The organism is Amycolatopsis melonis (assembly GCF_040064235.1).
Taxonomy (GTDB): Bacteria; Actinomycetota; Actinomycetes; order Mycobacteriales; family Pseudonocardiaceae; genus Amycolatopsis; species Amycolatopsis melonis.
The window spans coordinates 125392-168593 of record NZ_JBDZYD010000014.1 but is presented as its reverse complement, the minus strand read 5'-3'; the positions used below and the strand labels follow the sequence as shown (position 1 = coordinate 168593).

Genomic DNA, 43202 nt, shown 5'->3' with positions numbered 1-43202 from the left:
GCGGGGGCGGGGTACCTGCGGCGGGGCGGGGGTCGTGAGTGCGTAACAGTGTTAGAACACTGTTACGCACTCACGACAAGCCGCGGCAGACCGCCCAGCGCCCGGCTCAGCAGCCGATCCGGGAGGTGCCCACCGCCACGTCGTCGAACCACAGCGTGTCGGCGTCGCCGCCGTAGCTCTCCCAGCCCAGGCGGAGGTCGGTCACCGACGGGTGCCAGGCGCGGGCGAGCCACTGCTGGTCGATGTCGGGGGTCGGGACGCCGTCGACGACCAGCCCGGGCACCTCGGCCGAGCCGAGCCACGTCCGCAGCTTGCCGCCGGCGCCGTCGAGCTGGAACTCGAAGCAGGACCACGTTCCGGTCGGCAGCGGGACGCTCTGGGCGACCCCGGCCGGGCTCTGCGCGGGCAGGGTCGCGTCGTCGGACTCGCGGTTCCACTGCAGTGCGCGGTTCTGCCCGCCGGCCCGCAGGTCGCGGCCGTCGGTGCTGTCGCGCATCGCCAGGAACGTCACGTGCCCGGCGGGCAGCGGCGTCGTGTGCCGGACCCAGAACCGGCCGTACAGCACGCCGGAGCCGGAGACGCTCGTGCCGAAGAACGCGTGGTTGCAGTAACCGCCGCCGCCGGCGACCTTGACCGAGCGGGAGCCGGAGTGCGCGACCGTGCCGTCGACGGCGACCGTGCCGGTGCCGGTGCAGTTCGCCGCCCCGACCGTCCAGCGGCCGCCCGGCGTGCTGCCGGTCTGCTGCTCGAAGTCGTCGCAGATCGCCGCGTTCGCGCAGCCGGCGGGCGGTGGCCCGGACGTCGTCGTGGTGGGCTGGGTGATCGGCGTCGTCGGTGTGGCCGAGGTGGGCGGCGCGGGGTCGCCGCAGGAGACGCCGTTGAGCGTGAAGTCCGTGGGTTCGGCGTTGGTGCCGCTGTAGGTGCCCTGGAGGCCGAACGAGACCGACCCGCCCGCGGGCAGCGTCCCGTTGTAGGGCAGGCTCTCCGCGGTGACCGCGGTCCCGGACTGCCGGACCGTGGCGTTCCAGGCGGAGGTGACGGTCTGGTTCCCGCCGTAGTGCCAGGCGAGCGTCCACGACGTCAGCGGGGTCGCGCCGTTGGTCAGGGTGATGTCGGCGGTGTACCCGGTCTGCCACTGGTTGACGCGGTAGGCGACCGAGCAGGCCGGTGCCGCGGTGGCGGGACCGGCGGCGACGACGGCGGTGGTGGCGGCCGCGGCGAGGCAGAGCCCGGCGAGCGCGCCGGCGAGCCTGTGCATCGGGTTCCTCCCAGGGACAAAGACAGGGGCGCCGTGGCTTGCACCACGGCGCCCCTGGGTGGTTGGCCGCGTCTGACGAGGCGACCTGGCATGGGAGCGCTTCCAGCCGCGGTGAAGGTAACCCCCGCATGACACCCTTGTAAAGCGTGACCCGGTCCTGGGCCGATCGGGTGGTTCGTTTTCCATCGCCGGTGGGTCGCCGACGGGCACTGAACGCTCCTGAACGGCCGAATCCCTTGCAGGGCCTGAAATCCCGTGGTTGCGGAGCGCGACCGGCGAGGGTGGCCGGATGCGGCCGTTGGAGTGGATTTTGCGGATCCGGCCCAAGATCGCCGTGGGCGGGTGCCGGAGGAGTTTTCTTGAACGATTGGGAGCGCTCTCATGACCGCCCGCACGTCCGGCGGGGCCGGACGGCGGAATCCTGGTTGCAATTTCAACATTTCGGCGAAAAAGCAAGATCCGAACCGGCTTCACGGCCCCCGCTGCTGCGGTAGTGTCGTTCTTGTGCACCCGTACGCCGGAAATCGTTGGATGAACGATGAGTCGACAGGTCAAGCCAGGCAGTAAGCCGTACCGTGCACAGCTGCGCGACCGGCTGGCCGCGCTGGGGTTCCCCGAAGAGGTGATTCCCTCGAAGGTGGCGGAGAACCTGATCGTCGAATGCCGGGTTCCCCCGCGCACCGCGTGGCGGCTGGCGTCGGAGCTGTCGCTCGATGTCGCGGCCCACCAGTACAACGCCGTCACCGGCGACCCCCGCGCGGGCATGCGCGGCACGCGGATCTGGGAGTACGAGCAGTGGCCCGACCGCGGAGTCCGGCCCACGGTCGCCGCCCTGCGGGTGCTGGCGCAGGTGTACGGCACCAGCTGGAAGTGCCTGCTGGGCCTGCGCGACCTCGAGCAGCTGCCGGCCAAGGACCTCGCCGAGTACCACGGCGACACCGAACCGGTGCCGCCCCCGGCGCCGTCGCCGCCCGCGCGCACCCTGGCCCGCGCCGAAACCCGGCCGGAGGAGGAAATCGGGGCAGGCGCCCTCGACGACGCGATCCTGCTGACCAAGACCAACGTCGACGACGTCCAGATCGACGATCTGTGGGCGGACCTGGACTTCCTGGGTGGTGCCTACACCCGGACCGCGCCCGACTCGATCCTCGGCCAGCTCGCCGTCATCGAGGAACGCACCGCCTCGCTGCTCAAGGGCAGGCAGCGGCCGAAGCAGACCCAGGAACTGCTGCTGATCGGGGCGAAGTCGAGCGCGATGATGGCCTGGATCGCCGGCGACCTCGGGCGGTACCGGCTTTCGCGCGAGCTCAACTCCGCGGCCTGGCTGTACACCCAGTACGCCGACGACTTCCTCGCCCGGCGCTGGGTGCGCACCTCGCAGGCGCGGGTGGCGTTCTGGTCGGGCAACGGCGTGGAGTCGGCGAAACTGGCCGCCGACGGCCTCCGCTACCACGTCGGCGGGCGGCTGACGGACGCGCCGCTGATCCTCGCCGAGGCACGCGGCTGGTCGTCGGTGCAGGCCGAACGCCAGGTGCTGGACGCGATCGCACGCTGGACGACCATCGAGGACCCGGATCTCGGCGCGGGCGGCGAGGACCGGTTCTTCAACATCACCAAGGACCGGCGCCACTACATGGCAGGCACCTCGCTGCTGTCGGTGGGGCAGGCCTGCGCAGCGCTGCGCGAGTTCCGCACCGCCCGCGAAGCCTACGAACAGCTTTCACTCGAGAACCGCTGGGAAGCCATGGACCCGATGATCCGGATCGACACCAGCCGCGCGCACCTGCGGCTCGACGACCTCGAAGGCGCCGCCGCGCAGGTGGAGCCGGTGCTGGCCACCGACGTCCGCAGGCAGCCGGACATGGTGCGCGCCATGCTCAAGGTGCTGGCAGGCGAGCTGGCAGGCCCGCGCTGGCGCTCGGCGCCGGTGGCGCGCGACCTCGCCGAGGCCGTCCTGGACGCCCACGCTGCGGCGCGGCCGTGACGGGCGAGAGAATCCGCGCGGAGACACCGCCCACGGCACCCGACGACAGAGACAACAGAGACGACAGCCGGCACGAGGAGGCCTGGGCACTGGCCGGGCACACCCAGCGCGACGTGGTCGTGGTCGCCGACCGCTTCGCGCGGTTCGCCCGCGGCGACCGCGTGTTCACGCTGTCGGGCCTGCTGGCCCTGCTCGCCACCGGCGGCCCGGACGCGCCCGGCTGCCACTGGGTCGTCCACCTCGGCCAGGGCATCGACCCGGCCGACGGCGACCTGCTCGAAACCGCCTGCGAGAAGTCCGGCGAGACGGTGCGCCTGGCCGACCCGGAGGCGTTCCGGCGGCCGCTCGCCGGGCCGGAAACCGTCCACAAGGACCGGCCGGAGAACGTCCTGCTGGCCGGCGTGCACAGCCCATCGCCCGAGCTCTGCCGGGCCGAGCTGCGCATCCACCGCGACAACGAGCTCGTCCTCGACCACCACACCGGCGAGCACGTGCAGGGCATCGTGATCATCGAGGCGATGCGGCAGATCTGCATCGCGCAGTTCGAGACCGCGATCCGCCCCGGCCTGCCGCCCGCCGCGTACGCCGGGGTGTGGAAGCGGATCGACATGTCCTTCGAGGACTTCCTGTTCCCGTTGCCCGCCACGGTGGAGTCGGTGATCGCCGAATCCGACGTCGACAGGCCGACCAACCTGAAGTTCCGTGCCACCACGGCGGTGCGGCAGCAGGACCGCACCGTCGCCACCGCCGTCATCGAGTACTCGATGATCGCGCAGGGCCGCATCGACACCCTCGAACGCCGCAAGGCCGACCAGGCCACCCGCGCCTACCTCGGCTGAGCCGCGGCGGCACCACGACTCCGGAAGGGAAACCACACCACGATGTCCGACCTGCAGCAGCAGGACCGTTCCGCCTCCTTCGGCCAGGGCCTGAAACTCATCCAGCAGCTCGGCGGCGCGGACCGGCCCGCCGTGCTGGACCTGTTCGAGAGCATCGGGGAGACCGAGTTCGGCGAGCAGTGCGTCGGGTTCATCTACGGCGACGTCTACCACCGGCCGGGCCTGGAGCTGCCGGACCGGCAGCTGGTGACGGTCGCGGCGCTGGCCGCGCTCGGCTACGCGGGTTCCCAGCTGCAGTTCCACGCCAAGGCCGCGCTCAACGTCGGCTGCACCCGCCGCCAGCTGGTCGAGGCGGTCATCCAGATCAGCTCGTTCGCCGGGTTCCCGGCCACGCTCAACGCGCTGACGGCGCTCAAGCAGGCGTTCGAGGGCCTGCCGGAGGAGGAGCAGGCGCCGGCCGAGACCGCCGACGTGCCCTGGGCGGACATCGAGGACCGCCGCGAGCGCGGGCTGGCCGCGATGAAGGCCGTCGACGGCGAGGCGGGGGAGAAGGTCGCCGCGGCCCTGGCGGACATCGCGCCCGACCTGGCCGACTACATCATCGACTTCACCTTCGGCGAGATCTACAGCAGGCCGCACCTGAGCCTGCGGCACCGCGAACTCGTCACGATCGCCGCCTGCGTCGCGCTCGGCACCGCCGTGCCGCAGCTGAAGGTGCACGTCCACGGGCTGCTCAACGTCGGCGGCACGCAGCAGGAAGTGGTCGAGACCATCCTGCACCTGGCGTTCTACTGCGGATTCCCCGCCGCGCTCAACGCGATCGCGGCCGCGCGCGAAGTGTTCGCCCAGCGGTGAGCGGGTTCCGGAAGCTGCGCGCGGTCGCGCTCGACTGCGACGGCGTGCTCATCGACGACACCTACCTGGCCATGATCGCCCGCTTCGTCACCGAGCACGGCGGGGTGTACGACGCCGCGGCCGAGCGGGACGTGATCGGGCTGCGCGACATCGTCGTGGCCGAGAAGATCACCCGGCTCTGCGGGCTGGACCAGCCGCCGGAGGAGACACTCAAGCAGCTGTGGGCCGCGCGGCAGGAGTACCTGGCCGAGCACCCCATCCGCGTCGCCGACGGGGCGCGGGAATGCCTGGAGGCACTGGCGAAACTGCCGGTGCGCCTGGTCTGCTACGGCGGCCGGACCCGGGAGCACACGTTCGACCACTACCTCGGCGACTTCGTGGACCTGCTCGACCCGGACGTGCCCTACGTCAGCATCAACGAGCACCGGCCGGGCGTCGACCACATCACCCGGACCGTGCTCGGCCTCGGCTTCGACGAGATCGTGTTCGTCGACGACGTGAGCCGGGTGGCCGACGACGCCCGCGCGCACGGCGCCGGGTTCATCGGGTTCCCGTCCAGCCCGGCCCATGCGCGGCAGCGGGAGTTCATGGCGGCCTCCGGCGTGCGGCACCTGGCCTCGTCGCTCGCCGAACTGACCCCGGAACTGCTGCGGACCGTCGACGGAGAGCTGGCGACTTCGACACACTGGCGGGGTTGAGGAACTTCCTTCTCCCTGGGAGCCGATGTGAAGTACTTTTCCCTGCCCCGTCCCGGTGCCGGGCTCGTTCCGGGCGAACGCGACGTCCCCGAGCCCGGCCCCGGGCAGGTGCTGGTCCGGATGCGCGGGTGGGCGCTCAACGCCCGCGACATCATGATCCTCAAGGGGTTCTACCCGAAGCCGGTGAAGCCGGACGTGATCCCGCTGTCCGACGGCGCGGGCGAGGTCGTCGCGGTCGGCGAGGGCGTGCGGGACTGGTCGGCGGGCGACCGGGTCGCGGCGACGTACTTCCCGGACTGGCAGTCCGGTCCCGGCACGCCGGAGAAGACGGCGGACGACCTGGGCGGCACGCTCGACGGCGTGCTCGCGGAGTACGCCGTCTTCCCCGAGCACGCGCTGGTCGCGGTGCCCTCGCACCTCGACTACGCCGAAGCGGCAACGCTGCCCAGCGCGGGCGTGACGGCCTGGCGGGCGGTCGTCGAGGAAGGCGGGCTGGTGCCCGGCCAGCGCGTGCTGACCCTCGGCAGCGGCGGCCTGTCGACGTTCGCGCTGCAGTTCGCGGCCCTCGGCGGCGCCCACGTCGTCGCGACGTCCAGCTCCGACGAGAAGCTCGAGCGGCTGCGTGCCCTCGGCGCGGCCGAGACGCTCAACCACGAGACGATCCCGGAGTGGGGCGTGGCGGTGGCCGAGCGGACCGGCGGCGGCGTCGACCACGTCGTCGACGTGGGCGGCGGCGGCACGATCGGCCAGTCGATGCTGGCCGTCCGGTACGGTGGCCACATCAGCGTCGCGGGCGTCCTCACCCACGAGGGCGCGGCCGACCCGATCCTGGTGCTCGTCAAGCAGCTGACCCTGCGCGGCCTCACCAACGCCTCCCGCGAAACGTTCCAGGCCATGAACCGGGCGATCGAGCGCACCGGCCTCAAGCCGGTGATCGACCGGCGGTTCGCCTTCGACGAGGTCAGCGAGGCGCTGAAGCACCTGGAGTCCGGAACGCACGTCGGCAAGGTCGTGCTCGAGGGCGCCTGAAGCCGCCCGGGTAACTTTTGCTCGTCCCGCTGGGTATTTTCCGCACTTCGCGGAGAGGTTTCCGCAGGTCGGCGGGGCTCAATGGAGCAGAAAAAGTCCTCTTCCGGCAGGAATGGCGGCTGCCGACCGCACCAGGAAGAGTGAGAGGTACAGGACGCCGCCCGAGCAGGCTGCGGCTGCTCGAACCGGCGGTCCTGACTGGGGGCGCGGGGAGGGGGTTTCAACCGCCTGGGGGTGGGTTGAAACCCCCTTCCCGCCTGTTCGCCTGTGGTGCGTGAAGGCCGCCGAGGGAGCGCCCGCCCGGCCATCCCCCGGGCGGACCCTCCTCGCCCCGCCGACCCGGTCGTGAGTGCGTAACAGGGTTAGAACACTGTTACGCACTCACGAGCAGCCGCGGCAGACCCCGGTCAGGACGTCGTGCAGGACCGGCCGTTCAGGCTGATCGAGACCGGCTTGTCGTTCGCCGTCCCGGCACTGCCGGTGAACCCGAAGTCCACGCTGCCACCCGCGGGAATGGACTTGTTCCAGCCCGCGTCCACCGCCGAGACCGTCGCGCCCGTCTGGGTCACCTGGGCGTTCCACGCCTGGGTCACCTTCTGGCCGTTGGCGAACGTCCACGCCACCGTCCACCCGGTCACCGCGGCCGTCCCGGTGTTCCCGATCTTCACCCCGGCCTGGAACCCGCCCTGCCACTGGTTGGTGATCGTGTACGACGCCGTGCAGGACCCCGTGGGCACCGGAGTGGTGGTGGTCGTCGGCGGTGTCGAGGACGTGGTGGTGGTCGTCGTCGGCGGAGTGGTGGTGGTCGACGTCGGAGGCGGCGGCTCGCTGCCGGAGTCGCCCACGATCACCCCGCGCCCGTTCGTGCCCACGTACACCCGGCCGTACACCCGCGGATCACCGGTCAGCGCCGCCCCGATGTTGCCGTACTGGTGCTGGTCGTCGTTGATCCGCGTCCACGACGCCCCCGCGTCGTCCGACCGGAAGATCCCGCGCACCCCGCCGATCTTCGCGATCGTGTACAACGTCGCATACGTCCGGCCGGTGGCGGCCTTGCCGAAGCCGATGTTGTCGGCCTCGGTGACCCCGGCCAGCTTCGTGAAGGACGCTCCGGAGTCGGTGGAGTGCCACAGGCCGTACGTCGCGCCGGAGCCACCCGCGAGCCAGATGTCCCCGGCCACGCCCGGCATCGCCTTGAAGTGCGCCGAGCCGGTGGGCAGCCCGGTGGCCGCGGTCGCGGTGAAGCTCGCGCCGCCGTCGGTGCTGACGTAGAACTTGCCCGCGGCAAACCCGTAGAACCGCTTCGGGTCCACACGGTCGGCCTCGACGACCGCGCCGACCGGGATGCCGGTGGACGCCGTCCACGACGAGCCGAAGCCCACCGAGTAGTTCACCGGCGTGCCGTCCGGGCTCCAGACGAACCGGCTGCCGTCGGCGGACGCGGCCACCGTGCCGCCGCTCGCGCCGCCTGCCGGTTCCGCGCCCTGGAACCAGTTCTTCCCGCCGTCGGTGGAGAAGGCGATCCGGTTGTCGTTCGGGCGGGCCGAGCGGTCCAGCGTGCCCGCCCGCACGATCGTCGCCGGGTTCAGCTCGGCGTAGTCCAGGCTGGTGGTCGTGGTGAACACCGGCTGCGTGTACATCATGGCCGGGATCGCGTCGAGGCTGTCGTGCCGGAACCCGCCGATGTCGCCGAGGCCCGACAGCAGGGGAGCGCCCGACGGCGGGCTGATCAGGTCCAGCACCGCGGTTTCTTCGAGGCCGGCGACCACCGGCTTGAGCGTGATCTTCCCGCCGCTGTCCCACTTCGTGAGGTCGGAGGTGCCGTAGATCGTCGCGCCGGTGCCGTAGAGCAGGTGGTCGGAGTCGAACGGGTCGATCTCGACCGACTCGGTCATCCAGCCCAGCTTCGGCGACGGCACCGGGGGAGCGGGCTGCGTGCCGAACGTCAGCCACGGCACCGAGGAGATGTCCTGCGTGTAGCGCAGCGACCGGTCCGGGTAGCTGGTGAAGTCCCAGATCCGCGACCAGGTGGCGCCGCCGTCGGTGCTGCGGAAGAAGATCACGTCCGGCCACCACGACACCTGCGTGGCCACCATGAGCGTGTTCGGGTGCTGCCGGTCGATCGTCAGCCCGCTGTAGCCGAAGTGGTTGTCGCTGCTGTCGGAGGGAATCGGGCTGATCCGCGTCCAGGTGCCGGTCTTGGTGGCGTACTTCCAGACGTCGCCCTTCCCGCCGTCGTAGGGGCCGCCGGTGTCGCTGGTGGCCAGGTAGAGGTAGCCGCCGGTCGCGTCGAGGACGCCCTTGTGCGCCAGGAACCCGGTGGGCTGGCCGGCCAGGCGTGCCCACGTCGTGCCGCCGTCGGTGCTGCGGTAGACGGTGTTCTGCTTGTCGGCCACACCGACGTAGATCGTCTGCGTGGTGCTGCCGCGGGTGCCGGTCGACGGGTCGAACGTCACCCAGGTGACGCCTTCGATGTCGCTGGAGTAGCCCGTGGTGTCCGACGGGTCGGGCGCGTAGTTGCCGGGGTTGGGGAAGCTGGTCACCTTCGCCCACGTGACGCCGGAGTCGGTGCTGCGCCACAGGCCGTTCCCGCTGGGCGCGCCGAGGTAGAGGATGCTGTTGCGGTTCGGGTCGATGGCGAGCCGTTCGCCCATGCCGCGGCCGGGCATGTTGCCGCCGAGCTTGAACGGCAGCGGCGCGGCCTGCCAGGTGGCCCCGCGGTCGGCCGAGCGCAGGACGGCGCCGCTGCCGGGATCCCAGCTGTTGGTGTACATCCCGGCGGCGACGTAGACGCGGTTCGGGTCGACCGCGTCGGTGGCGAGGCTGACGACACCGTTGTGGCCCCAGTCGGTCCAGCCGACGGAGTCCAGCAGCGGCACCCAGTGCCCGGAGTCCCACCGGTAGGCGCCACCGATGTCGGTGCGGGCGTAGACGAGGCCGCGTTCGGCCTGGTTGAAGATGATGCCGGGGACGAATCCGCCGCCGCCGATCTGGGCATTGCGCCAGGTGTAGGGCGCGGGTGCGGCGGGCGACTCGGGCGCGGTGACGGTGACCGCCACGGCGACGGGCAGGACAAGGGCGAGGAGGGTCGCGAGAAGTCTTTTCGGCGACCGGGAACGGGTGCTGGGCACGGCGGTGTGCACGTCTGCCTCCACTTTCTGGGAGCGCTTCCAGAGAGGAAGGTAAACCAGCCCTTCCGGCGTTGTAAAGCTCCGCCAGCTGCGGAAACGCGTTCGACGATTTCGGCGGGAACCCACTTGTCCACAAAGGACACCGGGTCGGGGCGGCGGTCCATTGTGTGCCGATTGCCGCGTCACATATGTGAACGACGATCAGGTTTCTGAATTGTTATCGAATGCTCCCTTGCCGGTGCCGGGGCGTCGTGTGACTGTGGTGCCGCTGGACTGGACCTATGGAAGAGGCGACCCGGCCATGACACAGACAGCCCCGGCGCGGCACATCGGCCGGACCACCCTGTACTTCTTCGGTGCGCTCGGCGGCATTCTCTTCGGCTACGACCTCGGCGTCATTTCCGGGGTGCTCCCGTTCATCGGGAAACTGTGGGCGCTGACCAGCTGGGACAAGGGCGTCATCACCGCGAGTCTTTCGGTCGGTGCCATTGTCGGCGCGCTGTTCTCCAGCCGTACCAACGAAGTACTCGGCCGCCGCCGCACGATCATGGTCGCCGCCGCGATCGTCATCGTGGGCACCCTCGCCGCCTGCTTCTCGCCGACGTTCGCGTTGCTGGTGGTTTCGCGGCTGGTGATCGGGCTCGGCATCGGCCTTTCCTCCTCGACCGTGCCGACGTACCTGTCGGAACTGGCGCCGGCGCGGCTGCGCGGCGCGATGGGCGCGCTGAACCAGATCTTCATCGTCACCGGCATCCTCATCGCGTTCCTGGTGAGCTACTGGCTCGGCCCGCTTTCGGCGTGGCGCTGGATGTTCGCCGGCGCCATCCTGCCGGCGGCGGTCCTGCTCCTCGGCCTGGCGTTCCTGCCCGAAACCCCGCGCTGGCTGGTCAAGAACGGCCGCGAGGAGGAAGCGCGGCGCGTTCTGGCCAGCGCGCACGGCAACACCGTGAACCTCGACGAGGAGATCTCCACCATCCGCGAGGTCATCCGGATGGACACCGAGCAGAAACCGCGGTTCCGCGACCTGTTCGCCGGCTGGGTGCGGCCGATGCTGTTCGTCGCCGTGCTGCTCGCGATCGGCCAGCAGTTCAGCGGGGTCAACGCGATCAACGCCTACTTCCCGACGATGCTCATCGGCCTCGGCTTCGCCACGCAGGCCGCGCTGCTGTCCGGTGTGCTGCTGGGCGTGACGAAGTTCCTGTTCACCGCCTGGGTCGTGTTCGTCGTGGACCGCTGGGGCCGCAAGCCGTTGCTGCTCATCGGCAACGTCATCATGGTGCTGACCCTCGCCGCGGCGGGGATCATCGTGCTCAACGTCCACGACACCGGCCTGCGCGGCATCCTCATGCTCGTCATGATGGTGCTCTACCTGGTGGGCTACGAGCTCGGCTGGGGCGCGGTCGTCTGGGTCATGATGTCCGAGGTCTTCCCGCTCAAGGTCCGCGCGGCGGGCATGGGCGTCAGCAGCGTGGTCCTGTGGGCCGCGACCGGCGTCGTGAGCGCGGTGTTCCCGATCATCTCCGACCCGAAGTCGCTCGGCATCGGCGGCTCGATGTTCCTGTTCGCCGGCATCAACGTCGTGCTGTTCGTGCTCACCAAGTGGCTGGTGCCGGAGACCAAGGGCCGCACCCTGGAGCAGATCGAGCTGGACCTGCGGGCGCGGCAGGGGGTGCGCGTCAGGGGCTGACGCGGTGGACGGCCGCCTCGCCGAGGCCCAGTTTGACGGCGAGGCGGCCGATCCAGGGTTCGACTTCGTCGGGTGTGCGGTCGGGGAGGCCGAAGATCGTCTCGGTGATGCCGGGGGAGTCCGGGTGTGCCAGGCGCTGCGGGCGCGGCAGGGGGTGCGCGTCAGGGGCTGACGCGGTGGACGGCCGTCTCGCCGAGGCTCAGCTTGGCGGCGAGGCGGCTGATCCAGGCTTCGATCTCGTCGGGTGTGCGGTCGGGGAGGCCGAAGGTTGTCTCGGTGATGCCGGGGGAGTCCAGGTGTCCCAGGCGCTGCGGGTCCGGCAGGGGGTGCGCGTCAGGAGCTGACGCGGTGGACGGCCGTCTCGTCGAGGCTCAGCTTGGCGGCGAGGCGGCTGATCCAGGCTTCGACTTCGTCGGGTGCGCGGTCGGGGAGGCCGAAGATCGTCTCGGTGACGCCGAGGGAATCCAGGTGTGCCAGGCGCTGCGGGTCCGGCCGTTCCCCGAGCGCGCAGATCAGCGGCCGTCCTTCGCGGCCTTCCTCGCGCCAGATTCCGTGCAGCCGCGCCACGTTGCCGTCCAGGTCGGTGTCGGCCGGGGTGGTGATCCAGCCGTCGGCGTGGCGGGCGATCCAGCGGAACGTCTTCTCGGTCGGCCCCGCGCCGAGCAGGACCGGGATGTGCCGCTGCGCCGGCTTGGGCCACGCCCAGCTCGGGCCGAACGAGACGAATTCGCCGTCGTAGGCGGCTTCCTCCTCCGTCCACAGTGCACGCATTGCTTCGAGGTACTCGCGCAGCACGGTCCGGCGGCGGTTCCCCGGCACGCCGTGGTCGGTCAGCTCGTCGACGTTCCAGCCGAAGCCCGCGCCGAGCGTGACGCGCCCGCCGGAAAGGTGGTCCAGGCTCGCGATCGTCTTCGCGAGGGTGATCGGGTCGCTCTCCACCGGCAGGGCGACCGCCGTGGACAGCCGGATCCGGGACGTCACCGCGGCCGCCGTCGCCAGGGCGACCCACGGGTCGAGCGTGCGGCTGTAGCGGTCGTCGGGCAGTGACGCGTCGCCCGTGCGCGGATGCGGCGACTCGCGCTTGACCGGGATGTGCGTGTGTTCGGGGACATAGAAGGTCGCGAACCCCGCCGCCTCGGCCGCGCGGGCCGCGGCGGCGGGTGAGATCCCGCGGTCGCTGGTGAACAGCACGATTCCGTAGTCCACGACGGGAGCGTATTAGAACGCGTTTCAGTTTTCAAGGGAGCCCGGTGACCCCGGGCAGTGCTGGGCTGGCTACACTGGGTTGCTGTTCGATCGGCGATCGAGCAGTGCTGGACGCGGGTCCGGTATCCAGATAGGCGCCGGAAAGTCCGGAGCGGGAACGGGGGCGGGAGGAACCTGGTGCTCCATTGTGGACAGACGAGCGTGTCCCACAGTGTGGACGTCCGGACGGGGCGGGATGGCGTTCGCGGACCCGTTTCCGATACCGTGGACCACGGGTCGAGAGGCGCTGCAACGGACCACCGGGTCCGCCACGCTCGGCCGGGAATGACCAACCAAGGGCGCCTCCCGGACGAGGGAGGCTGCCGGTGAACACCCCACACCATTCCGAAGCGCGCCTGCGCGAGCTGCTCGACCAGCGGGTGGCGGTGCTGGACGGTGCCTGGGGCACCATGCTGCAGGGTGCCGGGCTCACCCCGGCCGACTACCGCGGCGACCGGTTCGGCGAGCACACCCACGACGTCACCGGCGACCCCGACCTGCTCAATCTCACCCGCCCGGACCTCATCCTCGACGTCCACCGCCAGTACCTGGCCGCGGGCGCGGACATCACCACGACCAACACCTTCACCGCCACCAGCATCGGCCAGGCCGACTACGGCCTGCAGGCGTACGTCCACGAGATGAACGTCCGCGGCGCGCAGCTGGCCCGGCAGGCGGCCGACGAGGCGGGCGGGAAGTTCGTCGCGGGCTCGATCGGCCCGCTGAACGTCACGCTCAGCCTGTCGCCCAAGGTCGAGGACCCGGCCTACCGGGCCGTCACGTTCGACCAGGTCAAGGCGGCCTACGCCGAGCAGATCGCCGGGCTCGCCGAAGGCGGCGTCGACCTGCTGCTGGTCGAGACGATCTTCGACACGCTGAACTGCAAGGCCGCCATCGCCGCGGCACGCGAGGTCGCCCCGCACCTGCCGCTGTGGATCTCGGTCACCATCGTCGACCTGAGCGGGCGGACCCTGTCCGGGCAGACCGTCGAGGCGTTCTGGAGCTCGATCGAGCACGCGAAACCGCTGGTCGTCGGCGTGAACTGCTCGCTGGGTGCCGAGGAGATGCGCCCGCATGTCGAGGAGCTGGCGCGGATCGCCGACACCTACGTCGCGTGCCACCCGAACGCCGGGCTCCCGAACGCCTTCGGCGGCTACGACCAGACGCCCGAGGAGACCGCCGGGCTGATCGGCGGCTTCGCCCGCGACGGCCTGGTCAACCTGGTCGGCGGCTGCTGCGGCACGACCCCGGCGCACATCGCCGCGATCGCCGCGGCGGCGAAGAGTGCCGCGGCACGCGAGGTACCCGCCCCGCGCCCGCACACCCGGTTCAGCGGGCTGGAGCCGTTCAGCATCGGCGCCGACACCGGGTTCGTCATGATCGGCGAGCGCACGAACGTCACCGGGTCCAAGCGGTTCCGGCGGCTCATCGAGTCCGGCGACCACCAGGCGGCCGTGGACGTCGCGCTGGAGCAGGTCCGCGGCGGGGCCAACCTGCTCGACGTCAACATGGACGCCGACCTGCTCGACTCCGAGCAGGCGATGACGACCTTCCTCAACCTCATCGCCACCGAGCCCGAGGTGGCCCGGATCCCGGTGATGATCGACAGCTCCAAGTGGAGCGTGCTCGAAGCGGGCCTGCGCTGCGTGCAGGGCAAGGGGGTGGTCAACTCGATCAGCCTCAAGGAGGGCGAGGAGCCGTTCCTCGCCCAGGCCCGCGCCATCCGCAACTACGGCGCCGGTGTCGTGGTGATGGCCTTCGACGAGCAGGGCCAGGCCGACACCGCCGACCGCAAGGTGGAGATCTGCGGCCGCGCCTACGACCTGCTGACGCAGAAGGCGGGCTTCGCGGGCGAGGACATCATCTTCGACCCGAACGTCCTGGCCGTGGCCACCGGCATCGCCGAGCACAACGGCTACGCCAAGGCGTTCATCGACGCGCTGCCCCGGATCAAGCAGCGCTGTCCCGGCGCCCGGACCAGCGGCGGCATCTCGAACCTGTCGTTCTCCTTCCGCGGCAACGACGTCGTGCGCGAGGCCATGCACTCGGCGTTCCTGTTCCACGCCGTCAAGGCCGGGCTCGACATGGGCATCGTCAACGCCGGCCAGCTCGCGGTCTACGAGGAAATCCCGAAGGACCTGCTGGAACTGGTCGAGGATGTCCTGTTCGACCGCCGCGAGGACGCCACCGACCGGCTGGTGAGCTTCGCCGAGAACGTCAAGGGCAGCGGCACCAAGCGCGTCGTCGACCTGTCCTGGCGCGAAGGCACCGTCGGCGAGCGGCTGTCCCACGCGCTGGTGCACGGCATCGTCGACTACATCGAGGAAGACACCGAAGAGGCGCGGCAGCAGATGGCGCGGCCCCTCGATGTCATCGAGGGCCCGCTGATGGACGGCATGAAGATCGTCGGCGACCTGTTCGGCTCCGGCAAGATGTTCCTGCCGCAGGTGGTCAAGAGCGCCCGCGTGATGAAGCGGTCCGTCGCCTACCTCGAGCCGTTCATGGAGGCGGAGAAGGAGAAGGCACGTCAGGAGGGCAGGCTCGCCTCGACCGGCGGCCAGGGCAAGATCGTGCTGGCCACGGTGAAGGGCGACGTCCACGACATCGGCAAGAACATCGTCGGCGTGGTGCTGGGCTGCAACAACTACGAGGTCATCGACCTCGGCGTGATGGTGCCGGCGGGCAAGATCCTCGACACCGCCGTCACCGAGGGCGCCGACGCGGTCGGGCTGTCCGGGCTGATCACGCCGTCGCTGGACGAGATGGTCGCCGTCGCCGCCGAGATGCAGCGGCGCGGCCTGAAGATGCCGCTGCTCATCGGCGGCGCGACGACGTCCCGCCAGCACACCGCGGTCAAGATCGCGCCCGCCTACGACAACGCGACCGTCCACGTGCTGGACGCGTCCCGGGTCGTCGGCGTGGTGTCCGACCTGCTCGACCCCGACCGCTCGATCGCGCTGACCGAGAAGAACCGCGCCGACCAGGAAGTGCTGCGCGAGCAGCACGCGAGCAAGCAGCGCCGTCCGATGCTCACCCTGGAGCAGGCCCGCGCGAACCCGGAGAAGGTGTCGTTCGACGACCTGCCCACGCCGTCGTTCACCGGCCTGCGCGTCGTCGAGCCGTCGATTGCCGAGCTGCGCGAGATGGTCGACTGGCAGTTCCTGTTCCTGGCCTGGGAACTCAAGGGCAAGTACCCGGCCATCCTGGAACAGCCGGTCGCGCGCGAGCTGTTCGACGACGCGAACGCGCTGCTCGACCGGATCATCGCCGACGGCAGCTTCACCGCGAAGGGCGCGTACGCGTTCTGGCCGGCGCACAGCGAAGGCGACGACATCGTGCTCGAAGACGCCTTCGCGCACGTCCGGTTCCCGATGCTGCGCCAGCAGACGGCGAAGCCGGAGGACCGCGCGAACCGCTGCCTGGCCGACTACGTCGCCCCGGCAGGCGACCACCTCGGCGGCTTCGCGGTGACCATCCACGGTGCCGACGAGCTGGCCGCGCGGTTCGAGGCCGAGCACGACGACTACCGCGCGATCATGGTCAAGGCATTGGCCGACCGGCTGGCCGAGGCGTTCGCCGAGCACATCCACCTGCGGGCCCGCCGCGACTGGTTCGAGCCGGACGCCCAGCCGCTGCTGGAGGACCTGCACGCGGAGCGGTTCCGCGGCATCCGCCCGGCACTCGGCTACCCGGCCAGCCCCGACCACAGCCAGAAGCGCGAGCTGTTCGAACTGCTGGCGGCGGACGAGCTGGGCATGGGCCTGACCGAGTCGTTCGCGATGACGCCGGCGGCGAGCGTGTCCGGGCTGATCTTCGCCCACCCGGACTCCCGCTACTTCACCGTCGGACGGCTCGGCCGCGACCAGATCGAGGACTACGCCCGCCGCAAGGGTGTCGAGGTCGGCGAGGTCGAGCAGTGGCTGCGGCCGAACCTGGCCTACGACCCGGACGCGTAGTCCGTCAGCTCGATGTCCGTGGCGAACCGGTCGGTCGCCTTGAGCAGCAGGCCGAGCAGGAAGCGGGACCTGAACGTCCAGTCCCGCAGCCGGATCCGCAGCTTCGACGGCGGCGCCAGGAACGGCCCGGCGCTGCCGCGCTGCGCGATCCTGGCGTAGCCGCGCAGCTGGTCCTCGTAGCGGGCGAAGGCGACCCGGTGGTCGCCGCCCGCTGCCAGGAGCTCCCCGGCGAGCACGTAGGCGCCGACGACGGCCAGGCCGGTCCCGAACCCGCCGAGGGTGTTGCCGTAGGCGGCGTCGCCGAGCAGCACGACCCGGCCGGCCGAGTAACGGTCGATCGTCACGCGGCTGAGGGAGTCGAAGTAGAACTCACGGGAATCCGGCAGCTTCGCCATCAGGTCGGGCACCCGCCAGCCGGCGCCGAGGTAGGCGTCGGCCAGCAGTTTCCGCTGCTGCTCGGTGTCGGTGCGGTCGTAGCCGAGTTCCGGAGAGGCGAAGACGAAGAACGCCGACGCCTTCGGCCCGCCGACCGCGACCATCCGGCCCGGCTCGTTGTACATCACCGGCTCGCCGAAGCCGTCTCCGAATTCGGCGAGGGCGTAGTGGTAGCCGAGGTACTGGACGTGGTCGCGTTCCGGGCCGAACGCCAGCCGCCGGACGGTCGAGTGGATGCCGTCGGCGCCGGCGACGAGGTCGAACCGGCGTGGCGCGGCATGGGCGAAGGTGACGTCGACGCCGTTCGCGGTCTCGGTCAGTGACGTGATGGTGTCGCCGAAGAGGTACTCGCAGTCGGTGTGCGCGTACAGGATTTCCGCCAGGTCGCCGCGCCGGATCTCGATCTCGCCGCCGGTGAACTCGCCGGGGATGACCGCGCGGGGCCGTCCGGCGGCATCGATGATCGTCTGGTCGTGCCCGCCGGTCTGCCGCGCGAGGACGGCGTCGAGGATGCCCATGCGGTCGAGCACCGTCCGGTGGGTGGCGCCCTTGAAGTCGACGGCCTGCCCGCCGGGCCGCACCGCGGGAGCCCGTTCGACGACGGTGACCGTGTGGCCGTACCGGGTGAGCCAGTGGGCGAGGGCGGGACCGGCGATGCTCGCCCCGGAGATCAGGATGTCCATGCCGCCGAGCTTCGCCAGTGCCGCTTACCGGTCCCTGGCGAAGCGCTGACGGCTATTCGGCGGCCCCGGTCAGCAGGGTCTGGTACCAGGCGTCGTACGGGTGGTTGGTCGCCGGGTAGTTCGCCAGGGGAGTGGTGGCCTGGCTCGCCGAGTCGAAGTCCCAGCCGCGGACCAGCCTGCCCGCCTGCCGGGCCGAGGTGATGAACGCCGACTCCGTCGCCGGGGCGCCGTAGAAGAGCGCGCCCTGCTGGAGTTCGGCGCTGTCGCCCTTCTGGAACTCGTCGAAGGCGACCTGCCGGTAGCGGATGCGGTCGCCGTCGACCTGATCGGTGTCGGCCCGCAGCGTCTGGGCCGGGGTCGGCCCGTCCGCGCCGGTCCACACGCTCACGCGGCGGCTGCCGCTGGTGGCGGTGGCCTTGGGGAACCGCGCCTCGGCGGTCTTGGCGTTGCCCGTCCACGACACCGTCGTGCCCGCGAGGACGCCGTCCCAGTCCCAGTTCTGGCTGCTGCTCTGGCTCTGGTGGATTTCCCGCAGGTGCGTCGCGTCGGTGAAGGCGACGGTCGGCAGCACGCCGTTGTCGTACTGATGGGAGGCCTGCCAGGTGATCTCCCCGTCCGCGCCGAGCTTGCCGACGTGGTACCAGAGCGTGGTCGCGCTCGGCGATTGGTGGACTTCGACGAGGTCGCCGTTGTCGTTGAGCGCCACGGCGGGTGTCCGGCCGGTGTCGTACTTCCCGTGCCGCAGCCAGGTGACCCGCCCGTCGGAGCCGTAGGTCCCGGTCCAGTACCAGAGCGCGCCTGCCCCGGAGTCGTGCACCTCGACGACCTGGCCGCGGCCGTTGAGGGCGACCGCCGGGTGGTAGCCGACGTCGCGCTTGTACTCCGCGCGGGTCTTGCCGTCGCCGGAAAGCAGCGGCAGCACACGCCCGCGCAGGGCGTCCACGGTCGGCTGTCCCGCCGGGTAGTCCTGTGCCCGCAGCAGGCGGCTGCCGAAGACCGATTCCAGCTCGTGGTTGAGCGCCGCGAGGTTCCCGGCCGCGGCGGAGGGGTTGTCGGTGAGGTCGTCCTTGAGGTCCAGCATGACCACCACCGGCGCGGCGGCCGGGTGCTGCGCCGACCAGGTGTTCACCACGGCCAGCCAGTCACGCAGGTTGTTCGACGCGGGGTTGCCGCCGCTGTGGTCGACGGCGTTGCCGGGCGAGTCGTGCCCGACGGCGTAGTCGTGGGACGTGGCGTAGCCGTTGTCGTGGACGTCGAGTTCGAGGAACCGGACGCCGTGGTCCAGCTGGTAGGTCAGGGAGTTCTTGGCACCGTCGACGTTGCCGGAGTAGCTGTTGTGGGTGGCCCGGAACACCGACGCGGTGAACGGCGGGCTCGCGGCACCGGCCGTTCCCGGGGCCAGCAGGGCGGAAGCCGTGAGCACGGTCAGGGCCAGGCCGGTCAGTGCACGCATCCGCCCATCCTGGCCCGGTGCTGGTTGCGCTGTCCCGAAAACGCGGTGAACGTCCGCCGGTAATCTCGCGGCATGACGGCTGAGCACGTGATCGTGACGTCCACGACGGACTCGGAACCGGCGGCCCGCGAGCTGGCGGCGCAGGCGGTGGAAGCCCGGCTCGGCGCCTGCGCCCAGGTCGTCGGCCCGATCACCAGCGTCTACCGCTGGGAGGGGGCGGTGCAGACCGACCAGGAGTGGCGCGTGGAGATCAAGACGACGGCGGACCGGGTCCCCGCGCTGGTCGAGCGGCTGAAGGAGCTGCACTCCTACGACCTGCCGGAGGTGATCGCCACCCCGGTCACCGGCGGCAGCGCCGAGTACCTGGCCTGGCTGACCACCGAAACGCGTCCGGCCGGGTAAAGCGCCCCAAGGTGGCCTTCGGTGCGTTGAGCGCACCCAAGGTGGCCTTCGGTGCGTTGGGCCTGGATCCCGCGGACCGGCGCGTGCTGAACGGCGCTTTCCTGGCATCTGGCGCGACGAAAGTCCCTTTCACTGCACGGGTCGAGAGGAACGTCCCTTTCGGCTGGCTAGGGTCGGGGAATGGAGCTCGAAGGTCTCAGGCAGCGCTTCGCGACGCTGACCACCGCCCACCTCGCCGACGCCTGCATCCGCGCCGGTCTTCCGGTCCGTTGCGCCCCGGCGGCGACGCGCGCGGTCGTGCCAGGCAGCCGTCTCTGCGGTCCGGCCGTGCCGGCGCGGCACGTCGGCAGCGTCGACGTCTTCCTCGAAGCGTTCGAGGATGCGCCGGCGGGCGGTGTGCTCGTGGTCGACAACGGTGGCCGTCTCGACGAAAGCTGCGTCGGCGATCTCGTGGTGCTGGAGGCCCGCGCCGCCGGGCTGGCCGGGGTGGTGATCTGGGGCCTGCACCGCGACACCGCGGACATCCGCGCGATCGGGCTGCCGGTGTTCAGCCTGGGTTCGCTGCCGACCGGCCCGCTCTCCCTCGGCCCGCGCGTGGACGGCGGGCTGGCCGAAGCGATCGTCGGCACCTGGCGGATCGGGCCGTCGGACCTGGTGCTGGGTGACGACGACGGGGTGCTCTTCGTCCCGCTGGCCCGTGCCGCCGAGTTGTTCACCCTGGCCGAGCGCATCCGGGACACCGAACGGCGGCAGGCCGACCGGATCCGGGGTGGCGAGACCTTGCGGCAGCAGCTGCGGTTCGGGGAGTTCCTCACGGCACGCGAGGCCGATCCGGCATTGACGTTCCGTGCGCATCTGCGTGCCGTCGGCGGCGCGATCGAGGAGTAACCCGGAAGTGTGATCGCCGTCCGCACCGGGTATCCCCGGGCACGCAGCGTCGCGGGAGGCGGGACCATGAACACCCTCATCGACTTCGGCCGGGACATCGAATACCACTTCGCCCGTGGCCTGCGTGCCTACCTCGCCCGGGTCGCCCGAGCCGTCGGTGTCGGGTTCGAGTCCTGCTCGCTCGACCTCGACGTGCCCACCTCCGGCTACGTCGCGCTCGACCGCACCCTGCCGGACCTGCCCGGCCACGACCTGGCCCTGATCTGGGACGAGGTCCACGGCTGGTCGGCAGTCGTCGAGCCCGCGGGCGGCGGCGCGGCCAAGCTGCTGGGCTACCTCGGCGGCCCGGAGATCCTGCCCCCGCCCCGCGCGGTGGCCCGCTTCCTCGAACGGCTGCGCGCGGCAGGCCCGCCCGCGGGATCGCTGCGCCCACCGGTGTTCCGCCGGGCCGGGCGTCACGAGGAACTGGTCGACTGGCTGCCGGTGACGGGCCCTGAAGGATTGCTGCGGCCGAGTTCCCCGGCCTGGTGACGGCGCGGTGCTGCGGCCGGGTCCCCGGCCTGGTGACCACAGGACGCAGGCCGCGTCGAGCGCCTAGGATGGGCTGTCCGCCTCCCTCTTGTGAAGGAACTCCGTGAGCCGCGCCGATGAGCCCCGTCCCGTTCGCGTCCTTCTCGTCGAGGACCACGACATGGTGGCCGAGGCACTGCAGCTGGCCCTCGACCGGGCCGACGGGATCACCGTGGTCGGCCGTGCGCGGTCGCGGGCCGAGGCCGTTGCCGACGCGCGTGAGCACGCCCCCGACGTCGTCGTGCTGGACCGGCGGCTCGCCGATGGTGACGCGCTCTCCGTCATCGCCGAACTCGGGGCCGGTGGTGCGCGGGTGCTGGTGCTGACCGGCGACGCGACACCGTCCGTTGCGGCGCAGGTGGCCCAGGCGGGCGGGGCCGGCCTGCTGCTGAAGTCGTCGCAGCTCGGCGTGCTGGAGGCGGCCGTGCGCGACGTCGCCACCGGCGCCGTGGTCTTCGAGCCCGGGCTGCTGCCCGGTGTCTTCGACCGGCTCACCGGCCGGGTGCCCACCGGCGCCACGCTGACCGCGCGGGAGCGGGAAACCCTCGACCTGCTCGCCGAGGGCGCGACCACCGACGAGATCGGCAGGCGGCTGGGCGTCTCCCGCAACACCACGCGCAACCACGTCCAGCGCGTGCTGGAGAAGCTCGGGGCACGCTCGAAACTCGAAGCCGTCGCCGTGGCCCGCCGGGAGGGGCTCATCGGCTGATGCAGCTGCACCAGTGACGAAGGGCCGGTTTGCATCTCGTGCAACCCGCCGCCGTCGGCGAGGCTTGGTCCCGTGGAAACCCCTGCGCCGCTGATCGCGGAGTGCGCACTGACCGACCTGGCGGGCGGCCTCGCCGTCGTGCGGCGGTTCACCCGGCTCACCCTGCAGGCCTGGACCGGTGACACCGCCGTCGACGACGCGCTGCTGGTCGTCACCGAACTCGCGACGAACGCCCTGCAGCACGGCGGCGGGCACGCCCTGCTGCGGCTGACCGTGGACGGCACGCACGTCCGCATCGAGGTGTTCGACGACGACCCGGCCCCGCCCGTGCGGCGGCCCGCCGGTGCCGACGGCGGCTGGGGTCTCGCCCTCGTCGAGCGCCTGGCCACGGCCTGGGGCACCGCGCGCCACGGCCGGGGGAAGGTGGTCTGGTGTGCGTTGCCCGCCCAGTCCGCCGAACTCGCCGGGTGAGCTCTTCCGCCCACCGTGCCGTGCCGGTCGCGCGGCGATCCGGCAAAGTTGGCGCATGGACGACGAGAGCCGGTTCCGCCTGCTCGTGCAGAGCGTGCAGGACTACGGCATCTTCATGCTGGACCCCGGGGGCCGGGTCGCGAGCTGGAACGCGGGCGCCGAGCGGATCACCGGGTACGCGGCGGCGGACATCCTCGGGCAGCACTGCTCGGTGCTCCACCCCGCGGAGGACGTGGCGGCCGGAAAACCCGGCAGGGACCTGGAAATCGCCGTCGAGCAGGGCTGCCTGGAGGGCGAGGGCTGGCGGGTCCGCAAGGACGGCACGCGGTTCTGGGCGAACGTGGTGATCACGGCGTTGTTCGACGAGCAGGGGCGGCTGCAGGGATTCGGCGAGGTCACCCGCGACGTGACCGAGCGGCGGGCGGCCGAGCTGGCGTTGCGCGAGAGCGAGGAGCGCTTCCGCCTGCTCGTGCAGAGCGTGCAGGACTACGGCATCTTCATGCTCGACCCCGAAGGCCATATTTCGAGCTGGAACGCGGGCGCGGAGCGGATCAAGGGGTATGCGGCCGAGGAGATCATCGGGCAGCACTTTTCGGTCTTCTACCCCGCCGAGGACGTCGCCGCGGGCAAGCCGGCCTGGGAGCTGGAGGTCGCGGCCGCGGAGGGGCGGCTGGAGGACGAGGGCTGGCGGGTCCGCAAGGACGGCACCCGGTTCTGGGCGAACGTCGTGATCACGGCGCTGCGTGACGAGCAGGGGCGGCTGCAGGGGTTCGGCAAGGTCACCCGGGACATGACCGAGCGGCGCAACGCCGAGCAGGCCCTGCGCGAACGACGCCGTCTGGTCGGGCACCTGGTCGAGGCGCAGGAGGTGGAGCGGCGCCGGATCGCCTGGGACGTCCACGACGAGTCGATCCAGTCCATGGTGGCCGTCGGCATGCGCCTGCAGCTGCTGGCCTCCCGGCTGCCGGAGCCGCACGCGAGCGCGGTCGGCGGGCTCGACGCGTCGGTGCAGGCCGCGATCGCCCGGCTGCGCGGCCTGGTGTCGCGGCTGCGTCCGCCGGAACTCGACCGGCACGGGCTGGTGGAGGCGGTGTCGGCCTACGTCGACGAGGTCGCGGGCCGCTGGGGGCTCGCGCACACGGTGCGGGACGAGCTGACCGCCGAGCCGTCGCCGGAGGCGGCGATCACCGCGTACCGGATCTGCCAGGAGGCCCTCAGCAACGTCCACCGGCACGCGCGGGCGAACCGGGTCGAGGTCACGCTGTCCACAGTGGACAACGGAACCATGGTGCGGATCAGCGACGACGGCGTCGGCACGGCGGGCGGCGACGCCGGTGCCGGCCACTTCGGGCTGGTCGAGATGCACGAACGGGCCGAGGCGGCGCACGGCTGGCTGTCGGTGACGAGCGAGCCGGGGCAGGGCACGACCGTCGAGTTCTGGCTGCCGATCCTGCCCGACGCACCGGGGGTCGAGCCGTGACCGCGTTGCGGGTGCTGATCTCCGACGACGACGTGATGATCCGCGACGTCCTGCGCGAGGTCCTGGAATCGGAGTCCGACATCGCGGTGGTCGCGGTCGCCGGCGACGCCGACGAGGCGATCCGGCTCGCCGAGCAGCACCGGCCGGCGGTCGCGGTCCTCGACGTCCGGATGCCCGGGGGCGGCGGCGCCCGCGCGGCCCGCGAGATCGCCCGCCGCAGCCCGGAAACGGCGATCCTGGCGTTCTCCGCCTACGCCGACCGCACGTCGATCGCCGGGCTCGCCGCGGCCGGGGTCACCGAGTACCTGGTGAAGGGCGCGCCGAACACGGCGATCGTCGAAGCCGTCCGGAGGCTGGGCCGTCAGCCGCCCGGGTGAGCGGTCAGCGGACGTTCGCCATGCCCTCGAAGGCGGTCGGCAGCAGGGTGAACAGCCGCCGCACCGCCCGCGACCGCCCGACGTCGACGGTGAGGTGCGCGCCCGCGGTGTCGGCCAGCAGCTGGGCACGCAGCAGCGAGTTCAGGCCGGCGACGGAGAAGAACGTGACGCCGGAGAGGTCGATGACGACGTCCTCGACCTGGCTGCGGATCCGGGACTGCAGGACTTCGTCCAGCCGCCGCGCGGTGCCGAGATCGACTTCGCCGGTGACCTCGACGACGACGGTGCGCAGCCCGGGACGCAGCACGCGCAGCGCCATGTGGCCGCCGGCGGTCAGCCAGCCGGTGGTGAGCTCGTGGTCGGCCGAGCGCGGTTGAGGAACCATCGCGGCACACCCTTTCGTCGGGCAGCTTCATCGGGCAGCGGGGGCGGACCGGACGAAGCGGGACGGCGGCGCCGCGACGGCAGCCTGCCGGCCCGGGCGCGGAACGTCCGGCAGCGGCTGACGGCTCAACCGTGAGCCTTCAGCATAGTGCATCTGCACTAGATGAACCACAGGGCATGGCAACGGCCGCCGGTCCGCGCTCGTGAGCGACAATCAGGGTTAGAACGCGAATTACCACTCACGACCACCTGCGGCACCGCGAACCGGGGGCTACGGTGGCCCCATGCCCACCACCGTCGTGAACCTGAAAGGGCACCGCGACGACCCGGACTACGCCGACGTCGTCTACGTCGGGCGGGCCATGCATCGCGGCGGCTGGCACCTTCCGGCGTCGAAGCTCGCCAGCCCCTTCCGGCCCGGCCCGGACGGGACCCGCGAGGAGGTCCTCGCCAAGTACCGCGCGCACCTGCTCTCCCGGCCGGACCTGCTCGCCCTGCTGCCGGAGCTGCGCGGCCGACGGCTCGGGTGCTGGTGCGTGCCCGAACCGTGCCACGCCCAGGTGATTGCCGAACTGGCGGATAACGGCCCGTAACGAATCGCACCCTCTCCGCGAGTAAGCTGACACGAGGGGGTGATCCATGCGGCGTCACGGCGGCTTCGATCAGGCCGAACTGCCCGAAACCCACCGGATCCGGTGGTGGCTGGCGGCCGGTGCGGCCGGGCTGGTCGCGGCCGGCTTCGCCGTCGTGCCCTACCTGCCGTTCTTCCAGAACTGGACCTTCGTCCGCGAGCCGAAGGTCGCCAGTGTCGTCACCTGGACGGTCCTGCAGACGGCCGCGGTCGTCGTCGCCGCCGTCCTCACGCTGTACTTCGTCGGCCGGGCGCGCCTGGAAGCCGCCGCCTTCCGGGCCAACCAGATCGACATCCGGCTCTTCGCCGACGAACGGCCCGAAGGCAGCCACGACCGCGAGATCGACTCCGCCGTCGAGCTGACCGCCACCTTCAAGCGGTTCCTCATCGAGTCCCGCCTCTACACCCCGACCCCGGTCCCCGGCGTCGGCAGCTCCTACGACTTCATCCAGATCGTCGAGCACGCCGGCGACTCCGAGGACGGCTGGTGGAAGGCCGCCACCAAGCTGATCCGGCTCGCCCAGCCGCCCGCCGCGTTCACCGTCACCGGCACGATCCGGCCCGGCAACACCGGCCGCTACCAGCTCATCCTGGAACTCGTCCGCGTCCCGCGGTTCGCCGCCGGCCCGCTGGTGATCGAGGACGAGAACTGGCCGCGCGTGCTGCACCGCGCCGCGAACGCCGTCGCCGCGCTGGTCATCCCGCGCAGCGCGTACGTCCGCACGAACATCCACTGGGCCGCCTGGCGCGACGCCAAGATCCCGCACGACCTGTTCGACGCCTACCAGCGCGCCAACCACTTCGTCACCTACCGCCGCTACGACGAGGCGCTGGCCGAGTACTACCGCGCGCTGAGCCACGACCCCGCGAACGTCTACATCAGACTGGAGATCGCCGCCCTGCAGGAGCAGCTCGACCTGCACCTCGACGCGCTCGCCACCTACGACGACGTGATCACCGTCTGCAGCCGCGGCCACCCGTCGCTGGCCCGCTGGTGGATCGGGCCCGACTTCGCCCGCCAGCCCCGCCGCGAAGGACGTGAGCGCGACGTCGCCCTGCTGATCGCGCGCTACCGGCACGCACTCGTCCTCGGCCACGGCGACTCCGTGGCCGGCTCGTGGTGGGTCCGGCGGACCACCGCGGGCGCGCCCGACGACGCGCGGGCGCAGCGCCGCGCCGAACTGCGGGCCGCGATCGAGCTGCGCTTCCGCCGCTACGTCGACCTCGACGTCCGGACGCGCCCGTACGCGATCCCGCGGGAGAAACGGCTGCAGCTGCACCGGCGCATGCTGCGCGTCCCGGTCGAGGAGCTGGTCGTCCACGAGGCGACGCCGGAGCAGCTCGCCGAGTACAACCAGCGCGCCGCGGAGATGCGCTCGTACTTCGCCGCGCTGTCGCAGTACGAGATCGAGCGGCTGATCGAGGACTACCGCCGCTTCGGCAGGCGCTGGCGCCGCAGCTGGCAGCAGCTGACGAACCGGGCGCTCGACCTGTCGCTGGTCTGGGCGGTCCTGCGGCGCGCGATGGCCGACGTCGAGCCGGTCACCGGCGCGGTCCCCGAGCCGCAGCCTGCCTACCCGGGCAGCCGCGGGCGGCTGGCCGACGTCTGCCCGGACCGGCGCTGGCCACCGGACCCGCGGGCGCTCGACGAGACCGTCGAAGCCGCCGGCCCGCGCAAGACGTGGGAAGAGTGCTACAACGCGGCGAGCGTGTACGCCGTGGCGATGCTCGAAGTCGGCCCGCGCGGCGAACGCGATCTGCGCGACCGGGCCCGCAACCCGCGCCTGGAAGGCGAATCCCGCGACGAAGTGGCCCGCCGCGCCGTCCGCGAGCTGTACCACGCGGCGACGATCAGCCACAGTGGACGGTTGCCGGAGCGCCGGTCGTGGGTGATGGGGGAGGACCCCGACCTGGCCGCCCTGCGCGGCCACGAGCTGTTCCGCGTCTTCGAGATGGTGACGTTCTCCCCGGACCGGGCGGCGCCGCTGCGCCCGCAGCGCGCGCACGTGTGGGAGCAGGTGAGCTACGTCCGGCAGCTGGTCGCGGAGATCGCCGGCTGCCGCGCCCACTTCTGGCGCGTCCACGCGGCCGGCCCGGCGCCGGACAGCCGGACGCTGGACCGCTGGCGCTCGGCCGACCGCGACGCGTGGCGCAAGCTGGCCCGGCTGGCCACGGGCAAGCAGGACTGGTACACGCGCTACCAGGCGATCTGCGCCTTCCGCGAGTGGGCGGCGGACTCGGGGTATCCGGGCTCGATCGCGGGCTTCCCGCAGTACTGCGAGGACCGGCTGCACGCCCAGCTGCGCGGCGCGTCCGGCCCGCGCGTGAAGACGGGCCTGGACGCGAACGTCGTGGTCCGCGAGTACGTGCGGCTGTGCGACCGCCGCCTCGACCAGCTGGTGGTCGACATCGCCGAGCTGGAGCACACACCGGTGGCCGAGGACGAGTTCACCGCCCGCGCCGAGCTCTGGGCGGCCCTGTGTTCCTGGTTCGACGACGACATCGCGGACGGCTCCTCGGCCGACGAGCGGCGCGAGCGGTTCCGCAAGCTGGCCAAGTCCTAGGTCGGCCGCGTGTAGCGGTGTTTCACCCCGGCCGGGAAGTACTCCGGATCGCCCGCGGGGCGCAGGACGACGTCCGGCAGCTGCCGCTCCGGCGGGACGTAGTGGGCGAACTCGCTGTTGAGCCGCAGCAGCTGGTCGCGCACCGCCACCGCGATCCGGTCCGCGTCGGCGGTCGCGCCAGGGGCCGTCTCGACCGTGATCCGCAGCCGCCGGTCGCGGTCGGCGTCCTCGGCCGACTCGATGACGAACTTGCCGGTCACCGTGTCGCTGATGCCCGGCTGCTCCAGGCCCACCGTGACGTTCTCCGGATAGACGTTGGCACCGAAGAACGACACCGTGAACAGCGACCGCCCGAACACGTACACGAACGGCAGTTCCGGGCCGGAGTCCGCGGGCGTGAAGCCGTGGCGGGCGCAGAAGGCGAGCAGCTCGTCGTGCGGCAGGAGACCGCCTTCGTCGCCGATGTGGTAGCGGATCAGCGGAATCCCGCCGTCCGCGGTGAACATCAGCGTGCCCTCGTGCACCTCGAAGAAGCGGCTCGCCGGGTCGTACTGCACCAGCGTCGGCAGCCGCGCGTCGCCGAAGACCTCGCGTCCGAGGTCCGGGTGGGCGGCGAAGAACCGGCGGATGCCCGCCGACAGCGGGGTTTCGGTGCCGAGCACGCCCGCGTCGGCCGTCCCGTACAGCGACGCGATGTCGCGGACCGGGTCGGCGATCCCGGCGCGCCGGGCCACCAGGTCGCGCCACTGCTCGCTGAACACCTCGCCCGCGAGCACCAGCTTGATCGCGTACGCGGGCCAGTCGACGCCCGCGGCCAGTCCGGTGTCGACGACGTCCTTGACGAACGGCGGATAGCCCAGCAGCACGACCTGCTCGAAGTGCGGCGCCAGCTCGGGCAGCACGCGCAGGATCTCCGCCTTGTTGTTGCCCGGCGCGACCACGGTGATCGGGCAGCCCTTGGCCGCCAGGTGGCGCACGCACGCGGTGGTGAACAGGCCGCCCACCCAGGTGCCCAGCGGGAAGCAGACGACGGCGAGGGTGCGGCGCCGGTCGGCTTCGAAGGCACCCACCAGCACCTGCTCGAACCGGCGCGCCACGTGCAGCTCGTCTTCGAGGGCCCGCGGCCAGACGGTCGGGTGGCCGCTGGACCCGGAGGAGACGGCGATCATGTCGAGCCCGTCGAACGTCCCGCCGCGGCACAGTTCGGGCAGCGGGTACTTCCGGTGGTAGCCGGCCTTGTCGACCGGTGGCAGCGTCCGGAACTCGTCCAGGGTCCGGATGTTCTCGGGCGCGATCCCGTGTTCCTGCAGGAACTTCCGGTACGCGGGCACGGTACGGGCGGTGCGGTGGAACAGGGCGAGGACGTCGCCTTCGGACGGCGGTTCCGGTGGCGCGAAGAAGGTGTCGAACGCCTGCCGCACACGGCTCTGCCGACCGAGGTCCATGATCGGAGCATATCGGCCGCCGCGTGTCATGATGTGCGGCGTGAGCACCTCCGCGGAGCAGCAGCCCGCCGGCGCGCCGTTGACCCTCTACCTGGTCAAACGGCTGGAGCTGGTGATCAGGGCGCTGCTCGACGACGCGCTGCGCCCGCTCGGGCTCACGACGTTGCAGTACACGGCGCTGACGGTGCTCGAAGCCAGCGGCGCGCTGTCCTCGGCGCAGCTGGCCCGCCGGTCGTTCCTGCGGCCGCAGACCATGCACGAGATGGTGCTGGCCCTGGAGAAGCGCGGCCTGATCGAGCGGACGCCGAAGGCGGGCAACAAGCGCGTGCTCCTCGCGGACCTCACCGACGCCGGCCGCGCACTGCTCGCGGACTGCGCGCCGGCGGTCGCCGAGCTGGAGCGGGCCCTGCTGGCCGACCTGAGCCCGGGCCAGCGCGCGACGTTCCGCGAGGGCCTGCAACACGGAGTGACGACCCTGGGTGCCCTGTCCGGCCATCGCCGCTCGCAGGAAGCCTGATCCCCGGAGGGTGCAGCGCAGGGTCGGCAACTGGCCGATGGGTGACGCCCGACTGGAGTCCGAAGTCAGGCTTGCTGACACCGCCGACTAGGCCGGACGAGTGGAACCGCCGACCGGCCCGTAGCAGGGGTGTCGTGAGCGCCGTTGAGGGGTAAGTCCCAGATCCGTTCTCGCATCGGGGAGGTCCGCCGAGGTGACCCGGGCACGCGACATGGTCGTCGCCGCGCGCCGGCTGCTGGTACTGGCCGGGGCGGTGGCAGGCCTCTGGCTGGTGTCGTGGCTGACGGCAGGCCACGCCTCCGCGGCCGGGTCCGGGGGGACTGGGGATCCGGTTGGGGAACTGGTCGGGGCGTTGCTGCCGGGTGGGGAGCCGGTGACGCACGGTGTGGCGCGGGAGCCGCGGACGGTGGGTTCGCGTGCGCCGGTGGCGCGTGCTGGGGACGTGGTGTCGCCGGTCGCGCGGGCGGTTGCGCCGCTGGTGCGCGGTGCTGGGGCGGTGGTGGCGCCGGTGGCGGGCACGGCCGCGCCGGGTTCGCCTGGGCCGGTGGCGCGGGCTCGGGGCGCGGCGTTGCCGAAAGCGGCTGCCGGGCTGGTGTCACCGGTCGCGCGTGCTGCTGCCCCGGTGGTGCGCAGCGCTGGGGCGGTGGTGGCGCCGGTTGCCGATACGGCTGCTCGGGTGGTGGCCCCGGTGGCGCGTGCTGCGGTGCCGGTGGTGCGCGGTGTGGCTGCGCCGGTGGCCGATGCGGCTGCTGGCGTGGTGTCACCGGTCGTGCGCAGCGTTGGGACCGTGGTATCACCGCTCGCCGATGCGGCTGCGCCGGTGGTGTCGCCGGTCTTACGCGCCGTGGCGCCGGTGGTCGAGCCGGTTTCCCAGCTCCTGTGTTCCACTGTCCCGGCGCTCAAGCCGGTCACCGACCTCCTCACCCCGCTGACCACGGCCCTCCAGCCGATCCTCGGCACCACCGTGCCCGTGTCCGACCCCCTTGCTCCGGTCGCCGGCGGCGTCGCCCGGCCCAGTGTCGTGCCGGGGTACGGCGCCGTCGGCCCGGTTGCCGGTTCGCCGCCGTCTCTGCGCATCTGGAAATCCTGGCAATCCGCCGCCGCACACCTCTGGCGAAAGTCCGGTCAGAACCGCACGGAACCCCAGCCGCAAGCACCTCCGCAGACCCACCAGGCATACCTGACCCGGACTGAACCCGGCCGAGCCCCCGCACCTGCGCCGGTGTCCGATGTTGCCTGCGGGGTCGGGTCCGCGGCTCCGCTCGCCTTCCTCGTCCCCGGCCGCGGGCCGGGGGATCTGCCGGCGGTCCTGGCGCCGTCCGGGACCTTCGTGCCGCTGTGGCGGCCGTGCGAACCGGGCACCGGCCCGGGCTAGGCCCGTCCCGATCTTCCGCCCCGTCGTGCGCTCCGCGGCGTGCTCCGTGCTGCGCGCACGCAGAACCAGAACCGAATACCACGCTCGGAAGAGGGACGAAATGGAAGCCAACGTGTTCGATCTCGGGAAGGTGCGAAGAGACTCGGTGGTCACCGTCCGCCTGGACGCCATGGCCAACGTCAGGCTCCTGACGGAGGTCAACTTCCAGGCCTACCGGCGCCGGCAGTACTACCGGATGCACGGCGGGGTGGCCACCGCACCGATGTTCAAGATCCACATCCCGGCCAACGCGCACTGGTTCCTGGTGCTCGACGTCGAGGGACTGGAGAACCTGCCCCTGCGCCCCCGGGTGAGCGTCGAACCCCAGCCTGCCGTGGGACGCACCGGCCGCCGGTGACGCCCTCGCGGCCCCGATCTGCTGGTCGGGGCCGCCGGAGGGGGCGCGGTGCCGTTTGCCACACTGGCGCCCGTGTGCGCCTTCAGCCGGATCCGCCGGTTCCTCGACGAGCGGGACCCGCCGACGCCGTGTCTCGTCGTCGACACCGACGTCGTCGCGGCCCGGGCGCGTGAGTTCCGCTCGGCGTTCCCCGGCGCGCTGATCCGGTACGCGGTCAAGGCCAACCCGGCGCCGCCGGTGCTCGACGCGCTGGTGGCGGCCGGGATCGGCTTCGACGTCGCCGGGCCCGCCGAGCTGGCGCTGTGCCTGGCGCGCGGCGCCGCCGCGGAAGACATCGCCTACGGCAACCCGATCAAGAAGCCGCGCGACATCGCGGACGCCTTCGCGCGCGGTGTCCGGGAGTTCACTTCGGACGCTGCCGCCGACGTCGACCACCTCGCCAGGGAAGCGCCGGGCTCGGCGGTGTCGATCCGCGTCGTGCTCGACGCGCCGGACTCGGTGACGCCGTTCGGGCGGAAGTTCGGCTGTGCCCCGGCCGAAGCCCTGGACCTGGTGCTGCATGCGGCGGCGCGGGGACTGCGGCCCGGCATCGCCTTCCACGTCGGCTCCCAGCAACCGGACGTGACCGCCTGGGAAATCGGCATCGCCACGGCGGCGAAGCTCTTCGCGGAGGCGGCGGCCCAGGGCGTCACGATGACGCGCCTCAACCTCGGCGGCGGGTTCGCGACCACGCACCGGACCGCTGTGCCGCCGCTGGATGCGTACGCGGCGACGATCGCTTCGGCGCTCGAGACGCATTTCCCGTCCGGGCGACCGGAAGTGCTGCTGGAGCCCGGCCGGGTGCTCGTCGCGGACGCGGGACTGCTGCGCACGGAGGTGGTGCTGGTGGCCGACCGCGGCGGCCGGCGCTGGGTGTACCTCGACATCGGCCGCTACAACGGGCTCGCCGAGGCCGAGAACGAGGCGATCGCGTACCGGTTCGAGCCGGTCTCTGGCGGTGGCCCGAGCGGTCCGGTGGTCCTCGCCGGGCCGACCTGCGACGGCGACGACGTGCTGTACCAGCGGACGCGGTACGAGCTGCCGCTGTCGCTGCGGACCGGCGACCGGCTCGACGTGCCGGGGACCGGGGCCTACACCGCGAGTTACGCGTCGGTGGGGTTCAACGGGATCGAGCCGCTGCGGACCTACTGCCTGGGGAGCTGGGGAGATGTCTGAGGTGGGCCGGTTCGGTGAGCGGGTGTTCGGCTGGGGCGCGGGCTGCCGCACGAGGAGGCGCGGAGATGCCTGACGTCGGCCGGTTCGCCGGGCGGCATGTGCTTGCCGAGCTGCGGGGCGTCGATCCCGGCCTGCTCGACGATGCCGACCGGCTCGGGGAGCTGCTGCGGGACGCCGTCACCAGTGCGGGTGCCACCGTTCTCGATGTCGTCGCCCGGCGGTTTGCCCCGCACGGGGCCACCGTTGTCGCGCTGCTGGCCGAGTCGCATGCCACCGTGCACACCTATCCCGAGCACGGCTCGCTGTTCGCCGATGTCTTCACCTGCGGTGAGCGCGCCGATCCCGAACACGCGCTGCGGTTGCTGGCCGAATCGCTGGCCGCCGCGGCGGTGCGCCTGTCCGTCCTGCAGCGGGGAGAACACCCATGCCCCTGATCCACGAACCCGTCGGCGCCGGCCTCACCCGCGTCTGGGACGTCGGCGACGTGCGGTTCCACGCCCGCACGCCGTACCAGGAAGTGCTCATCGGGCAGACCGCGCAAGGGGTTTCGCTGTTCTGCGACGGCGAGCGCCAGAGCACCGAGGCCAGCCAGCTCGTGTACCACGAGGCTCTCATGGTGCCCGCGCTGCTGCTGGCCGAGCAGGTGCGGCGGGTGCTCGTGATCGGGTCGAGCGAAGGTGTCGCCTGCCAGCTCGCGGTGGCCGCCGGTGCCGGGCACGTCGACCACGTCGACATCGACGAACAGGCCGTGCGGGCCTGTGCCGAGCACCTGCCGTACGGGTACACCACCGCCGAGCTGGACCGGGCGGTGCAGGGCGTCGGCGCGGTCCGGGTGTCCTTTGCGGACGGTTGGGCCTTCCTCGGCGAAGCCGAAACCCGCGGTGACACCTACGACGTCGTCGTGATCGACCTGCCGGACGAGAACACCGACCCCGCCGCCCAGCACAACCGCTTGTACGGCACGGATTTCCTCGGCCAGTGTGCGCGGCTGCTGGCGCCAGGGGGAGTGGTGACGTGCCAGGCGGGCTGCCCGACGCTGTGGCGCAACGAGACGCTGCGCGCGTCGTGGCGCCGCTTCGGGGAGGTGTTCGGGACCGTCCTGTACTTCGGGTCCGACGAACACGAGTGGGCGTTCCTCACCGGGCGGACCGACCCGGTCGACGACCCGGGGGCGCTGGTGGCCCGGCGGTTCGCGGAGCGGGGCTGCGGGGCGCGGACCCTGGACGCCGCCGCGCTGCTCGCCGGCTCGACGCCGCCGTATTCGCTCCGGCGCCGAACTGGTTCGGACCAGTATTGAGCCGTCGATTCTTCGAATAGGTCAGTTATTGGCGGGGAAATGGATTTCCCGCACTCTTGGTCGTCGTGTTACTCCGTTCAGTGGCCATCGGAAAGGTTGCGATCGCGCTACGATCCTCTCCGCGCGCGATCATCGTCACCACCAGGCACCGTGGCCCATTTGGAGGAGCGTCATGCTCGGTATGTCGATCGTAGCCGGATTGGTTCTGTCCGCACTCGTCGCACCCGTCGATTCCCCGGCGGAATCCGCTCCGGCCGAAAAAATCACGCTCGACATCAAGACCATCAACGGCTCCGGCTGCCCGGCGGGGACGGCGGCGGCGTCGGCCGATGTCGCGAACGACAACACGTCGTTCACGGTGCACTACACGAACTTCACCGCCAAGGCGGGCGGCGGCGCGTCCGCGCTGGAGGCGCGGAAGAACTGTCAGATCAACGTGCTCGTCCACGTGCCGCAGGGATTCACGTACGCGATCGCCTCGGCGGAGTACCGCGGGTTCGCGCACATCGAAAGCGGCGCGAGCGCACTCGAACAGGCCAACTACTACTTCACCGGAACCGCGCCGACGGCCCGGGTGCGGCACACGATCCCCGGCCCGTATCACGGCGTGTGGCGCGCGGTCGACGCGACCGACGTGGCCGAGCTGGTGTTCGCCCCGTGCGGCGAGAGCCGCAACCTGAACATCAATGCGGAACTGCGTGCGGACGCGGGCAGCTCCTCGGGCACGAGCTTCATCGAAATGGATTCCGAACACGCGAGCGTGGACACGATTTACCACTTCGCGTGGAAGACCTGCTGAAACCCCGGGTCCGTGAATGGCCCATTGCCGGACACCACGTCCGTGAATGGGCCATTCACGGCTCTCGCCGGGCTAGACGTGTGTGACCAGCAGGGTCACGCCCGCCTCGCCGCCGCAGTCGACGAACACCGGGCCCACCCCGTTGCCGATGTGCTGGGCCACGTTCGCCTTGGCCAGGAAGTGATCCGGACCGGACCGCAGGATCCGGATGTTCTCCAGTGCCGGGTGGTCGGGGAAGCCGCCGAGGACCGACTTCAGGCCCGTGCCGCCGCCGCAGTTCCCGGTGATCGTGACCTCCTGGCCGCGGTAGGTCGTCGGGTTGGGGCTCACCTGGACCGTCGCGCGGGCGCCCTTCGGGGGCAGCCCCGCGCTCGCCGTTCCCGGGTCCGCGGCCGCGCCGCCGGCGATGGCGATGCTCGCCGCCGCGACGAGGGCGGCCGCGGCCGCCACCGCCAGGACCGTGCGGGTGGATGTCGTGCTGCCACGCATGGGTTTCTCCTCCCTTGGACCCGGCCGCTTCGTCCGGGTCTTGACCGGTCAGTCGCCGGAGACGGCGGCAGAGGTTCTCAGGAGGAGTGAGTGTGGTCTAAGTCACACTCTTGCGTGGCCGGGACTCCGCGGTAGGCACGAGGCGGCAGCGCCGCTCGAACCGCTCCATCAGCACGGTAGCGATCAGGACGGCCACGGGGGTGCTCATCGCGATCCACATGTCAGAAGAGCTACCCAGTGCTCCGCCCTCTCAATCGCCCGCCCGCCGCGTGGGTGAATCATCCACAGTGGACAACGGCGTGATCAGGTCCGGCAGCCGCGTCCGGAATGCCTCGTCCTCGCCGAGTGCTCGTGCACGGCCTGTCCGCGCGGTGTCAGCCGGGTCAGGTGGCGGCCGTCGGCCGGATCCGCCGTCCGGGTGACGTAGCCCGCCTTGGCCAGCCGGTCGAGGGTCCGGCTCATCGTCTGGTCGGTGACCTGGCAGCGCTGCGCCAGTGTGCGCTGGGCGAGCGGCCCGTCACGCAGCGTGTGCAACGCTGGTCCCGGCGCCGCGTCAGCCGTGGGCGGCCGCCGGGCCCGGGTCGGTGACCAGTTCCGCCCACAGTGTCTTGCCGCTGGGCCGGCGCAGCTGTCCCCAGGCCGCCGCGCAGCGCTCGACCAGCAGGAGGCCGCGGCCGCCGTGGTCGGACGGGGGCTTGCGGCGGGCCGGCTCGCCCGCGCCGTCGTCGACCTCGATGCGGACCCGGGCGGCGCCCGCCAGCAGGCGGACGTGGTAGGGCGCGCGGCCGTGGCGCAGCGCGTTGGACGTCAGCTCGTCCACCACCATGACGGCGGTGCCGACGACGGCGGCCGGGAAGCCGCGCAGGACCGTGCGGACCCAGTGCCGGACTCTTGCCAGTTCGGTGAGCTCCGGGGAGATGCCGAGTTCGTGCCGGACAGTCCGGAGGTGCACGTCCGCCTCCTTCGCGGTGCCGGACCCCGCGGGAAAACCGTCCCCTGCTTGCTCGCCGACACGCTGCGGGGGCCGCGCTGCGTCGGTGGTCATCGAAGACTCCAGGTCGGGGACGGCGAGGCGGGCTGGCGGCTCAACCCGTTCGCAGGCAATCTACCAGCGCCGCCGGTCCCGGGCAGCGCAGCGCCCGCGTCACTGTCCTTTGAGGACTTCCACGCGGCGTTCCGGCGCGGGTCCGGCGGCCGGTGGCGGCACGATGGCGGTGTTCACGGTGCGGGTCAGCCGTTCGTAGGGCGCCCGGTGCTCGTCGTCGAGCAGCACCGCCAGCGGGGTCCAGACCCCCACGACGAACAGCGACGCGGCCAGCGCGACCGGCAGCAGCAGCTGCTCGGGATGCCTGCCGAGGTCCCAGCGGTCGAGGTCGAGCGCCAGCCAGGTGAGCCACAGCGGCGAGTACAGGACGCCGTTGCGGACCAGCAGGGCGACCGGCCCCGCCCGCCGCCCGCCCCGGCGCGTCACCCGCAGCAGCATCGCCCGCTTGCCGGGAGTGGAGCCGGTCACCGCGGGCAGCACCACGAACCACACGAGCGCCAGGACGACGACGGCCGCGTCGCGGTGGCGCAGGTCCTCGCCGAAGAGCGTCAGCAGGCCGAACAGGAACCCGAGCAGGGCGGCGAACCCCAGCAGGTCGGTGACCAGCGCGAACAGCCGCCGGGTGAAGGTCACCTTCGTGGCGTAGCGGCGGCGGTCGTGGTCCGGCTCGATGGCGGGCAGCAGCCTGCCGAGCGGACCGGCGAGCAGCCAGCCCGCGACCGCGCCGGTGGTGTTGAGCAGCAGGTCGTCGACGCTGAAGAGCCGGTACGGGCACGGGTAGACGAACCAGAGCCCGGTCAGCTGTGTCAGCTCGAAGAACAGCGAGACGCCGAAGCCGATCAGGGCCGCGGGCACCAGCCGCATGCCGCGCGCGTAGCGGAGATAGCACCCAAGCGGGACGAGCATCACGACGTTGAGCACCGTGGTCCAGACCGCCGGGTTGTGCAGCAGCGCGCCGGGGCTCCAGTGGCCGCGGGCGCGCTGGGCGACGACTTCGACGAAGTAGAACGGCCGCAGCTGCGGGGAACTGGCGTAGGTGTGGCCCGCGCAGTACGCCGGGTCGGCGGGCAGCGGCAGGACCGTCTGCGTCGCGATGGCCAGCAGGTAGAACAGGAACGCGTAGAAGACGAAGGTCGGCCACCCGCCTGCCCGCCCTCGGCGGCGGTAGCTGACGAACGCGGCCGGGAGCATCACGGCCAGCGCGACGAGCGGGAAGAGCAGCAGGGCGGTCCGGACCGGGACGAGATACGTGGCGACCACGGAGCCGGTGATACCCAGCCGCGCCGGGGGCCAAGCGTGCGTCCCCCGGCCGGCCGGGCGTCACCGGCGGCGGCTCACTGCGGCGGCTGCCCGCCGCCCTGCTTGTGCAGGAAGTCCTTCGCCTTCTCCGCGCCCTGGTCGATCTTGTCGGCGTGGTCGCCGAACCGCTGCTTGGCGGCCTCGGCGGCCTTGTCGACACCCTGGTCGGCCTTGTCCGGGTTCTTGCCAAGGGCTTCCTTCGCCTTGTCGAACAGATTCATGGTGCCGTGCCTCCCACGGGAATCCTCGGGACTGCGATCTTCGGACGTCTTCGAGGAGAGCACCGGCTTCCCCGGCCCGCAACGCTTGATCACCTGTCGCGGGGATTCCCGGCGTTTCCGCGGGTGAAAGGCGCCGCCGCGGGTTTGAAGCGGCGTCCGGCGGGTACCGGCAGGCACCCCCGCGTGAACCACCCGCCGTCGTGGGCCGTATATCCGGTGACGGCCGCCGCTCCCGCCGCAGGGCGCGGCGGTGACCACCGCGAACCACGACGTGAGGCCCGCCATGGTTGGAACGACCGGTCTGCCGCCGCTGCGGCGCATCCGCCGCGGCTCCGAGCGGGGGACGGCCCTGCCCGACTTCGGGCTGCCGCGGCCCGGACGGCGACGGCACGTCCTCGCCGGCCGGGTCCTCACCGTGCTGGCCGCGCTGCTGGTGCTGTTCGGCCTGCTCGCGCCCGACGACCTCACCGCGTTCTCCGCCGCGGCACTCGTGCGGATCCCCGTCGAAGGCCTGATCGTCGCCGCGTTCGTGCTGGTCCTGCCGCCGCGGGCGCGGCGGGTCGTCGCGGTCGCCGTCGGCCTGTTCCTCGGGCTGCTGACCCTGCTGAAGGCACTGGACACCGGCTTCTACGCCACGCTCGAGAAGCCGTTCGACCCGGTCTACGACTGGAGCTTCTTCCACGCCGGTGTCGAGTTCCTCGCCGGGCAGATCGGGGACGCGGCGATGGTCGCCGTGCTCGCCGGGGCCGTGGTGCTCGCCGTCGCCGTCGTGGTGCTGATGGTCCTGGCCATGCTGCGGCTGACCCGGGTCGCCGCCGGGCGGCGGACCGGGGCCACGCGGTTCGTGGCCGTGCTCGGCGTGGTCTGGATCGCCTGCTCGGCGTTCGGCGTCGAGCTCCTGCCGGGCCAGCCGGTCGCCGCGCAGAACGCCGTCGCGCTGGCCTACGGCGACCTCCGGCAGGTCGGCGCCGACCTGCGGGACCAGCGCCCGTTCGCCGAGGTGGCCGCCGACGACGCGTTCCGGGCCACCCCCGGCAGGCAGCTGCTGGCGGGGCTGCGCGGCAAGAACGTGGTGCTCACGTTCGTGGAGAGCTACGGCCGGATCGCGCTCGACGACCCCGGGTTCGCCCCGAAGATCGGCGCGACGCTCGACGCGGGCACCGCCGAGCTGCGCGCGGCGGGCATCGGCGCGCGCAGTGCGTTCCTGTCCTCCTCGACCTTCGGCGGCGGCAGCTGGCTGGCGCACTCGACCGTGCAGTCGGGGATGTGGATCGACAACCAGCAGCGGTACAACGACCTGCTCGGCAGCGACCGGCTGACCCTCGGCGGGGCGTTCCAGCGGGCGGGCTGGCGGACCGTGTGGGACGTGCCCGCGCACACCAAGGACTGGCCGGAGGGACGGCGGTTCTACCACCCGGACGCCTACTACGACGCCCGCAACATCGGCTACCACGGCCCCGGGTTCGCCTACGCGACCATGCCGGACCAGTTCACGTTCTCGATGCTGCAGCGCAACGAGCTGGCCAAGGCGGGGCAGCGGCCGGTGATGGCGGAGGTCGACCTGGTCTCCAGCCACGCGCCGTGGTCGCCCCGGCCCTGGCTGGTCGGCTGGAACGAGGTCGGCGACGGCTCGGTGTTCGGCCCGATGCCGTCGGCGGGCGAAGCGCCGGAGTCGGTCTGGAAGGACCCGGCGAAGATCCGGGACGCCTACCGCGACGCCACCGACTACTCGCTGAAGACGCTCATCTCGTTCGTCCGTCAGTACGGGGACGAGAACCTGGTGCTGGTGTTCCTCGGCGACCACCAGCCGCCGGTCGTGACCCCGCAGGGCGCGGTGCACGACGTGCCGGTCACGATCGTGGCGAAGGACCCGAAGGTGCTCGACCGCATCGCCGGCTGGGGCTGGCAGGACGGCCTGCACCCCGGCCCGCAGGCACCGGTCTGGAAGATGGACGCGTTCCGGGACCGCTTCCTCACCGCGTTCGCGCGCTGACCGTCCTTTTCGGACACACGCCCGGCGGCTTCCGCCCGCGGCCGCGGGGGCCTATCGTGGGTGGTGCCGGGCGGGGGAGCCCGGCCGATCCACGGACACGGGAGGGCGAGTGGATCCGTCGCGGAGCACCCGGCTGCGCACCGCGCCGCCCGGGGTACTGCCCTACTACCTTGCCGTCGAGGTCACGGCCGTCGTCCTGCCGTTCGCGGTGCCGTCGGCGGCGCCGTCCGGGCGGGAATGGCTGTACCTGGCGATCCTGCTCGGGGCGGCGGTGGTGCAGACCGAGCTGTCGGCGAAGGCGGAGCGGCTGCAGCGGTTCCTCGCCGGGAACCCGTACGTCAGTGTCAGCTCGGTCTGGTTCTTCGCCGCGGCGCTGTCGGTGCCGCCGGCGTTCGCGTGCCTGCTGGCGGCGCTGATCTACGGGCACGTGTGGCTGCGGATGTCGGGCGTGCCGGGCGCGCGGCTGTACCGCGTGACGTGCTCGGTGGCGACGTACGCGGTCGCCATCTACGCCGCACGCGGTGTCGCCGACCTCGCCGGCGGGGCGCCGGACCTGGCCGCGACGGCCGCCGCCGGGGTGACGTTCTTCCTGGTCAACACCGTGCTGGTGATGATCGGGTTCAAGCTACACGAGCCGTCGCGCCCGATCCTGTCCTTCGCCGGCTCGGTTTCGGAGAACCTCCTCGACGCGGCGACGCTGTGCCTCGGCGGGACGGCCGCGGCGCTGCTGGCGACGTGGCCCTGGCTGGTCCTGCTGCTGGTGCCGCCGGTCGTGCTGCTGCACCGCGGCGAACTCGGGCGGCGCCTGGAACTGCAGGCCCACGACCCGAAGACCGGGCTGCTGACGATCGCGGAGTGGCGGTCGCGGGCCGAGGCGGAACTGAGCCGGACCGCGCGCTGCGGCGGCGAATGCGGTGTCCTGATGATCGACCTCGACCACTTCAAGCGCGTCAACGACACCTACGGGCACCTGGCGGGCGACGCCGTCCTCCGCGCGGTCGCCGAAACCGTCCAGGGCGAGGTGCGGATCTACGACTCGGTCGGCCGGTTCGGCGGCGAGGAGTTCGTCGTGCTGCTGCCGGGCATCGGGCGGGAGCACTCGGTGGCCGTGGCGGAGCGGATCCGGGACGCGGTGGGCAGCCTGGCCGTCGTGGTGGACGGCGGGGTGCGCATCGGCGGGCTGTCGGTGTCCATCGGGGTGGCGGTGTCGGACGGGGAAGCGGTGCCGGTCGACACCGTGATGGGGGCGGCGGACAAGGCCGTCTACGCGGCGAAGAACACCGGGCGGAACCGGGTTTGCGGTGGCCGGTGAGAAAACTCCGGGCCGTTCGCCATCCGTCCAGGGTTGCGGGCTAGCCCGGATGGAGCAGCGTCGTGACTTTCCGCTGCGCGCGCATTCACTGGCCCGATGAATTGCCGGTAATTCTTCCGCACTTCTACGCTCACGGTGTCGGATTCTCCGCGCTGAGGAGTGGTCATGCTAAGGAAATGGGCGGTTTTTGCGATCGCTGTGTTTTCCCTGTTCGGCCTGTCGGTGGTGCCGGCGGCCGCGGCGGGTGGTGATTTCGCGCCACCAGGCTGCTTCGGCGAGCGTTACGGAATCCTGTTCGGGCAGGGCATTTCCGTCAGCTGCTTCCCGGGCGAGGGGTACGGGTACCGGGTGATCGCGCACTGCTCGACCGGCAGTGCGTTCTGGTACGTCGTGGGTGATCCGGTGCCGTACGGGTTCGGCCCGGCCGTCGCGGAATGCTCGGGGGCGCTGCTGGTGCCCGCCCGGGTGGTCGCCTACCGGGTCGACGAAATCTGATCGGGGCACGGAGCCGTCCGGCCACCCGTTTCCGGGGTGGCCGGACGGTGTCGTGTCCAGGGTCGGCCGGGCACTTCTGCTGCCCGGCAGACTCCGGTCCGGCCCGGGGTGGCCCGGCGCGTGCTGTACTTGGTCCAGACCTTTACCGGCGCGAGCGGGCCCGGCTCCCGTTCGCGCCACTGTGCTGCGCGAAAACCGTTGCGGCGACGCATCAATCCACAATGGACCGACGTTCGCCCTCGCGAATTCCGGACAGAAGACCGGACAAATCTGGACCTCCTCCCGTGGCCGCCCGCACACTCGGCGGGCAGTGTGTTTCTTTCCCCCGGCCTTGGAGGAGTCCCCATGCGTCGAAGAATCGCCCTGGCCATCGGCGGTGCGCTCGCCCTCGCGGCGAGCGTCGCGACCGCCACGCCCGCCCTCGCCGCGCCCGGCCTGATCGCCGCGATGCAGCGGGACTTCGGGCTCACCGCCGCCCAGGCCGCCACGCGGCTGGCGCAGGAAATGACGGCCACGCGGGTGCTGCCCGCCGCCCAGCGCGCCGCCGGAACTGCCTTCGGCGGCGCGTGGTTCGACCCCGCACTCGGCAAGCTCGTCGTCGGCGTGACCGACCCGGCCGCGGCCGGCGCCGTCCGGCGGGCCGGTGCCGAACCCGCCACCGCGCGGATCAGCGCGGCCCGCCTCGACGCGGCGAAGGCGGCAATCGACGCCTCCGCCAAGGCCGACCCCGCACCGGCGGCGGTCACCGGCTGGCGCACCGACCCGCGCGCGGGCAGCGTCGTGGTCACCCTGCGGCCGGGCGCGCGCGGCGCCGACGTCGACGCGTTCCTCGCCCGGGCGGCGAAGGCGGGCCCGGTCACCGTCGCGACGGCACCGGCCGCGACGCCGTTCTCGGCAGGCACCGTCGGCGGCGATCCCTACTACATCAACGGCAACACCCGGTGCTCGATCGGGTTCTCGGTGCAGGGCGGCTTCGTCAGCGCCGGCCACTGCGGCGGGGTGGGCAGCTCGGTCGTCGGCTGGGACGGCTCGGCGATGGGCACGTTCGCCGGATCTTCCTTCCCCGGCAACGACTATTCCTTCATCCGGATCGGCAACGGCTGGTGGACCGCGCCGGTGGTGCTCGGCTGGGGCACGGTCAGCGACGCGCTGGTGCGCGGATCCTGGGTCGCGCCGGTGGGGACGTCGGTGTGCCGCTCGGGTTCGACGACCCACTGGCACTGCGGCACGGTCCTGGGTCTCAACGAGACGGTCAACTACGCCCAGGGCGCGGTCTACCAGATGACCCGCACGAACGTGTGCGCCGAGCCGGGCGACTCGGGCGGCTCGTTCATCACCGGCGACCAGGCACAGGGCGTCACCTCCGGCGGCTGGGGCAACTGCAGCTCCGGCGGCGAGACGTGGTTCCAGCCGGTGAACGAGATCCTCCAGACCTACGGCCTCTCCCTCGTGACGGCGTAGGAAGCCCCGGCGCGGGTGTGTCGGTCTGCCGTGGCTTGTCGTGTGTGAGAAACAGGGGTAGAACACTGTTTCTCACTCACGACAGTCGGGGGCAACTAAGTGGGCAGGGGGGG

At 71.8% G+C, this 43202-nt stretch carries 39 protein-coding genes and 1 riboswitch; of the genes, 27 read left to right on the top strand and 12 right to left on the bottom strand.

Translation table 11 applies throughout. The annotated features are described in order from the left end of the window. Window positions 1-106: 106 nt before the first annotated feature. Window positions 107-1258, bottom strand: coding sequence for a cellulose-binding domain-containing protein (locus tag ABJI51_RS33805; RefSeq protein ID WP_348955149.1), 1152 nt, complete (start codon window positions 1256-1258; stop codon window positions 107-109). A gap of 538 nt (window positions 1259-1796) precedes the next feature. Here ABJI51_RS33805 and ABJI51_RS33800 point away from each other — a divergent pair. From ABJI51_RS33800 to ABJI51_RS33780, 5 genes are read left to right on the top strand one after another with little or no spacing between them, the layout of a single operon-like run. Continuing rightward, on the top strand, window positions 1797-3242 hold the full coding sequence (locus ABJI51_RS33800; RefSeq protein ID WP_348955148.1) for a hypothetical protein: 1446 nt from the start codon (window positions 1797-1799) through the stop codon (window positions 3240-3242). Continuing rightward, window positions 3239-4081 carry an AfsA-related hotdog domain-containing protein gene (locus ABJI51_RS33795; protein WP_348955147.1) on the top strand — a complete coding sequence of 281 codons (843 nt, stop codon included), beginning with the start codon at window positions 3239-3241 and terminating at the stop codon, window positions 4079-4081. The genes ABJI51_RS33800 and ABJI51_RS33795 overlap by 4 nt, the downstream gene beginning before the upstream one ends. Window positions 4082-4123: 42 nt before the next feature. Then, a complete protein-coding gene (locus tag ABJI51_RS33790; protein WP_348955146.1) occupies window positions 4124-4936 on the top strand; it encodes a carboxymuconolactone decarboxylase family protein in 813 nt (270 codons plus the stop codon). Continuing rightward, window positions 4933-5634: an HAD family hydrolase gene (locus ABJI51_RS33785; RefSeq protein ID WP_348955145.1), complete on the top strand. Its 702-nt coding sequence runs from the start codon at window positions 4933-4935 to the stop codon at window positions 5632-5634. The genes ABJI51_RS33790 and ABJI51_RS33785 overlap by 4 nt, the downstream gene beginning before the upstream one ends. Window positions 5635-5661: 27 nt before the next feature. After that, window positions 5662-6663, top strand: a complete 1002-nt coding sequence (locus tag ABJI51_RS33780; protein ID WP_348955144.1) for a zinc-dependent alcohol dehydrogenase family protein — start codon at window positions 5662-5664, stop codon at window positions 6661-6663. Window positions 6664-7070: 407 nt separating this feature from the next. Here the strand turns inward: ABJI51_RS33780 and ABJI51_RS33775 are convergent, their stop codons facing one another. Next, window positions 7071-9806: a cellulose binding domain-containing protein gene (locus tag ABJI51_RS33775; protein WP_348955143.1), complete on the bottom strand. Its 2736-nt coding sequence runs from the start codon at window positions 9804-9806 to the stop codon at window positions 7071-7073. A gap of 289 nt (window positions 9807-10095) precedes the next feature. On the opposite strand from ABJI51_RS33775, the gene ABJI51_RS33770 reads away from it, so the two are divergent. Next, window positions 10096-11481 carry a sugar porter family MFS transporter gene (locus ABJI51_RS33770; protein ID WP_348955142.1) on the top strand — a complete coding sequence of 462 codons (1386 nt, stop codon included), beginning with the start codon at window positions 10096-10098 and terminating at the stop codon, window positions 11479-11481. Window positions 11482-11814: 333 nt separating this feature from the next. Here ABJI51_RS33770 and ABJI51_RS33765 read toward each other — a convergent pair whose 3' ends face one another. Further along, complete coding sequence (locus tag ABJI51_RS33765; protein ID WP_348955141.1) at window positions 11815-12687, bottom strand: TIGR03619 family F420-dependent LLM class oxidoreductase; 873 nt, start codon at window positions 12685-12687, stop codon at window positions 11815-11817. 272 nt (window positions 12688-12959) lie between these two features. Further along, window positions 12960-13038: riboswitch (S-adenosyl-L-homocysteine riboswitch) on the top strand. A 14-nt stretch (window positions 13039-13052) separates the two neighbouring features. On the opposite strand from ABJI51_RS33765, the gene metH reads away from it, so the two are divergent. Continuing rightward, on the top strand, window positions 13053-16682 hold the full coding sequence (gene metH, locus ABJI51_RS33760) for a methionine synthase (RefSeq protein ID WP_348955140.1): 3630 nt from the start codon (window positions 13053-13055) through the stop codon (window positions 16680-16682). Here metH and ABJI51_RS33755 read toward each other — a convergent pair. Both ABJI51_RS33755 and ABJI51_RS33750 read right to left on the bottom strand, forming a co-directional pair. Continuing rightward, a complete protein-coding gene (locus tag ABJI51_RS33755; RefSeq protein ID WP_348955138.1) occupies window positions 16664-17800 on the bottom strand; it encodes an FAD-dependent monooxygenase in 1137 nt (378 codons plus the stop codon). The genes metH and ABJI51_RS33755 overlap by 19 nt on opposite strands. A 52-nt stretch (window positions 17801-17852) precedes the next feature. Beyond that, entirely contained in the window at window positions 17853-19253 is a 1401-nt protein-coding gene (locus ABJI51_RS33750) for a PI-PLC domain-containing protein (RefSeq protein ID WP_348955137.1), read from the bottom strand. Between the two features lie 72 nt (window positions 19254-19325). Between ABJI51_RS33750 and cutA the strand changes: the two genes are divergently transcribed. From cutA to ABJI51_RS33715, 7 genes are all read left to right on the top strand, one after another. Further along, entirely contained in the window at window positions 19326-19655 is a 330-nt protein-coding gene (gene cutA, locus ABJI51_RS33745; protein WP_348955136.1) for a divalent-cation tolerance protein CutA, read from the top strand. A 180-nt stretch (window positions 19656-19835) separates the two neighbouring features. Then, a complete protein-coding gene (locus ABJI51_RS33740; protein WP_348955135.1) occupies window positions 19836-20543 on the top strand; it encodes an RraA family protein in 708 nt (235 codons plus the stop codon). A 66-nt stretch (window positions 20544-20609) separates the two neighbouring features. Further along, window positions 20610-21074 (top strand): DUF6292 family protein, encoded by a 465-nt coding sequence (locus tag ABJI51_RS33735; RefSeq protein ID WP_348955134.1) that lies wholly within the window; start codon window positions 20610-20612, stop codon window positions 21072-21074. A gap of 103 nt (window positions 21075-21177) precedes the next feature. Beyond that, entirely contained in the window at window positions 21178-21822 is a 645-nt protein-coding gene (locus tag ABJI51_RS33730; RefSeq protein WP_348955133.1) for a response regulator transcription factor, read from the top strand. 72 nt (window positions 21823-21894) lie between these two features. Beyond that, window positions 21895-22293, top strand: coding sequence for an ATP-binding protein (locus ABJI51_RS33725; RefSeq protein WP_348955132.1), 399 nt, complete (start codon window positions 21895-21897; stop codon window positions 22291-22293). Window positions 22294-22348: 55 nt separating this feature from the next. Then, window positions 22349-23773 carry a PAS domain-containing sensor histidine kinase gene (locus ABJI51_RS33720; protein WP_348955131.1) on the top strand — a complete coding sequence of 475 codons (1425 nt, stop codon included), beginning with the start codon at window positions 22349-22351 and terminating at the stop codon, window positions 23771-23773. Further along, window positions 23770-24150 (top strand): response regulator, encoded by a 381-nt coding sequence (locus tag ABJI51_RS33715; RefSeq protein ID WP_348955130.1) that lies wholly within the window; start codon window positions 23770-23772, stop codon window positions 24148-24150. Before ABJI51_RS33720 ends, ABJI51_RS33715 begins: the two co-directional genes overlap by 4 nt. A 4-nt stretch (window positions 24151-24154) precedes the next feature. Here the strand turns inward: ABJI51_RS33715 and ABJI51_RS33710 are convergent, their stop codons facing one another. Next, window positions 24155-24535: an STAS domain-containing protein gene (locus ABJI51_RS33710; RefSeq protein WP_348955129.1), complete on the bottom strand. Its 381-nt coding sequence runs from the start codon at window positions 24533-24535 to the stop codon at window positions 24155-24157. Window positions 24536-24818: 283 nt separating this feature from the next. Here ABJI51_RS33710 and ABJI51_RS33705 point away from each other — a divergent pair, with 283 nt between their 5' ends. Both ABJI51_RS33705 and ABJI51_RS33700 read left to right on the top strand, forming a co-directional pair. Further along, the gene (locus ABJI51_RS33705; RefSeq protein ID WP_348955128.1) at window positions 24819-25127 is read left to right on the top strand and encodes a DUF4326 domain-containing protein; all 309 of its coding nucleotides are present in this window, start codon (window positions 24819-24821) and stop codon (window positions 25125-25127) included. A 46-nt stretch (window positions 25128-25173) separates the two neighbouring features. Further along, window positions 25174-27729 carry a tetratricopeptide repeat protein gene (locus tag ABJI51_RS33700; RefSeq protein WP_348955127.1) on the top strand — a complete coding sequence of 852 codons (2556 nt, stop codon included), beginning with the start codon at window positions 25174-25176 and terminating at the stop codon, window positions 27727-27729. Here ABJI51_RS33700 and ABJI51_RS33695 read toward each other — a convergent pair. Continuing rightward, the gene (locus ABJI51_RS33695) at window positions 27726-29174 is read right to left on the bottom strand and encodes a phenylacetate--CoA ligase family protein (RefSeq protein ID WP_348955126.1); all 1449 of its coding nucleotides are present in this window, start codon (window positions 29172-29174) and stop codon (window positions 27726-27728) included. The genes ABJI51_RS33700 and ABJI51_RS33695 overlap by 4 nt on opposite strands. Before the next feature lie 28 nt (window positions 29175-29202). Here ABJI51_RS33695 and ABJI51_RS33690 point away from each other — a divergent pair, with 28 nt between their 5' ends. The 7 genes from ABJI51_RS33690 to ABJI51_RS33660 all read left to right on the top strand — a co-directional run bounded on the left by ABJI51_RS33690 (window position 29203) and on the right by ABJI51_RS33660 (window position 34774). Next, window positions 29203-29691 (top strand): MarR family winged helix-turn-helix transcriptional regulator, encoded by a 489-nt coding sequence (locus ABJI51_RS33690; RefSeq protein WP_348955322.1) that lies wholly within the window; start codon window positions 29203-29205, stop codon window positions 29689-29691. A gap of 193 nt (window positions 29692-29884) precedes the next feature. Further along, window positions 29885-31066 (top strand): hypothetical protein, encoded by a 1182-nt coding sequence (locus ABJI51_RS33685; protein ID WP_348955125.1) that lies wholly within the window; start codon window positions 29885-29887, stop codon window positions 31064-31066. 100 nt (window positions 31067-31166) lie between these two features. Then, window positions 31167-31463: a DUF1883 domain-containing protein gene (locus ABJI51_RS33680; RefSeq protein WP_348955124.1), complete on the top strand. Its 297-nt coding sequence runs from the start codon at window positions 31167-31169 to the stop codon at window positions 31461-31463. Window positions 31464-31535: 72 nt separating this feature from the next. Then, window positions 31536-32678: a type III PLP-dependent enzyme gene (locus ABJI51_RS33675; protein ID WP_348955123.1), complete on the top strand. Its 1143-nt coding sequence runs from the start codon at window positions 31536-31538 to the stop codon at window positions 32676-32678. 65 nt (window positions 32679-32743) lie between these two features. Next, window positions 32744-33112 carry an adenosylmethionine decarboxylase gene (speD, locus tag ABJI51_RS33670; RefSeq protein WP_348955122.1) on the top strand — a complete coding sequence of 123 codons (369 nt, stop codon included), beginning with the start codon at window positions 32744-32746 and terminating at the stop codon, window positions 33110-33112. Continuing rightward, the gene (locus ABJI51_RS33665; protein WP_348955121.1) at window positions 33103-33975 is read left to right on the top strand and encodes a spermidine synthase; all 873 of its coding nucleotides are present in this window, start codon (window positions 33103-33105) and stop codon (window positions 33973-33975) included. Before speD ends, ABJI51_RS33665 begins: the two co-directional genes overlap by 10 nt. A 172-nt stretch (window positions 33976-34147) precedes the next feature. Beyond that, window positions 34148-34774, top strand: coding sequence for a DUF4360 domain-containing protein (locus tag ABJI51_RS33660; protein WP_348955120.1), 627 nt, complete (start codon window positions 34148-34150; stop codon window positions 34772-34774). A gap of 72 nt (window positions 34775-34846) precedes the next feature. Here the strand turns inward: ABJI51_RS33660 and ABJI51_RS33655 are convergent, their stop codons facing one another. From ABJI51_RS33655 to ABJI51_RS33635, 5 genes are all read right to left on the bottom strand, one after another. After that, window positions 34847-35263 carry a hypothetical protein gene (locus tag ABJI51_RS33655; protein ID WP_348955119.1) on the bottom strand — a complete coding sequence of 139 codons (417 nt, stop codon included), beginning with the start codon at window positions 35261-35263 and terminating at the stop codon, window positions 34847-34849. Between the two features lie 303 nt (window positions 35264-35566). After that, window positions 35567-35797: a MarR family transcriptional regulator gene (locus ABJI51_RS33650; protein WP_348955118.1), complete on the bottom strand. Its 231-nt coding sequence runs from the start codon at window positions 35795-35797 to the stop codon at window positions 35567-35569. Window positions 35798-35816: 19 nt separating this feature from the next. Continuing rightward, window positions 35817-36215 carry an ATP-binding protein gene (locus ABJI51_RS33645; RefSeq protein WP_348955117.1) on the bottom strand — a complete coding sequence of 133 codons (399 nt, stop codon included), beginning with the start codon at window positions 36213-36215 and terminating at the stop codon, window positions 35817-35819. 192 nt (window positions 36216-36407) lie between these two features. After that, the gene (locus ABJI51_RS33640) at window positions 36408-37568 is read right to left on the bottom strand and encodes a VanZ family protein (protein ID WP_348955116.1); all 1161 of its coding nucleotides are present in this window, start codon (window positions 37566-37568) and stop codon (window positions 36408-36410) included. Window positions 37569-37642: 74 nt separating this feature from the next. Beyond that, on the bottom strand, window positions 37643-37828 hold the full coding sequence (locus ABJI51_RS33635) for an antitoxin (RefSeq protein WP_348955115.1): 186 nt from the start codon (window positions 37826-37828) through the stop codon (window positions 37643-37645). Between the two features lie 283 nt (window positions 37829-38111). On the opposite strand from ABJI51_RS33635, the gene ABJI51_RS33630 reads away from it, so the two are divergent. The 4 genes from ABJI51_RS33630 to ABJI51_RS33615 all read left to right on the top strand — a co-directional run bounded on the left by ABJI51_RS33630 (window position 38112) and on the right by ABJI51_RS33615 (window position 43089). Next, window positions 38112-39821 (top strand): alkaline phosphatase family protein, encoded by a 1710-nt coding sequence (locus tag ABJI51_RS33630; RefSeq protein WP_348955114.1) that lies wholly within the window; start codon window positions 38112-38114, stop codon window positions 39819-39821. 109 nt (window positions 39822-39930) lie between these two features. Then, window positions 39931-41133 (top strand): GGDEF domain-containing protein, encoded by a 1203-nt coding sequence (locus ABJI51_RS33625; protein ID WP_348955113.1) that lies wholly within the window; start codon window positions 39931-39933, stop codon window positions 41131-41133. A 165-nt stretch (window positions 41134-41298) separates the two neighbouring features. After that, window positions 41299-41628, top strand: coding sequence for a hypothetical protein (locus ABJI51_RS33620; RefSeq protein WP_348955112.1), 330 nt, complete (start codon window positions 41299-41301; stop codon window positions 41626-41628). 345 nt (window positions 41629-41973) lie between these two features. Beyond that, window positions 41974-43089: a S1 family peptidase gene (locus ABJI51_RS33615; protein ID WP_348955111.1), complete on the top strand. Its 1116-nt coding sequence runs from the start codon at window positions 41974-41976 to the stop codon at window positions 43087-43089. The last annotated feature ends 113 nt before the right edge of the window (window positions 43090-43202 follow it).

Coding starts and splice junctions, on each gene's coding strand:
- ABJI51_RS33805 (WP_348955149.1), bottom strand. CDS start 1,258: ATGCACAGGCTCGCCGGCGCGCTCGCCGGGCTCTGCCTCGCCGCGGCC.
- ABJI51_RS33800 (WP_348955148.1), top strand. CDS start 1,797: ATGAGTCGACAGGTCAAGCCAGGCAGTAAGCCGTACCGTGCACAGCTG.
- ABJI51_RS33790 (WP_348955146.1), top strand. CDS start 4,124: ATGTCCGACCTGCAGCAGCAGGACCGTTCCGCCTCCTTCGGCCAGGGC.
- ABJI51_RS33770 (WP_348955142.1), top strand. CDS start 10,096: ATGACACAGACAGCCCCGGCGCGGCACATCGGCCGGACCACCCTGTAC.
- ABJI51_RS33755 (WP_348955138.1), bottom strand. CDS start 17,800: ATGGACATCCTGATCTCCGGGGCGAGCATCGCCGGTCCCGCCCTCGCC.
- ABJI51_RS33750 (WP_348955137.1), bottom strand. CDS start 19,253: ATGCGTGCACTGACCGGCCTGGCCCTGACCGTGCTCACGGCTTCCGCC.
- cutA (WP_348955136.1), top strand. CDS start 19,326: ATGACGGCTGAGCACGTGATCGTGACGTCCACGACGGACTCGGAACCG.
- ABJI51_RS33740 (WP_348955135.1), top strand. CDS start 19,836: ATGGAGCTCGAAGGTCTCAGGCAGCGCTTCGCGACGCTGACCACCGCC.
- ABJI51_RS33735 (WP_348955134.1), top strand. CDS start 20,610: ATGAACACCCTCATCGACTTCGGCCGGGACATCGAATACCACTTCGCC.
- ABJI51_RS33720 (WP_348955131.1), top strand. CDS start 22,349: ATGGACGACGAGAGCCGGTTCCGCCTGCTCGTGCAGAGCGTGCAGGAC.
- ABJI51_RS33710 (WP_348955129.1), bottom strand. CDS start 24,535: ATGGTTCCTCAACCGCGCTCGGCCGACCACGAGCTCACCACCGGCTGG.
- ABJI51_RS33705 (WP_348955128.1), top strand. CDS start 24,819: ATGCCCACCACCGTCGTGAACCTGAAAGGGCACCGCGACGACCCGGAC.
- ABJI51_RS33700 (WP_348955127.1), top strand. CDS start 25,174: ATGCGGCGTCACGGCGGCTTCGATCAGGCCGAACTGCCCGAAACCCAC.
- ABJI51_RS33695 (WP_348955126.1), bottom strand. CDS start 29,174: ATGGACCTCGGTCGGCAGAGCCGTGTGCGGCAGGCGTTCGACACCTTC.
- ABJI51_RS33690 (WP_348955322.1), top strand. CDS start 29,203: ATGATGTGCGGCGTGAGCACCTCCGCGGAGCAGCAGCCCGCCGGCGCG.
- ABJI51_RS33680 (WP_348955124.1), top strand. CDS start 31,167: ATGGAAGCCAACGTGTTCGATCTCGGGAAGGTGCGAAGAGACTCGGTG.
- speD (WP_348955122.1), top strand. CDS start 32,744: ATGCCTGACGTCGGCCGGTTCGCCGGGCGGCATGTGCTTGCCGAGCTG.
- ABJI51_RS33665 (WP_348955121.1), top strand. CDS start 33,103: ATGCCCCTGATCCACGAACCCGTCGGCGCCGGCCTCACCCGCGTCTGG.
- ABJI51_RS33660 (WP_348955120.1), top strand. CDS start 34,148: ATGCTCGGTATGTCGATCGTAGCCGGATTGGTTCTGTCCGCACTCGTC.
- ABJI51_RS33655 (WP_348955119.1), bottom strand. CDS start 35,263: ATGCGTGGCAGCACGACATCCACCCGCACGGTCCTGGCGGTGGCGGCC.
- ABJI51_RS33635 (WP_348955115.1), bottom strand. CDS start 37,828: ATGAATCTGTTCGACAAGGCGAAGGAAGCCCTTGGCAAGAACCCGGAC.
- ABJI51_RS33630 (WP_348955114.1), top strand. CDS start 38,112: ATGGTTGGAACGACCGGTCTGCCGCCGCTGCGGCGCATCCGCCGCGGC.
- ABJI51_RS33620 (WP_348955112.1), top strand. CDS start 41,299: ATGCTAAGGAAATGGGCGGTTTTTGCGATCGCTGTGTTTTCCCTGTTC.
- ABJI51_RS33615 (WP_348955111.1), top strand. CDS start 41,974: ATGCGTCGAAGAATCGCCCTGGCCATCGGCGGTGCGCTCGCCCTCGCG.